The sequence below is a fragment of the Streptomyces sp. NPDC001204 genome (genome assembly GCF_053598035.1).
Genome location: NZ_JBSFJL010000001.1, coordinates 381,837 through 438,518, shown reverse-complemented (window position 1 = coordinate 438,518; position 56,682 = coordinate 381,837). Strand labels below are relative to the sequence as shown.

Annotated in this window: 53 protein-coding genes (1 of these 53 cut by a window edge); 30 read left to right on the top strand and 23 right to left on the bottom strand. The window is 70.9% G+C overall.

From position 1 onward, the window contains the following. The 10 genes from ACWC91_RS01990 to ACWC91_RS01945 form a co-directional block, all read left to right on the top strand. Nucleotides 1-738: the 3' portion of a type II secretion system F family protein gene (locus tag ACWC91_RS01990; RefSeq protein ID WP_450641305.1), read on the top strand. Its footprint begins 204 nt before the window's first position; 738 of the gene's 942 nt are visible here — the last part of the coding sequence; its start codon lies beyond the left edge, outside the window; the stop codon is at nt 736-738. A 27-nt stretch (nt 739-765) separates the two neighbouring features. Then, nucleotides 766-1,659 (top strand): DUF5936 domain-containing protein, encoded by an 894-nt coding sequence (locus tag ACWC91_RS01985; RefSeq protein ID WP_450641303.1) that lies wholly within the window; start codon nt 766-768, stop codon nt 1,657-1,659. Between the two features lie 15 nt (nt 1,660-1,674). Further along, nucleotides 1,675-3,267 (top strand): histidine kinase, encoded by a 1,593-nt coding sequence (locus tag ACWC91_RS01980; protein ID WP_450641302.1) that lies wholly within the window; start codon nt 1,675-1,677, stop codon nt 3,265-3,267. A 50-nt stretch (nt 3,268-3,317) separates the two neighbouring features. Further along, entirely contained in the window at nt 3,318-4,157 is an 840-nt protein-coding gene (locus ACWC91_RS01975; protein ID WP_281156901.1) for a response regulator transcription factor, read from the top strand. Between the two features lie 148 nt (nt 4,158-4,305). After that, nucleotides 4,306-4,542 carry a Flp family type IVb pilin gene (locus ACWC91_RS01970; RefSeq protein WP_225075350.1) on the top strand — a complete coding sequence of 79 codons (237 nt, stop codon included), beginning with the start codon at nt 4,306-4,308 and terminating at the stop codon, nt 4,540-4,542. Continuing rightward, nucleotides 4,539-5,132 (top strand): pilus assembly protein TadG-related protein, encoded by a 594-nt coding sequence (locus tag ACWC91_RS01965; protein WP_281156902.1) that lies wholly within the window; start codon nt 4,539-4,541, stop codon nt 5,130-5,132. The genes ACWC91_RS01970 and ACWC91_RS01965 overlap by 4 nt, the downstream gene beginning before the upstream one ends. Nucleotides 5,133-5,163: 31 nt before the next feature. Continuing rightward, nucleotides 5,164-5,739, top strand: a complete 576-nt coding sequence (locus ACWC91_RS01960) for a hypothetical protein (RefSeq protein WP_225075352.1) — start codon at nt 5,164-5,166, stop codon at nt 5,737-5,739. A 7-nt stretch (nt 5,740-5,746) separates the two neighbouring features. Next, nucleotides 5,747-6,373 (top strand): OmpA family protein, encoded by a 627-nt coding sequence (locus ACWC91_RS01955; protein WP_225075353.1) that lies wholly within the window; start codon nt 5,747-5,749, stop codon nt 6,371-6,373. Between the two features lie 139 nt (nt 6,374-6,512). Continuing rightward, on the top strand, nt 6,513-8,687 hold the full coding sequence (locus ACWC91_RS01950; RefSeq protein WP_450641301.1) for a hypothetical protein: 2,175 nt from the start codon (nt 6,513-6,515) through the stop codon (nt 8,685-8,687). Beyond that, a complete protein-coding gene (locus ACWC91_RS01945) occupies nt 8,684-9,550 on the top strand; it encodes a hypothetical protein (RefSeq protein ID WP_450641300.1) in 867 nt (288 codons plus the stop codon). Before ACWC91_RS01950 ends, ACWC91_RS01945 begins: the two co-directional genes overlap by 4 nt. 22 nt (nt 9,551-9,572) lie before the next feature. Here ACWC91_RS01945 and ACWC91_RS01940 read toward each other — a convergent pair whose 3' ends face one another. Continuing rightward, a complete protein-coding gene (locus tag ACWC91_RS01940; protein ID WP_450641299.1) occupies nt 9,573-9,938 on the bottom strand; it encodes a DUF192 domain-containing protein in 366 nt (121 codons plus the stop codon). Between the two features lie 122 nt (nt 9,939-10,060). Between ACWC91_RS01940 and ACWC91_RS01935 the strand changes: the two genes are divergently transcribed. From ACWC91_RS01935 to ACWC91_RS01910, 6 genes are all read left to right on the top strand, one after another. Next, nucleotides 10,061-10,807, top strand: coding sequence for a prepilin peptidase (locus tag ACWC91_RS01935; RefSeq protein ID WP_450641298.1), 747 nt, complete (start codon nt 10,061-10,063; stop codon nt 10,805-10,807). Nucleotides 10,808-10,909: 102 nt separating this feature from the next. Continuing rightward, entirely contained in the window at nt 10,910-11,704 is a 795-nt protein-coding gene (locus ACWC91_RS01930) for a methyltransferase domain-containing protein (RefSeq protein WP_450641296.1), read from the top strand. A gap of 708 nt (nt 11,705-12,412) precedes the next feature. Then, nucleotides 12,413-13,186 carry an isoprenyl transferase gene (locus ACWC91_RS01925; protein ID WP_225075359.1) on the top strand — a complete coding sequence of 258 codons (774 nt, stop codon included), beginning with the start codon at nt 12,413-12,415 and terminating at the stop codon, nt 13,184-13,186. 341 nt (nt 13,187-13,527) lie between these two features. Beyond that, complete coding sequence (locus ACWC91_RS01920) at nt 13,528-14,853, top strand: PhoH family protein (protein WP_225075360.1); 1,326 nt, start codon at nt 13,528-13,530, stop codon at nt 14,851-14,853. A 399-nt stretch (nt 14,854-15,252) separates the two neighbouring features. After that, nucleotides 15,253-15,975, top strand: coding sequence for an aggregation-promoting factor C-terminal-like domain-containing protein (locus tag ACWC91_RS01915; protein WP_141358874.1), 723 nt, complete (start codon nt 15,253-15,255; stop codon nt 15,973-15,975). A gap of 131 nt (nt 15,976-16,106) precedes the next feature. After that, complete coding sequence (locus ACWC91_RS01910; RefSeq protein WP_450641294.1) at nt 16,107-17,417, top strand: AI-2E family transporter; 1,311 nt, start codon at nt 16,107-16,109, stop codon at nt 17,415-17,417. 55 nt (nt 17,418-17,472) lie between these two features. Here ACWC91_RS01910 and ACWC91_RS01905 read toward each other — a convergent pair whose 3' ends face one another. Then, nucleotides 17,473-18,006: an alkyl hydroperoxide reductase gene (locus ACWC91_RS01905; protein WP_141358872.1), complete on the bottom strand. Its 534-nt coding sequence runs from the start codon at nt 18,004-18,006 to the stop codon at nt 17,473-17,475. 4 nt (nt 18,007-18,010) lie between these two features. Next, nucleotides 18,011-18,565, bottom strand: coding sequence for a peroxiredoxin (locus ACWC91_RS01900; protein ID WP_450641292.1), 555 nt, complete (start codon nt 18,563-18,565; stop codon nt 18,011-18,013). A gap of 133 nt (nt 18,566-18,698) precedes the next feature. Between ACWC91_RS01900 and ACWC91_RS01895 the strand changes: the two genes are divergently transcribed. Then, complete coding sequence (locus ACWC91_RS01895; RefSeq protein ID WP_281157058.1) at nt 18,699-19,661, top strand: hydrogen peroxide-inducible genes activator; 963 nt, start codon at nt 18,699-18,701, stop codon at nt 19,659-19,661. A gap of 49 nt (nt 19,662-19,710) precedes the next feature. Here the strand turns inward: ACWC91_RS01895 and ACWC91_RS01890 are convergent, their stop codons facing one another. The 5 genes from ACWC91_RS01890 to ACWC91_RS01870 form a co-directional block, all read right to left on the bottom strand. Further along, the gene (locus ACWC91_RS01890; protein WP_450641290.1) at nt 19,711-22,047 is read right to left on the bottom strand and encodes an ABC transporter permease; all 2,337 of its coding nucleotides are present in this window, start codon (nt 22,045-22,047) and stop codon (nt 19,711-19,713) included. Further along, a complete protein-coding gene (locus tag ACWC91_RS01885; RefSeq protein WP_225075365.1) occupies nt 22,044-22,733 on the bottom strand; it encodes an ABC transporter ATP-binding protein in 690 nt (229 codons plus the stop codon). Before ACWC91_RS01885 ends, ACWC91_RS01890 begins: the two co-directional genes overlap by 4 nt. Further along, a complete protein-coding gene (locus ACWC91_RS01880) occupies nt 22,730-23,254 on the bottom strand; it encodes a PadR family transcriptional regulator (RefSeq protein WP_225075366.1) in 525 nt (174 codons plus the stop codon). The genes ACWC91_RS01885 and ACWC91_RS01880 overlap by 4 nt, the downstream gene beginning before the upstream one ends. 105 nt (nt 23,255-23,359) lie before the next feature. Beyond that, the gene (locus ACWC91_RS01875) at nt 23,360-23,623 is read right to left on the bottom strand and encodes a hypothetical protein (RefSeq protein WP_450641289.1); all 264 of its coding nucleotides are present in this window, start codon (nt 23,621-23,623) and stop codon (nt 23,360-23,362) included. Then, entirely contained in the window at nt 23,620-24,513 is an 894-nt protein-coding gene (locus tag ACWC91_RS01870; protein WP_225075643.1) for an SPFH domain-containing protein, read from the bottom strand. The genes ACWC91_RS01875 and ACWC91_RS01870 overlap by 4 nt, the downstream gene beginning before the upstream one ends. 343 nt (nt 24,514-24,856) lie before the next feature. Here ACWC91_RS01870 and ACWC91_RS01865 point away from each other — a divergent pair, with 343 nt between their 5' ends. Continuing rightward, entirely contained in the window at nt 24,857-27,202 is a 2,346-nt protein-coding gene (locus tag ACWC91_RS01865; RefSeq protein ID WP_450641288.1) for a transglycosylase domain-containing protein, read from the top strand. 74 nt (nt 27,203-27,276) lie between these two features. Here the strand turns inward: ACWC91_RS01865 and ACWC91_RS01860 are convergent, their stop codons facing one another. From ACWC91_RS01860 to ACWC91_RS01845, 4 genes are all read right to left on the bottom strand, one after another. Further along, on the bottom strand, nt 27,277-29,445 hold the full coding sequence (locus tag ACWC91_RS01860; RefSeq protein ID WP_225075369.1) for a SpoIIE family protein phosphatase: 2,169 nt from the start codon (nt 29,443-29,445) through the stop codon (nt 27,277-27,279). A gap of 285 nt (nt 29,446-29,730) precedes the next feature. Beyond that, nucleotides 29,731-30,423 carry a cytidylyl-2-hydroxypropylphosphonate hydrolase gene (gene fomD, locus ACWC91_RS01855; RefSeq protein ID WP_450641286.1) on the bottom strand — a complete coding sequence of 231 codons (693 nt, stop codon included), beginning with the start codon at nt 30,421-30,423 and terminating at the stop codon, nt 29,731-29,733. A gap of 72 nt (nt 30,424-30,495) precedes the next feature. Continuing rightward, the gene (locus ACWC91_RS01850) at nt 30,496-31,881 is read right to left on the bottom strand and encodes a class II fumarate hydratase (protein WP_450641285.1); all 1,386 of its coding nucleotides are present in this window, start codon (nt 31,879-31,881) and stop codon (nt 30,496-30,498) included. A gap of 104 nt (nt 31,882-31,985) precedes the next feature. After that, a complete protein-coding gene (locus ACWC91_RS01845) occupies nt 31,986-33,680 on the bottom strand; it encodes a fumarate hydratase (protein ID WP_225075372.1) in 1,695 nt (564 codons plus the stop codon). 181 nt (nt 33,681-33,861) lie between these two features. Here ACWC91_RS01845 and ACWC91_RS01840 point away from each other — a divergent pair, with 181 nt between their 5' ends. Further along, the gene (locus tag ACWC91_RS01840; protein WP_225075373.1) at nt 33,862-34,557 is read left to right on the top strand and encodes a DUF1707 SHOCT-like domain-containing protein; all 696 of its coding nucleotides are present in this window, start codon (nt 33,862-33,864) and stop codon (nt 34,555-34,557) included. A gap of 141 nt (nt 34,558-34,698) precedes the next feature. Beyond that, nucleotides 34,699-35,076 (top strand): WhiB family transcriptional regulator, encoded by a 378-nt coding sequence (locus tag ACWC91_RS01835; RefSeq protein ID WP_225075374.1) that lies wholly within the window; start codon nt 34,699-34,701, stop codon nt 35,074-35,076. 167 nt (nt 35,077-35,243) lie between these two features. Here ACWC91_RS01835 and glpX read toward each other — a convergent pair whose 3' ends face one another. After that, nucleotides 35,244-36,278 (bottom strand): class II fructose-bisphosphatase, encoded by a 1,035-nt coding sequence (gene glpX, locus ACWC91_RS01830; protein ID WP_141358844.1) that lies wholly within the window; start codon nt 36,276-36,278, stop codon nt 35,244-35,246. Between the two features lie 127 nt (nt 36,279-36,405). Between glpX and ACWC91_RS01825 the strand changes: the two genes are divergently transcribed. Next, a complete protein-coding gene (locus ACWC91_RS01825; RefSeq protein WP_225075375.1) occupies nt 36,406-36,930 on the top strand; it encodes a DUF4245 domain-containing protein in 525 nt (174 codons plus the stop codon). A 605-nt stretch (nt 36,931-37,535) separates the two neighbouring features. Here the strand turns inward: ACWC91_RS01825 and ACWC91_RS01820 are convergent. Together ACWC91_RS01820 and xseA are read right to left on the bottom strand one after the other, a co-directional pair. Next, a complete protein-coding gene (locus ACWC91_RS01820; protein WP_225075376.1) occupies nt 37,536-37,769 on the bottom strand; it encodes an exodeoxyribonuclease VII small subunit in 234 nt (77 codons plus the stop codon). Nucleotides 37,770-37,778: 9 nt separating this feature from the next. Continuing rightward, nucleotides 37,779-38,987 (bottom strand): exodeoxyribonuclease VII large subunit, encoded by a 1,209-nt coding sequence (gene xseA / locus ACWC91_RS01815; protein WP_225075377.1) that lies wholly within the window; start codon nt 38,985-38,987, stop codon nt 37,779-37,781. A gap of 123 nt (nt 38,988-39,110) precedes the next feature. Between xseA and ACWC91_RS01810 the strand changes: the two genes are divergently transcribed. Both ACWC91_RS01810 and ppgK read left to right on the top strand, forming a co-directional pair. Next, a complete protein-coding gene (locus ACWC91_RS01810) occupies nt 39,111-40,118 on the top strand; it encodes a 4-hydroxy-3-methylbut-2-enyl diphosphate reductase (RefSeq protein ID WP_225075378.1) in 1,008 nt (335 codons plus the stop codon). A 29-nt stretch (nt 40,119-40,147) separates the two neighbouring features. Beyond that, nucleotides 40,148-40,894, top strand: a complete 747-nt coding sequence (gene ppgK / locus ACWC91_RS01805; RefSeq protein WP_225075379.1) for a polyphosphate--glucose phosphotransferase — start codon at nt 40,148-40,150, stop codon at nt 40,892-40,894. 108 nt (nt 40,895-41,002) lie between these two features. Here the strand turns inward: ppgK and ACWC91_RS01800 are convergent, their stop codons facing one another. After that, the gene (locus ACWC91_RS01800; RefSeq protein WP_374113904.1) at nt 41,003-41,344 is read right to left on the bottom strand and encodes a DUF6542 domain-containing protein; all 342 of its coding nucleotides are present in this window, start codon (nt 41,342-41,344) and stop codon (nt 41,003-41,005) included. 353 nt (nt 41,345-41,697) lie between these two features. Here ACWC91_RS01800 and ychF point away from each other — a divergent pair, with 353 nt between their 5' ends. From ychF to ACWC91_RS01785, 3 genes are all read left to right on the top strand, one after another. Beyond that, on the top strand, nt 41,698-42,786 hold the full coding sequence (gene ychF / locus ACWC91_RS01795; protein WP_225075381.1) for a redox-regulated ATPase YchF: 1,089 nt from the start codon (nt 41,698-41,700) through the stop codon (nt 42,784-42,786). A 184-nt stretch (nt 42,787-42,970) separates the two neighbouring features. Beyond that, the gene (locus ACWC91_RS01790) at nt 42,971-43,255 is read left to right on the top strand and encodes a type II toxin-antitoxin system Phd/YefM family antitoxin (protein ID WP_111005329.1); all 285 of its coding nucleotides are present in this window, start codon (nt 42,971-42,973) and stop codon (nt 43,253-43,255) included. Further along, on the top strand, nt 43,252-43,506 hold the full coding sequence (locus tag ACWC91_RS01785; protein WP_009321768.1) for a Txe/YoeB family addiction module toxin: 255 nt from the start codon (nt 43,252-43,254) through the stop codon (nt 43,504-43,506). Before ACWC91_RS01790 ends, ACWC91_RS01785 begins: the two co-directional genes overlap by 4 nt. A 353-nt stretch (nt 43,507-43,859) precedes the next feature. On the opposite strand, the gene ACWC91_RS01780 is transcribed toward ACWC91_RS01785, so the two are convergent. The 7 genes from ACWC91_RS01780 to ACWC91_RS01750 form a co-directional block, all read right to left on the bottom strand. Beyond that, nucleotides 43,860-44,330: a diadenosine tetraphosphate hydrolase gene (locus tag ACWC91_RS01780; protein ID WP_281154992.1), complete on the bottom strand. Its 471-nt coding sequence runs from the start codon at nt 44,328-44,330 to the stop codon at nt 43,860-43,862. A gap of 2 nt (nt 44,331-44,332) precedes the next feature. Further along, entirely contained in the window at nt 44,333-45,805 is a 1,473-nt protein-coding gene (locus tag ACWC91_RS01775; RefSeq protein ID WP_450642227.1) for a carboxylesterase/lipase family protein, read from the bottom strand. Then, nucleotides 45,802-46,836 (bottom strand): alpha/beta fold hydrolase, encoded by a 1,035-nt coding sequence (locus ACWC91_RS01770; protein WP_450642229.1) that lies wholly within the window; start codon nt 46,834-46,836, stop codon nt 45,802-45,804. The genes ACWC91_RS01775 and ACWC91_RS01770 overlap by 4 nt, the downstream gene beginning before the upstream one ends. A gap of 22 nt (nt 46,837-46,858) precedes the next feature. Beyond that, nucleotides 46,859-48,151, bottom strand: a complete 1,293-nt coding sequence (locus ACWC91_RS01765; protein WP_281154989.1) for an esterase/lipase family protein — start codon at nt 48,149-48,151, stop codon at nt 46,859-46,861. A gap of 197 nt (nt 48,152-48,348) precedes the next feature. Beyond that, nucleotides 48,349-49,776, bottom strand: coding sequence for an amino acid permease (locus tag ACWC91_RS01760; protein WP_225075386.1), 1,428 nt, complete (start codon nt 49,774-49,776; stop codon nt 48,349-48,351). A 104-nt stretch (nt 49,777-49,880) separates the two neighbouring features. Beyond that, nucleotides 49,881-51,026 carry a M20 family metallopeptidase gene (locus ACWC91_RS01755; protein WP_225075387.1) on the bottom strand — a complete coding sequence of 382 codons (1,146 nt, stop codon included), beginning with the start codon at nt 51,024-51,026 and terminating at the stop codon, nt 49,881-49,883. Nucleotides 51,027-51,119: 93 nt separating this feature from the next. Further along, a complete protein-coding gene (locus ACWC91_RS01750) occupies nt 51,120-52,046 on the bottom strand; it encodes a LysR family transcriptional regulator (RefSeq protein WP_450642230.1) in 927 nt (308 codons plus the stop codon). 143 nt (nt 52,047-52,189) lie between these two features. Here ACWC91_RS01750 and ACWC91_RS01745 point away from each other — a divergent pair, with 143 nt between their 5' ends. From ACWC91_RS01745 to ACWC91_RS01730, 4 genes are read left to right on the top strand one after another with little or no spacing between them, the layout of a single operon-like run. After that, the gene (locus ACWC91_RS01745; protein WP_225075389.1) at nt 52,190-52,789 is read left to right on the top strand and encodes a flavin reductase family protein; all 600 of its coding nucleotides are present in this window, start codon (nt 52,190-52,192) and stop codon (nt 52,787-52,789) included. Then, nucleotides 52,786-54,243 carry a 4-hydroxyphenylacetate 3-hydroxylase family protein gene (locus tag ACWC91_RS01740; RefSeq protein ID WP_225075390.1) on the top strand — a complete coding sequence of 486 codons (1,458 nt, stop codon included), beginning with the start codon at nt 52,786-52,788 and terminating at the stop codon, nt 54,241-54,243. Before ACWC91_RS01745 ends, ACWC91_RS01740 begins: the two co-directional genes overlap by 4 nt. A 33-nt stretch (nt 54,244-54,276) precedes the next feature. Further along, the gene (locus ACWC91_RS01735) at nt 54,277-54,954 is read left to right on the top strand and encodes a DUF1028 domain-containing protein (protein WP_281154987.1); all 678 of its coding nucleotides are present in this window, start codon (nt 54,277-54,279) and stop codon (nt 54,952-54,954) included. Then, nucleotides 54,951-56,114 (top strand): M20 family metallopeptidase, encoded by a 1,164-nt coding sequence (locus ACWC91_RS01730; protein ID WP_450642232.1) that lies wholly within the window; start codon nt 54,951-54,953, stop codon nt 56,112-56,114. The genes ACWC91_RS01735 and ACWC91_RS01730 overlap by 4 nt, the downstream gene beginning before the upstream one ends. Nucleotides 56,115-56,682: the final 568 nt, after the last annotated feature.

Sequence of the window (56,682 nt, the reverse complement as noted above, 5' to 3'; positions counted from 1 at the left end):
GGCCGCAGGCTGGAGCTGAGGCTCGCCGCGACCGGCCTGGACGTCACCCCGGGCGAGTTCTTCGTCTACATGCTCGCCACCGTGGCCGCCCTCTGGCTGATCGGCCAGGCCTCCCTGGCCCCCTTCTTCGGCCCGCTGGCCGGCCTGCTCGGCATCTGGGCGGCGGTGCAGTTCCTCAACTGGCAGCGCCAGAAACGCATCGAGAAGTTCATCAACCAACTCCCCGAACTGGCCCGCATCCTGGCCAACGCCACCCAGGCCGGCCTCGCCCTGCGCACCGCGGTCGGCATGGCGGCGGAGGAGCTCGAGGCCCCGGCGGGTGTGGAACTGGCCAAGGTCGCCCACCAGTTGGCGCTCGGCGCATCGATGGACGACGCACTGGCGGAGCTCACGGACCGCCTGCCCTCGCGCGAGCTGGTCGTCCTCGTCACCACCCTGGTCCTGTCCAACCGGGCCGGCGGCCAGGTGGTGAGCGCCCTGCGCAACCTCACCGAGACCCTGGAGGAGCGCAAGGAGACCCGCCGCGAGGTCCGCACCCAGCTCTCCCAGGTCAACATGACCTCCTACGCGGTCCCGGTGCTGGGCATCGGCGCGCTGTTCCTCATGAACGGCGTCAAGGCCGGCGCCCTCGACCGCATGACCGCCTCGCCGATCGGCCAGGGCGCGGTGATCATCGCCTTCGCTCTCTACGCCGTCGGCTTCATCCTCATCCGCCGCATGTCCCGCATCGACGTCTAGCCGGGTTCCCGGAAGGAGGGAAGAGGGATGGCACTGCTGCTCGCACTCGTGATGGGCCTCGGCGTCTGGGGCGTCTTCGCCGGCATCCGCATGTACCGCGCCGACGCCCGGCTGCCCGACGACCTGGCGCTGGCCCTGGAGGTGGGCTCCACCCGCACTGGCGCGGTGGACTCCCTGGTCGACCGCCTCGGCATGCGCTACGCCCCCGCCGTGCTGCGCCTGATGGGCCCCAAGAGGGTGGCCAGGTACCGCCGCAAGATCGACCTGGCGGGCAACCCGGGCGGCCTGACGATCGACCGCTACGCGGCCCGGCACGCGGTCTACGGATTCCTGGGCGGCCTGGGCGGAGTGGTGTTCCTCATGCGGGGCCAGCTCTTCGTGGCCCTGCTCCTGCTCGCCTTCGGCGCCTTCTGGACCGAGGTCGGCATCTGGTCGGCGATCCGCATCCGCAAGGACGTCATCGAGCGGACGCTGCCGGACTTCCTCGACGTGCTCGCGGTCGTGGTGAGCGCGGGCCTCGGCTTCCGCCAGGCGCTGGACCGCGTCGCCGACAAGTACGAGGGCCCCTGGGCGGACGAACTGCGCATCACCCTGCGCCAGATGGACCTCGGCATGAGCCGCCGCCAGGCCTTCGCGGAGCTGCGGCGCAGGAACGACTCCGAACAGGTCGCCATGTTCGTGACGGCGTTGCAGCAGGGCGAGGAACTGGGCGCCCCGATCGTCGACACCCTCGTTTCCCTGGCCAAGGACATGCGCCGCACCGACGCGCAGAACGCCCGCCGCAAGGCCGCCCGCGCGGTCCCCAAGGCCACCATGATGATCACCACCTTCATGGTCCCGGCCACGATGATCCTCCTCGGCGCGGGCCTGATCCTCGGCTCGGGCGTGGACTTCGGCTCCCTCACGGGTACGGGCGAGTAGGGGGGCGACGAGGACATGGCGACCACGGAGGAACGCACCGGGCTGCTGCGCCGCCGCCCGAGGATCCCCGAGATCACCACCCCTCCGGCGGGCACGGTCCTCCCGGCCCACGTCCGCACGGGCGCGCCGGACATCCCGGTGACGTCGGTGACGCCGGCGTTGCCGCCCGGGTGGGAACCGGCGGAGGCCTCGTCGCCCGGGGTGCCGCAGCCGCCGCACGGACGGACGGCCGCCGACGGTGACGGCCGCCCACAGAGGCCACCCGCACCTGGCGACGACGCCCGCACGGGCGCTGCGGGCGGAACCGAGAGCCGGGCCGAAGGCGGAGCCGAGGCCGAAGCTCCCGCCCAGCTTCCGCCGGGCCAGCCCCCCACCCCGGAGCCGGAAAGACTGCAGATCAGCGCACTGCAAGCGATGTGCCGTCATGTCTTCGCCTTCCGCCTCGCGATGATCGCCCTCTCCGCCCCCGTCGCCCTGCTCAACGCCGCGCCCGGCCTGGCCACCCGCCTGGTCAGCGCCGCGGTCGTCGTCACCTTCATGGGCTCGTACGTCCTGTTCAGGGACTGGGAACGCTTCGGCCCCCTGCTCCTGAGGCACCCCACTCTCCTCGCCCTGGACACCCTCTTCGGGGCCCTCCTCCTGATCGCGGCGGGCCCGGACAGCACGCTGGCCTACGTCAGCGTCTGCACGCCCCTCCTCGCCGGTCTCGTCTACGGCTGGCGCGGCGCGGGCCTGTTCGCCTCGCTCCAGTCGCTGATCCTGCTCGTCGTCTCCACCAGTTCCAAGGAGTTGTCCCCGGACCTGGCCCAGGCGGCCCTCCTCCCCGGCCTGTGCGTCATCGCGGGAGCGGCCGGGGTCACCCTGCGCAACCTGCTCCTCCGCTTCGGCGAGGCCACCCAGGCCCTGACCACGGTCCAGGCCCGCCTCGCCGTCACCGAGGCGGTCGGCGCCGAACGGGCCCGCCTGGCCCGCGAGATGCACGACTCGGTGGCGAAGACCCTGCACGGCGTGGCCATGGCCGCCGACGGCCTGGCGGGCTCGTCGGGCGCCGACCGCATGGACCCGGCTCTGGTGAGGCAGCAGGCGGAACTGGTGGCCCGCTCGGCCCGCCGGGCGGCCGCCGAGGCCCGCGAACTGCTGACCGACCTGCGCCGTGAGAACGACCCGGAACACGGCACCGACGTGCTCGTCGAACTCGCCGCCCGCACCCGGCACTTCGCATCCCGGACCGGACTGTCCGCCGCCTACCGCCCGATCGGCGAGCCCGGCGTGCCGCCGGTGCCGCCGGCCGTGGCCCGCCAGCTCCTGACCATCGCGTCGGAGGCGATGGAGAACGCCCACCGCCACGCGGAGCCCACCCACGTCGAGGTACGCGCCGGCGTCCACGGCGACCTGCTGCGCATCAGCGTGTACGACGACGGGCGCGGCCTGCCGCCCGGCACCAGCCTCGAACAGCTCCGCCGAGCAGGCCATTTCGGCCTGGTCGGCATGGTCGAGCGGGCGGCCTCGGTCGGTGCCCGCGTCCGTATCGGCCGCGGCGCCCACCCCAAGGGAACGGAGGTCCGCCTCGAACTGCCCCTGGGAGCCCTGACGACACCGACCGTATGACCGTCCTGCCATCCATCCCTGCTCCACGACCCAGAGAGGAGGCCGCCGCCGTGCCGGACCAGACGACTCCCAACCCCTTCGAGGGCTTCCCACAGCCCGCACCGGCCGCGCCCCTGCGCGTCGTCGTGGCCGACGACAACCCCGTGGTCCGCGCCGGCCTGACGGCCCTGCTCTCCGGCCGCGCGGACATCACGGTGGTGGCCGAGGCCGCCGACGGCCGCGCCGCCTGGGAGGCCGCCCAGCAGCACCGTCCCGACGTCGTCCTGCTCGACGTCCGCATGCCCGGCGTGGACGGCCTCTCCGCGCTGCCGTACCTGGTCCGCATCGCCCCGGTCATGATGCTGACCTACAGCAGCGAGTCGGAGATCGTCCAGGAGGCCCTGCGCCTGGGTGCGGGCGGCTACCTGGTCCACGGCGAGTTCACGGCCGACCAACTCGTCACCGCCGTACGTGACGTCAAGGAGGGCAGGGCCCACTTCACTCCCACGGCGGCGGGCGCCCTGGTGGCCCGGCTGCGCCGGGACCAATCGGTGGAGGGTGCGATCGCACACGATCACACCTTCCCAACGTCGCATGAACCAGCCACATCTGCTTCACGTCTTTCGCAGTTGCAACCGGATGTGGGACAGTCTTCGTCTGGATGGACAGGTGGCCGTCCGGCCGCCGTCGACAGGTCGAGGTTCCAACTCAGCGCGAGGGAGGCGGAGATCATGGACCTCATCGCGACCGGCATGACCAACCAGCAGATCGCCGCCACCTGCTTCATCAGCGAGAAGACCGTCAAGAACCACATCAACCGCATCTTCGCCAAGCTGCACAGCACCAGCCGCTCCGAGGCCGCCGCCAAGTGGCTGGGCACGGCCCCGGGTTCGTCACGAGGGCTGGGGTGAGGCGTGATGACGAAGGTACGGGGGAAGCGTGGCCGGGTCTCGCTTTGGGCCCGGGATTGGGTCCGGGGACCCTCTGGCGGACGGGGTGTTCCGGCATACGTTTCCGGTGTCGCAAGCGGCACCGAGACCGAACCCGGAGGGGAACACCATGAGCGACCTGATGCTGAGGACCGCGGTTGCGACCAAGGTCCGCGTGAACGGCTGGAAGAACACCACCGCCGAGGCGATGCGGCGCCGCGCCGGCGACAGGGGGCAGACCGCGGTCGAGTACCTGGGCATCATCGCGGTGGTGGTGGCGATCGTGCTGGCGATCACGGGCACGGACATCGGCCAGTCGATCTACAACGCGATCAAGGACAAGGTCACCGAGGTCACCGGCGGGTGACGCGGACGCGCAGGGACGACTCAGGGCAGGCATTCCCCATCTACATCATGGTGGTGGGGGGCCTGCTCTTTCTCGCGTTCGCATACCTGGCGGTCGGCCAGGCGGCGGCCAATCGAAACGGGGCGCAGACGGCGGCAGACGCGGCGGCCCTGGCAGCGGCGCAGGACACCCGGGACCAACTCGCGGGCGAGTGGGCGGGCACCGTGCTGGATCCGACCAAGTGGCAGGACCTCCTGGACGGCAACGCGGCCCTGATGAACGGCTGCTGGCGCGCGTACCAACTGGCACAGCAGAACGAGGCCCACGTGGACGACTGCCAGCCTTCGTTGTTGAGGTACACGGTGTACGTCCAGACCGACAAGTCGGTCGGGGAGTCCGTCGTTCCCGGCACGGAGGGCAAACATTCCAGGGCGCACGCCAGCGCCGTCATCGAGCCGCTGTGCACCTTCGATCCGCCCCTTGAGGGTTCGGAGGACAAGGACGTACTCCCGCGACTCACCTGCAAGAACAGGTATTGGGACCTCGATCCGCACCATCTCACGGACCTGCCGCGACCCGAGGACCTCTTCGACGTTCATCTGGCCGACTAAGCGAACGACGAGTGATGAAGGAATCAGAGTGATGAGCATTCGGTTCACTGCGAAGGCCCGTAGAGGGTTGGTCGCGTTGACCGCGGCGGTCGGGTTGGCCCTCGGCGCGGCCGGTTGTGGCGGTGGCGACGACAAGAAGCCGGATGCTTCGGCGTCCGCATCCAAGGGCGGCGGATCCGATCCGAGTGCTCAGGAGGGGCAGTCTGAACAGCCCCTCGCCGAGCTGACGGGGCCCGACGGGTTTCTCTTGCAAATCACCGAAGCCAAGCGAGACTCGGGCGGCTTCGTCACCGTGAACGGCACTCTGAAGAACGATGGCTCGAAAGTAGCCAACGTTCCAGCGCAGTTGAGCGGTGACGAGACTGAGATCCTTCGACACGGAGTTTCTCTCGGCGGTGCCACTCTGGTGGACGCCAAGAGTAAGAAGCGTTACTACGTGCTACGGGACACGGACGGCCGTCCCCTTACCACGACAGGCTTCCCGGCCGTCAAGCCGGGGCAGTCCGTGGGGGTCTTCATGCAGTTCCCGTCGCCGCCCTCCAGCACCTCCGAGGTCACCTTCCAGCTTCCCCAGTTCCCGGCCGCCACCATTCAGATCTCCGGGTGAGGCCCCGATGACCCACACCCGTCTCACCCTGGCCCTCACAGCCGCCGGCGTCATGACCGTCGCGAACCTCTACGGTGCCGTGGCTGCCCGTGCCGACAGTGGCCCCAGCGTCCCCCCGGGCACCGAGCCCTCCGCCTCCGCCCCCGTGAAGATCGACCCGAGCGATCCCGATCTGAAACTGCCCGAGGGGGCCACCCTCGCCGCAGCCAAGGTGCTGGACATCAAGTCCGTGGTCGAGGAGCAGGGCGGCGAGGAACGCCGTGAGGACACCAACACGGACGTGACGTTCGCGCTCCAGGCCGAGGTGCTGTTCGCCAAGGACAGCGCGAAGCTGAGCGACCGGGCGAAGTCCCGGATCAACACGATCGCGCAGGAGATCAAGAAGCAGAACGCGAGCCAGGTCCGTGTCTTCGGCTTCACGGACAACCTCGGCACCCACGCGCACGGCGTGGTCCTGTCCAAGCAGCGCGCCAACGCCGTCCAGGACGTCCTCTCCCAGGAGCTGAACGACCCCAACATCACCTTCGATGTGCGGGGTTACGCCGAGCAGTACCCCATCGCGGACAACTCCACGGAGGACGGCCGCAAGAAGAACCGCCGAGTGGAGGTCACGTTCCCCCGCAGCCAGAACTGACGGCGTACGCCGCCAGTCGTGAGCGGGCCGCGACGCCCCGGCGCTGATTGGGTGTCCGTTTGGGCCTCCGGGCCCATGCCGGGCGGGCGCCCGTTCCCTAACCTCGGGCGGAGTTGTGCGCCAACCGGGGGGAGGGCACATGCCACGGTCGTTGTCGGCGGCGTTGGTGCTCGTGCACGCACTGTTCGTCGCCACCGTGCTCGGCGGGATCGGTCTGCTGCTGACGGCCGGGTCGTACGGCGCCCTCGACGGCGGTGTCATCGCCCTCGTCGCCTACGCCGCCGCGCCCGGGGTGCTCGGCTGGTGGCTCGCCCGGCGGAGCTGGGAGGGCGGGGGACGGATCCGGTGGGCGCTGATCGGCGTGCAGGTATGGCTGATCCTCGGCGGGCTCGCCAACCTCACCGGAGGTTCGGCCCGCGGGGGCATCCAGCTCCTCCTGCCCGTCCTCATCCTCTACTTCCTGCTTCAGTCCGAGACCCGGCAGTGGTACGAACTCCCGGTGCCGGCGCGGGCCGAGCGCCGTCCCTTCTCGCTCGCCCGGATGATCCGGTGGCGGCGGGGGGACGAAGGGCAGACCGCGGTCGAGTACGTCGGCCTGGTCGCGATCGTGGCCGCCATCGTGCTGGCGCTGGTGCTCAGCGGTCTCGGCACGCAGATATTCGCGAGCATCGAGGCCCAGGTCTGCAAGGTCGTCGGGACGGGCTGCGCGGCCCCGGCGGGCAACGGCACCGACACCCACGCCTCCGGCGACACCGGCGGCAGCACGACCGGTGGCGGTGCCGGTAGCGGCGGCGGCACGACTGATGGCAGTACCACCACGGGTGGTGGCTCCACGACCGGCGGCAGCACGGCAGATGGCGGCACCACCACCGATGGCGGCACCACCACTGACGACGGCGCCCAGGCCGCCGGCGGTGACCGGGCCACCGGCGGTGACCAAGCCACCGACGACACCCCGCCCACCGAAGACACCCCCACCACCGAAGCCGACAAGACCGATAACACCGACAACACCAGCAGCCCCGACGAGAAGAAGGACGACGGCTGTTTCTCCGGTTTCGGTGCCTTCTTCGGGTGTGCCGGGGATCAGCTCAAGCAGGTGGGTGAGGGGATCTTCGTCGACGGTGTCTGGGGGGACGTCACCGGGATCTGGGACATGGTCACGAACCCGGGGGACACCCTCAGCGGGATCGCCGACTACGGCAAGCAGCTCGGGCAGGACTGGCTGGAGGATTCCAAGGACGCCGGGAAGAAGTGGTCGGACGGGGACTACTTCGGGGCCGTCCGGGACTGGGGCGGGGCCTCGCTGAACACCGGCGGGACGGTCCTGTGGGACATGTTCATCGGTGACGACGTGGCCGAGGACTGGAACAACGGCGAGAAGACCCGTGCCGTCTCCCATGTCGTCTGGAACATCGGCTCCCTCTTCATCCCCGGCTACGACGTCGGCAAGGTAGTAGAGAAGGTGGGCGACCTCGGCAAACTCGGGAAGCTCGGCAGGCTGGGCAAGTTCGCGGAGCAGGCCGGCGAGGCGGCGGAGGACGCCAGGAAGGCGGCCAAGGCGGGTGACGCCGAGGGCGCCGAGCGGGCCGCGAAGAAGGCGGACGAGGCGGCCGACGAGGCCGAGCGGAAGGCACGCGAGTCCGGCTGCACGATCGCAGCGCCCGCCCGCCGGATCCCCTACGAGGGCGGCCTCGGAGGAGGCGCCGGCACCGGAACCACCGTCCTCGCCGCGGGCGGCCCCCGTTACGTGATCCTCGCCGAGGGGCACTGCGACGAGGAGGCGAAGAAGGAGGCCGCCGAGGCCCGCAAGCAGGCGGACGAGGCGGACGAGGCAGCCGAGGACGCGCGGCGCGAGAGCGGCAGGCCGGCCAATGAGTGGCAGGCGGGGGACGACGTTCCCGGCCCGGCGCGCGGGAAGACGCTCAAGTTCCCCAACAAGCGTCACACGATCAGCGGAGCGTCGGGCGGTCAGGTCAAGGAGCGCAACACGGTGATCCTCAGGGGCAACGAGGACCTCGTGCGCTCGGACATCGAGGGGATCGCCAAGGGCCGGGCGAACCTGTCGCCGGACGGGAACACCTACGAGATCAACGGCCGCAGGTACGAGGTGGAGGCCAACGGGACGGTCTTCCCCAAGTCCGGTCCGGGACTGGTCGAACTGGACCGCATCGAGTACGCCGCGCTGAAGGAGATCGCGCGGAACAAGGGCGACCTGGGCAAGTCGCAGCAATTGCAGCGCGACCCCAAGTTCGTCAACAATCCCGCGAAGGTGCAGAAGGCCAAGGAGATCTACGACGGGACGTACCAGTGATCGCGAACCTCTTCACCGTCGCGGCGCCGGCGCCGGCCCGTCTTCGCGGGGCCCTGGCCGACCTGCTGGCGGTCCCGGAGGACGCGGTGGACGTGGCCGACGCGGACGGCGACCAGGAAGGGCGGCACTGGGAGGCTCCCGTGCTGTGCACCTACCGCCGGCTGCCGCCGGGTGACCTCGCCCTCGAACTGGACCTCACGGTGGAGGACGGCACCGCCGGACGCCTGACGGAGGGAGGGCTCGCGCGGGGCCTCGCGGTGAGGACGGGCAGTTCCGTGCTCCACCCGGCGGAGGTCGAACTGCCGAGTGCCTACTGGGTGGCGACGCCTGACGGTCGTTCGGTCAGGTGCCGCCTGGAGGCGGTGGACACCGAGGACGACACGGCGTACCGCGTCGACGCCGTGGAGGAGCCGGTGGCGGACCTGCCGGACGCGACGGTGGAGACGCTCCCGGAGATCCTGGACCGGGAGCCCGTCGGCACGCCCCTGTCCGACGCCGTCCTCGCCGGGCGGCCCACGGGCCCGGTGGCGAGCCTCGAGGGACACCTGCACTACGGACTGCGGGTGTGGGAGAGGCTGTGCCGCAGGCTGGAATCCGGGTGGCGACCCTCGGGCCGCTACCGGGAGGACCTGTTCCGGCGTGACCTGGAGGCCCGGGACGACCTCGCGGACGTCGTCGGACAGGCCGGCGAGCCCGGCGCCGACGCACTGCGGTCCGCCGTGGCCCGGCTCGACCTGATCTTCCGTGAGCACACCGAGGAAACACAGGAAACACAGGTCGCTCACCGCGCGGCGGACGAGGCGGCGGACCGGAAGGGGGAGCGCTGGTGGTGGCGCCGCCGTCCCCGGAACGTTCCGTGGTGACGCCCCCGCAGGGCCTGGGCCCCTACTCGGCCTCCTCCACCGTCACCAGCACCCCCGCCCGCAGCCCCCACCCCGCCATCGCCCAGGCCTCCGCCTCCAGTACGTGGCGGGAGCGCGGGCGGGGCAGGCCCAGGCGGTTCGGCCTCATGGTGACGACGGTGAGGACGCGCAGGTCGCGGTCGAGGTAGGCGACGTCGATCGGGATGCGCATGCGGAAGGTGTGCACGCTGTTGGCGGGCGAGAGCAGGATCGCGCCGTCGACGGCGTCACGGCCCAGCAGGCCCTTGGTGCGGGCCCGGTAGGAGGTGGCCAGCTCCAGCGGGACCGTCACCGGCGCCGAACCGTGCACGATCAGCCTGCCCCGCCCGTCACGCCGGCGTCGTCCCATGCCGAGCCGCCCCCTGCCGAATCGTGTGCCTGCCTGCCTGCCGACCGTACCGGCGGGGCGGTGGGCCCCGCATGGGTCCACGGGCCCATGCCCCGCGCGCACGCCGCGGCTAGGGTCCCGGCGTGCGTGTACTGGTGACCGTCGTGGCCGTGCTGTGGGGTGCGGGGACCGGACTGCTGCTGCCCCGGGCCGCCCACCGGTTCTCGGTCGGTGCCGGGGAGGCGTGGAGCGCCCGGTGCCCGGGCGGGCATCCGATCACCGGCGCTTTCGGGGGCTGGGTGGGCCGGGCCCGCTGCACGGGAGCGGTGGCCGGGTGCGGACCGTACGGGCCGAGCGCCCGGGCCGTGACCGTCGCTACCGCGCTCGTCTGCGCCGCGCTCGCCGCCGCCACCGGGCCCCGCCCCGAGGCGGCGGTCTGGCTGCTCGCCGCGCCGGCCGGCGTGCTGCTGGCGCTCGTCGACCTCCGCGTGCACCGGCTCCCGGACGTGCTGACGCTGCCGTTGGCCGCCGCGACGGTCGCCCTGCTCGGCGCCGTCGCCGCCCTGCCCGGCGCTGCGGGCTCGTGGCCCACCGCCCTGCTCGGCGGACTCGTCCTCGGTGCCGCGTACTTCGTGCTGTTCCTCGTCAACCCGGCCGGCATGGGCTTCGGCGACGTCAAACTCGCCCTGGCGCTCGGCGTGGCCCTCGGCTGGTACGGCTGGCCGGTTCTCGTCGTGGGCGCCTTCGCCGGGCTGCTCTACGGCGCCGGCTACGGACTGGGCTTGGTGGTGCTGCGCCGGGCGGGCCGCAAGTCGGCCATCGCACTGGGGCCGTTCATGCTCGGCGGGGCCCTGACCGGGCTGCTGCTGGGGGCGTTCGCGGTGACGTGAGGGGGCGGGACGTGAGGGGCCGGGCGGGAGGGGGACGGCCGAGGAGGTGCGCGTCCGTATTCAGGAGGCGGCGGGTGACTGTTTTCAGGGACGATCACCTGTATGGCAGACCGTCAGCACCGTCCCGCCCGCTCTTACGAGGACCTCGTCGCCGAGGGGGCCGCCGTTCCCACCGAGGGCTGGGACTTCTCGTGGTTCGAGGGCCGGGCCACCGAAGAGCGGCCCTCCTGGGGGTACGCCGTCTCGATGGCCGCCCGGCTGGCCGGGGCCCGTGCCGTGCTCGACGTGCAGACCGGGGGAGGGGAGGTCCTCGACTTCGCGCTCGGTCGGGCCGGGGCCGCGCCCGCGCTGGTCGCCGCCACCGAGGGCTGGCCGCCGAACGTGGCCGGGGCCACCGCACTGCTCCGCCCGCGGGGCGTCGTGGTCGTCGACTCCCCGGAGGACGCGCCGCTGCCGTTCGCCGACGGCGCCTTCGACCTCGTAGTCAGCCGGCACCCCGTACGCCCGCACTGGGCGGAGATCGCCCGCGTCCTCGAGCCCGGCGGGACGTACTTCGCACAGCACGTCGGGCCCGGCAGCGTCTTCGAACTCGTCGAGCACTTCCTCGGGCCCCAGCCGGAGGAGTCGCGCGCCGCCCGCCACCCCGACCGCGAGAGCGCGGACGCGCGGGCGGCCGGTCTGGAGGTCGTCGACCTGCGCGCGGAACGCCTGCGGATGGAGTTCCACGACATCGCCGCCGTCGTGCACTTCCTGCGCAAGGTGGTCTGGATGGTCCCCGGGTTCACGGTCGAGGCGTACGAGCCCCGGCTGCGGGCGCTGCACGAACGGATCGAGGCGCGGGGCCCGTTCGTGGCGTACAGCACCCGCCACCTCGTCGAGGCCCGCAGGCCGAGGTGAAACACCCACAATGGGGCGCCTGTTCTCACATCGTTACCGATTGCCCCTCGCGTCACCCGTTTCACCGCCCGTAAAGTTCAGACCAAGGGAATTCGCGTGAGCAAAGCCGCGCGGTCGGCACCGCGTGGTGGAGGGGGCTGCGCGGTGCCGCACGGCCCCCTGATGGGCGGTATCCGCCCGGCCCGGAGGCCGGTGCGGGGCGGGTGCCGTCGGCGTCAAGCGGGCGTACGCGGCCGGGTCGCCCAGGGGAGGGATCCGGGGGCAACGCGCCGTGCGACCCCAAATGGCCGAGCCTCTTCGCTTCTCGTTGGATCCAGTCCGCTTCGCCGCTGATTCCGTCGCGATTCGGCCATGATCAGGTGTGGAATGTCGGATTCCGGCGCTCCGGTGCGATCTCCATGCGTCGCCGCACAACTTCGGAGAGTAATTTTGTCGCGTCTGGGCACACACCAGCCCTTACGAAGGGTTATGGTGGAAACCCCCCCTCGGGCCGGTCCGTCTCCCCCCCACGGACCGGCCCGTTTTCTTTGGGAGTCGCGAGTCCCGCGTCTGATACACCAGGGCGCGCGCAGCGCCCTGTTGAGGGACGCTGGGAATGCCGGGGGTAGGCTTCGCCCCCGGGGACCGCCATACGGACCAGGCCGCCGCACGGACAGGGAACGCCCCCGGCCGCGCCTGTCCGATCCATACGGAGGGGCTGACGAACACGTGAACCTGCGCGACAAGCTGCGCGGCCTGCTGGTCAGGCTGTACGCACGCCGGGTGGAGGGCCACCTGGACCCCGCTCAGGTGCCCAAGCACATCGGCGTCATCATGGACGGCAACCGGCGCTGGGCGAAGGCCGCCGGGTCCACCACCGCCCAGGGCCACCGGGCCGGCGCGGACAAGATCGAGGAGTTCCTCGGCTGGTGCACCGAGACGGACGTCAAGGTCGTCACGCTCTGGCTGCTCTCCACGGACAACTTCGACCGGCCCCAGGAAGAACTCGTCCCGCTCCTCGGCATCATCGAGGACGTCGTGCGCACCCTGGCCGCCGACGGCCGCTGGCGCGTCCACCACGTCGGCACCATGGACCTGCTGCCGCCGGTCATGCAGGCCACCCTCAAGGAGGCCGAGGAGGCCACCGCCCGCGTCGACGGAATAGTCGTCAACGTCGCCATCGGCTACGGCGGCCGGCAGGAGATCGCCGACGCCGTGCGCTCCATGCTCCTCGACGCCCACGACCGGGGCACCTCCATGGAGGACCTCGCCGAGTCCGTCGACATCGACATGATCGGCCGCCACCTGTACACCAAGGCCCAGCCCGACCCGGACCTGGTGATTCGCACCAGCGGGGAGCAGCGGCTGTCCGGCTTCATGATCTGGCAGACGGCCCACTCCGAGTACTACTTCTGCGACGTCTTCTGGCCGGCCTTCCGCAAGGTCGACTTCCTGCGCGCGCTGCGCGACTACGCGGCCCGGGGCCGCCGCTACGGCGGCTGAGGACATACCCCTTCCGCCACCCGGGTGCCACCTCTTCACGAGGAGTTCATTCGTGCGTCGTTCCGCGTATTTGCATGGCGGCGCATCTTCGAGGGCATAAGGCAAACAGGTCGACACCCGAACCACGGGCGTCGGATCTCAGCGGACGGCTCGGGGCCGTCCGCCCGGGAGGCCCTTTGTACGAGCCCGACCGTGCGGTCAACAGCACGGACGAAGACGTGGATGGCCGGTTTTCGGCCCGCCGTGTGCGGGGGCCGTCGACCGGCCGGCTTACTCCCGCCCGCCCGGCCCGGCCTCCGTCTCGTCGCTCCCCGACCTCATCCGAGGGGGTACGTCCTTCCGTGGTGACCAGCACAAAGCGCCACAAGCCAGACCGGCGCACCTACGTTCTCGACACCAGCGTCCTGCTGGCGGACCCGAACGCCCTGACCCGCTTCGACGAGCACGAGGTCGTGCTCCCGATCGTCGTGGTCACGGAACTGGAGGCCAAGCGGCACCATCCCGAACTCGGCTACTTCGCCCGGCAGGCCCTGCGTCTGCTGGACGACTACCGGGTCCGGCACGGCCGCCTCGACGCCCCCATCCCGATCGGGGACCTCGGCGGAACGGTCCGGGTCGAGCTCAACCACTCGGACCCCAGCGTGCTGCCCACCGGCTACCGCCTGGGGGACAACGACTCCCGCATCCTCGCGGTCGCCCGCAACCTGCAGGCGGAAGGGTACGACGTCACCGTCGTCTCGAAGGACCTGCCGCTGCGCATCAAGGCGTCCTCCGTCGGCCTGCTGGCCGAGGAGTACCGCGCGGAACTGGCCATCACCGACTCCTCCGGCTGGACCGGGATGTCCGAACTCACCCTGCCGGGTGAACAGGTGGACATCCTCTTCGAGGAGGGGCACCTCCACGTCCCGGAGGCGGTCGGCCTGCCCGTGCACACGGGTCTGACGATCCAGTCCGAGCGGGGCAAGGCCCTGGGCCGCGTCACACCCGAGGGCGGCGTCCGGCTGGTGCGCGGCGACCGGGAGGCGTTCGGTATCAAGGGGCGCAGCGCGGAGCAGCGGATCGCGCTGGACCTGCTGCTCGACCCGGACGTCGGGATCGTGTCGATGGGCGGCCGGGCCGGCACCGGCAAGTCGGCGCTGGCGCTGTGCGCGGGTCTGGAGGCCGTCCTGGAGCGCCGTCAGCACCAGAAGGTGATGGTCTTCCGTCCGCTGTACGCCGTCGGCGGCCAGGAGCTCGGCTATCTGCCGGGCACCGAGGCGGAGAAGATGAACCCGTGGGCGCAGGCGGTCTTCGACACGCTGTCGGCGGTCACGTCCCGGGAGGTCATCGAGGAGGTCACCGCGCGCGGGATGCTGGAGGTCCTGCCGCTCACCCACATCCGCGGCCGGTCGCTGCACGACGCGTTCGTGATCGTGGACGAGGCCCAGTCTCTGGAGCGGAACGTCCTGCTGACCGTTCTGTCCCGGATCGGGGCCAATTCGCGGGTGGTTCTGACCCATGACGTGGCGCAGCGGGACAATCTGCGGGTCGGTCGCTACGACGGTGTCGTCGCCGTCGTGGAGAAGCTGAAGGGCCATCCGCTCTTCGCGCACGTGACGCTGACCCGGTCCGAGAGGTCCCAGATCGCGGCCCTTGTGACCGAAATGTTGGAGGACGGGCACATTTGATCCAATCCGCTCACCCTCAAGAGTGATGCGGGAGTTGGCGCCGTCCGGCAAAGGCCTGAGCCTAGCCGGGCGGCGTCCGCGTGTGTGGGCATTTGGGGAAAACCCTTGGGCCGAATGAGGTGTGAGCTTTCACACGCAACTCAGAATTGCCTTGCGGCGTTGGATTACGGCAGAGTCTCACTCCTGTCAGGCCCCGCATACGACACATCTGTACCCCCAGCGGTACGGCGACACCTGAGCAGCAGCTTCAACTCCATAGCGTCGTCGTATGCCGCCCGAGCACCACGTGGCGCTCCCCTCGGGGGAGTTGCCCACCGGGCCCGCGCCTCCCGTGACCCCGCAGTTGGGAGGCCAGTGCCAGGGGCACGATTGCGTCCGCCAGGGTCACCGAAGCGGGCGATGCTGGAAGGAAACCGTGTGAGCCGGATCTCGGTCCGGGGATTCGCAGTGGCCTCCGCCACCGCGGTCACCGCTGTCGGAAGCGTCGTCGGTGTTGCCTCGGGCAGCACCGCGCAGAACAACGACGCCGAGGCGATGGCAGCCGACGCGACGCTTCTCGCGGACATCCCCGTAGGCCAGCAGGCCCAGGTGCAGACCGCCTCCCTGGCGCAGCAGGCCGACGCGCAGGCCATCGCCGCGGACGCGAGCGCCAAGAAGGAGGCCGAGCAGGCCGCCCGCAAGGCCGCCGCCCAGACGGCGATCGCCAAGAAGGCGGAGGCCGAGAGGGCCGAGAAGGCCGCCAAGGAAGCCAAGGAGCGCGCCGAGCTCGAGGCGGCGGCCAGCCGTTCCGCGAGCCGCGACGCCTCCAGCTTCCCGGTGCAGAGCTCGTACACCATCTCGCAGATCCAGGCGATGGCGCGTTCGATGGTGCCCGCGGGCCAGTTCCAGTGCTTCAGCAACATCGTGAACCACGAGTCCAGCTGGAACTACCGGGCGGTCAACCCCTCCTCCGGCGCGTACGGCCTGTTCCAGGCGCTGCCCGGCTCCAAGATGTCCTCCGTGGGCGCCGACTGGCAGACCAACCCGGCCACCCAGATCAAGTGGGGCCTGAACTACATGGACAGCCGCTACGGCAGCCCGTGCGACGCGTGGAACTTCTGGCAGGCCAACCACTGGTACTGAGCCGGACCACCGCCGAACTCAACCTCCGCACAGCCCCTCCCCGTCTTAGGGGGAGGGGCTGTTGCCCTGTACGGTCGGACCGGACGACTCCAGGGGGAGTGGTGGGGAGAGACGGGGGAAGAGGACGGATCATGTCGCGAGTGCCAGGGTGGCTCGGCCGGCTCGGCACCGGACTCACCGAAATGGGTGAGCGGTTGGACGAGCGCCGCGCCGAGGTGGAGAAGGACCACACCGACCCCGCCGGGCCGGAGCCGGACGTGGACCCCGAGCCCCTGCCGGACCCGGTCGCAGGCCCCGCCCGGCCCGATCCCGCCCAGGCCGTGCCCTGGGGCGTACGGGTGGCGGCGGAGGCGGGCTGGCGGGTGCTGGTTCTCGCGGGCACCGTGTGGGTGCTGATGCGCGCCATCAGCGCCATCCAGCTGGTGGTGCTCGCGTTCGTGACCGCGCTGCTCATCACGGCGCTGCTCCAGCCGACGGTGGCGTGGCTGAGGCGGTACGGGTTGCCGCGGGGGCCGGCCACCGCGCTCACCGCGATCCTCGGCTTCGTCATCATGGGGCTGATCGGGTGGTTCGTGACCTGGCAGGTGATGGAGAACATCGACACGCTCTCCAGCCAGATCCAGGACGGCATCGACCAGTTGCGCAAGTGGCTGCTGAACAGTCCCTTCCATGTCACCGACAAGCAGATCAACCAGATAGCGAAGAACCTGCGGGACGCGATCGGCGCCAACACCGATCAGATCACCTCGGCCGGCCTCCAGGGCGTGACGGTGATCGTGGAGGCGCTGACCGGGATTCTGCTGACGGTCTTCTCCACGCTGTTCCTGCTCTACGACGGCCGGCGCATCTGGGAGTGGACGCTGAAGCTGGTGCCGGCTGCGGCGCGTCCGGGCGTGGCCGGTGCCGGTCCGCGGGCCTGGCGCACGCTGACCGCGTACGTGCGCGGCACGGTGATCGTGGCGCTGATCGACGCGATCTTCATCGGGCTGGGGATCTACTTCCTCAACGTGCCGATGGCGGTGCCGCTGGCCGTCTTCATCTTCCTGTTCGCCTTCATCCCGCTGGTGGGCGCGGTGGTGTCGGGCGCGCTGGCGGTGGTCGTGGCCCTGGTCACCCAGGGAGTCTTCACCGCGGTGATGGTCCTGGTGGTGGTGCTGGCGGTGCAGCAGCTCGAGGGGCACGTGCTGCAACCGTTCATCCTCGGCCGTGCCGTGCGGGTGCACCCGCTGGCGGTGGTCCTGTCGGTCGCCGCGGGCGGGCTGATCGCGGGGATCGGCGGCGCTGTGGTGGCGGTGCCGCTGGTGGCGGTGACGAACACGGTGGTGGGATATCTGCGGGCCTATGCGCGTGAGCAGGAGCGGCGTCAGGCACGCGCGTCCGAGGCGGCTCCGGCGGAGCCGGCCACCGTGCCGTCCGGCTCGGGGGGTCCCGAACAGAGCTGAAACGACGAACCCCGTCCACCTTCGAGGGTGGACGGGGTTCGTCGTGCGGTGCGCGTTACTCCGCGAGGGCCGCTTCCGCGTCGAGGGTCGTCGCGACGGCCTGGACCACCGCGGCGATCTTGAACGCTTCCTGGATGACCTCGCGGTCCACGCCGGCCTTGCGCAGGACCTGCTCGTGGGAGTCGAGGCACATGCCGCAGCCGTTGATGGCGGAGACGGCGAAGGACCACAGCTCGAAGTCGATCTTGTCGACGCCGGGGTTGCCGATGACGTTCATCCGCAGGCCGGCCCGCAGGGTGCCGTACTCCTGGTCGGACAGGAGGTGGCGGGTGCGGTAGAAGACGTTGTTCATCGCCATGACGGCCGCCGCGGCCTTGGCCGCGGTGTACGCCTCCGGCGACAGGTTCGCCTTCGCCTCCGGCTCCAGCTCACGCAGGACGATCGGCGAGCGCGAGGCGATCGCCGTGGCCAGCACCGTGCCCCACAGCTGCTGCGCGGGCAGGTCGCTGTTGCCGATGACCGAGCCCAGGTTGAGCTTGAGGTCCTTGGCGTAGTCCGGGACGGCGGACTTCAGGGAGTCCAGGGACATGGGGTCACTCACCCGCCAGCAGGGCGACCGGGTCGAGGGTCTCGTCGCCCTTGGTCCAGTTGCAGGGGCACAGCTCGTCCGTCTGGAGGGCGTCCAGGACCCGCAGGACCTCCTTGGGGTTACGGCCGACCGAGCCCGCCGTCACCATGGAGAACTGGATCTCGTTGTTCTGGTCCACGATGAAGACCGCGCGCTTGGCGAAGCCGTCCTCGCCCTCGATGCCGAGGTCGCGCATCAGCTCGTGCTTGGAGTCCGCCATCATCGGGAACGGCAGGTCACGCAGGTCGTCGTGGTCCTTGCGCCAGGCGTGGTGGACGAACTCGGAGTCGCCGGAGAAGCCGAGGACCTGGGCGTCGCGGTCGGCGAACTCGTCGTTCAGCTTGCCGAAGGCGGCGATCTCGGTCGGGCACACGAAGGTGAAGTCCTTGGGCCAGGCGAAGACGACCTTCCACTTGCCCTCGTAGGTCTTGTGGTCGAGCGTCTCGAACTCCTTGCCCTTCTCCAGCGAGACGCAGGCGGTCAGTTCGAACTCGGGGAACTTGTCACCGACAGTGAGCACGCGCTCTCCTTGCAGCGAGGAAACACCGGTCGCGCTGATGTTTCCCATGGGTTGGACGATGCCGATGGTGGCACACGGTGCATTGATTACAGAAATAGCTACACTCGGTCGGGTTGATCGGAGGTGGTTATCAGTGACCGTCGGTAATCTCGGAAAGCGCAGGCAGCCTAGCCTGTCCCAGTTGCGCGCCTTCGCCGCGGTCGCGGAGCATCTGCACTTCCGGGACGCCGCCGCGTCGATCGGCATGAGCCAGCCGGCCCTCTCCGGTGCCGTCTCCTCGCTGGAGGAGGCACTCGGTGTCACGCTGCTGGAGCGTACGACGCGCAAGGTGCTGCTCTCGCCCGCCGGCGAGCGGCTCGCCGTCCGTGCCAAGGCCGTGCTCGGGGAGGTCGGCGCCCTGCTGGAGGAGGCCGAGGCCGTCCGGGCGCCCTTCACCGGCGTACTGCGGCTCGGGGTCATCCCCACCGTCGCGCCCTATCTGCTGCCCACCGTGCTGAGGCTCGTCCACGACCGCTACCCCGACCTCGACCTCCAGGTCCACGAGGAGCAGACCGCCAACCTCCTCGACGGGCTCGCCGGCGGGCGGCTCGACCTGCTGCTCCTCGCCGTCCCCCTCGGCGTGCCCGGCGTCGTCGAACTCCCCCTGTTCGACGAGGACTTCGTCCTGGTGACCCCGCTCGACCACCGGCTCGGCGGCCGGGAGGGCATCCCGCGTGAGGCTCTGAAGGAGCTCAATCTGCTGCTGCTCGACGAGGGTCACTGCCTGCGCGACCAGGCGCTCGACATCTGCCGCGAGGCCGGTCGGGAGAACGCCCCGGTGACGACGACCGCCGCGGGGCTGTCCACCCTCGTCCAGCTCGTCGCCGGCGGCCTCGGCTGCACCCTGCTGCCCCGTACCGCCCTCAGGGTCGAGACCTCCCGCAACAACCAGCTCCTCACCGGCTACTTCGCCGACCCCGCCCCCTCCCGCCGTATCGCCCTGGCCATGCGCACCGGCGCGGCCCGCGCCGCCGAGTACCGGGAACTGGCCGCCGCTCTGCGCACGGACCTGCGGCCCCTGCCGGTGCGGGTGCTGGACGGCGTCGGCCGGGACTGAGTCCCCGGGTGCGACCGGGCCCCCGGGCGCGGGGGCCCGGTCCCGGGGTTCACTCCGTGCGCAGGCCGTCGGGGCGCATCAGGCGCAGCAGCGGCGGAAGGCTGAGCAGGGTGACCGCGAGGACGACTCCCGCGCCCATGCCGGTCATCGCCAGCACGCTCGGCCAGTGCACGGCCACCGTCGTGCTCGTCATCTTCAGCAGCACCGCTCCCAGCGTCATCCCCACCACCGCGGCCAGCAGCAGGCCGAGCATGACCGGGATCGCCGTCTGCCACAGCACCGACAGGCTCAGCGTGCGCCGCCGGGTACCGAAGGCGACCAGCGCCGACAGCAGCTTCTTCCGCTCGCGCAACTGCTCCAGCTGCGACACCAGCAGGCTCGCCCCGATCAGCAGCAGCACACAGGTCGCGCCGACGAACAGGCCGGTGCGGATGGAGGCGAACTTCTTCGACTCCTCAGTGGCGACCCACACGTGCGCGCCCGTCATCGGGTCGATCGCCGCCGCCGTGTTGCGCACGTACTCGTGCACGTCCGGGATCGACTGGTCGATCGACAGGTAGACCTGTCCCCAGGCCGTCGTGGCATTCTGCGGGGGCGCCGCGGCCGGCGTCATCAGCAGGCCGCTGCGCCTTTCTCCCATGGGGTCCTCGATCGCGCGGGCGGGCTTCAGGGTGGCCGGGACGGTCCACGGAACATCGTCCTGCTCCACGCCCGAGGACATGTCGAAGTACAGCTCGCGGCCGGGCCTGGCCAGCTTCGCGGTGTCGGCGTCGAACTCGCTGCCGCTGAGGGCGAAGACGTCCCCGTCGTGGCAGGAGGACATGCGCGCCACCTCGCGCAGGGAGGCGCAGTCGCCGATCGTCACCGTGGCCGAGACACGAGATTCCTCCTCGTTCTTCCAGGACTTGTCGCCGACCGATCCCTGGGAAAGCACCGTGGCCTTCCGCACGCCCTTCGTGGCCGAGAACTTCTCGGCGGCCCCGGTGAGCGAGATGCCTCGCGGCGCGCTGACCTCCATCTGGGCCCGGAAGAGGTTCTTCCCGGAGTTCTTGGTGTAGTCGCCCTGCACTCCGGCGAAGAGCATCTGGAGCGCGATCGCCCCGGCCACCGCGACCGCGATGCCGCTGACCAGGCGTGCCGCCGTACCGCTGCTCAACTGGAGCCGTCGCACGGCCAGTTGCCAGGCCACCCCGCCGCCGCCGAGCCGGGCGACGACCGTCTCCACGGCCCACGGCAGCAGCGCGGTCACCCCGATCAGCAGCAGGGTCACGCCGCCGATCACCAGGTACTGGTTGAAGTCGCCGTTCCCGCGGCCCTGGCCGAACATCGGGTAGAGCATCCCCAGCCCCACGACGGGAAGCAGCAGCCGCCACCACAGGCGGCGCCGCGCGGGCTTCGCCGTGCGCACCACGCCCAGCGGCTCGATGACCACTCCGCGCAGCGCCAGCAGGGTGACCAGCACCGCCGCGGCCGGGACCGCGACCGCCACCAGGACGGCCAGCCAGGGAGAGGGGTTGAGGTAGCTCGGGAAGACGCTGATGCCGACGACCTCGACGGACCCGGCGACCTGACGGCCGATCAGGAAGAAGACCGTACCGAAGACCAGCCCGAGCAACGCGCCCGCCATCGCCTCGCCGGCCGCGATGCGGCGGGTCATCCGGCTGTCGGAGCCGACCAGCCGGAGTGCGGCGAGCCTGCGGTCGCGCTGCTCGCCGCCGAACCGCACCGCCGCGGCGATGAACACGGCGACCGGCATCAGCAGCGCCACGAAGACGACCATCACGAGCAGCAGCAGCACCGGGTCCGAGCGCTCCGTCCGCTGCGGACTGCCGAACTCGGTGATCCGGGCCACCTGCCAGCCGTTGATGCGCGGCGCCAGATTCTCCACGCCCGCGTAGTAGGCCAGTTCGCGGGAGCCGATGAGTCCGCTCTCGGCGATCGTGCCGACCACGCGGTACGGCAGCCGCTCCCTCAGCAGCCTTCCGGACCCGGAGTCGAGCAGTTCCCCGAGCGCGGGCGAGACCACCATCTCGCCCGGCCCCGGGTACGCGGTCACCCCCAGGGGGAGCGGCGCCCGCGGCCCCTCGGGCTCCACCAGCCGTCCGCGCACCTCCTTGTCGCCGTACGTGGTGTCGACGTCCGCGATCACCAGGGTGTCGTCGGCCTTCGGCGGGGGATTCTGGATGTAGGTGTAGTCCTCGCGGGCCTCGCTGCGATCGTGCCGTACCGACAGCGCGCTCGGTATCGCGGTCGTGAGCAGCAGCAGTGCCACGCCGAGCCCGACGCCGACCGCCGTGAGCATGACCCGGAGCCATCCCTCGCGTCCCCCCGTGAACGCGAACCTGGCCCCCATGCCCAGGTCGCGGGCCCACTGACGTGCGGTCATGCGATCCGCTCCATGTCCCGGGACCTGCCGTCCCGTACGACGATCTCGCGGTCGGAGTAGGCGGCGACCCGCGCCTCGTGGGTGACGAGGACGACCGCCGCGTTGGACGAGCGGGCGGCCTCGGTGAGCAGTTCCATCACGCGCTCGCCGTTGAGCGAGTCCAGCGCGCCGGTCGGCTCGTCGGCGAAGAGCACGCGTGGGTCGGTGGCCAGCGCCCGGGCGACCGCGACGCGCTGGCCCTGACCGCCGGAGACCTCGCCGGGGCGCTTCTTGCGCAGGTCGTCCACCTCCAGCCGGCGCATCCACTCCAGCGCCGCCCGCTCGGCCTCCTTGCGGGAGGTGCCGTTCAGCCGGAGCGGCAGGGCCACGTTCTCCACGCAGGTCAGCTCGGGCACGAGCTGGCCGAACTGGAAGACGAAGCCGAACTCCGAGCGCCTGAGCGCACTGCGCTGGGCGTCGGTCATGGTCGACAGCTCACGGCCGTCGTAGGTGATCGACCCCGAGTCGGGGGTGACGATCCCGGCGAGGCAGTGCAGCAGGGTGGACTTGCCGGAGCCGGAGGGCCCCATCACGGCGACGACCTCGCCGGCGTGGATGGAGAATCCGGCGCCGTCCAGGGCGGTGGTCGGGCCGTAGGCCTTGTGCAGGTTCTCGGCGGTCAGCAGGGAGCCGGGGGGAGGGGTCACCGGGCCACCGCCTCACGGAGCTTGTCGAGGCGGGCCGCGGTCAGCTCCAGCCAGCGCAGATCGGCCTCGAGGTGGAACAGGGCGTGGTCGCAGATGAGCTGGTCGGCGAGATCCCCCTTGCGCTTGCGGTCGGTCAGGATCCGCATGCTGCGCAGGTGCTCGGCGCGCTGGGTGTCGAGGACGTCGGCGGCGTCGCGATGGGTGAGCAGCGCCAGGACGACCTTGGTGTAGAGCGTCGACTGAAGGTACAGTTCCGGCTTCTCCGGCGTGGCGAGCCACCGCTCCACGTCGGTCACGCCGGCCTGGGTGATCGCGTACCGCTTGCGCTCGGGGCCCTCACCCGCCTCGATTCCGTCGACCTCGACGAGCCCGTTCTTCAGCAGTCGGGACATCGTCGAGTAGACCTGGCCGTAGTGCAGCGGCCGGTCGTGACCGAACTTCTCGTCGAAGGCGCGCTTCAGGTCGTAACCGTGACGCGGGCCGGACTCAAGGAGCCCCAGGAGGGTGTGACCGATGGACATGCCGACGACTCTACACAGTGTGTATACGCGGCATGTATACGCCGAGTGTCGACGTGGTGGCGGAAGAGGTGAATGCGCAGGTGGGGGGCGATTGTCACGGTTCTGCTACGGGGTCTGAGGTCCCTCGGGCGGTCGCGGGGTGCGCGGAGGGCGGCCGCGGCGCGGGAGGGGGTCGGCCTCGCCCGGCAGGCGGCCCGTCTCCGCGAGGGCGCGGCGCAGGAGGAACTCGATCTGCGCGTTGGCCGAGCGGAGCTCGTCCGAGGCCCAGCGGGCGAGCGCGTCGTACACCGACGGGTCCAGCCGCAGCAGCACCTGCTTGCGCTGCCGCGGCCGGCGGCCGGGGGAGGACCCTTCCTCGGTGGCGGTCACTGGTAGAGCGTCCCGGTGTTCAGCACGGGCTGCGGTGCCCGGTCCCCGCACAGCACCACCATCAGGTTCGAGACCATCGCCGCCTTCCGTTCCTCGTCCAGTTCCACGATCCCCTGCTCGGAGATCCTGGCGAGCGCCGCCTCGACCATGCCGACCGCGCCGTCCACGATCTCCCGGCGGGCCGCGACGACCGCGCCGGCCTGTTGCCGCTGGAGCATCGCCGAGGCGATCTCGGGGGCGTAGGCCAGATGTGTGAAGCGGGACTCGACGATCTGCACCCCGGCCGCCTCCACGCGCGCGTGCAGTTCGGCGGCGAGCTTCTCGGTGATCTCCTCGGCGTTGCCGCGCAGCGACAGCCCGTCCTCGTCGTGGGCGTCGTAGGGGTACTCGATCGCGATGTGCCGTACGGCCGCCTCGGTCTGGGTGGAGACGAACTCCAGGAAGTCGTCCACCTCGAAGGTGGCTTGCGCGGTGTCCCGCACCTTCCACACCACGACCGCGGCGAGCTCGATGGGGTTGCCGTAGGCGTCGTTGACCTTGAGCACGGCGGTTTCGTGGTTGCGGACGCGGGTGGAGATCTTCGTCCGGGAGGTGAAGGGGTTCACCCAGCGCAGCCCGTCCTCGCGGATCGTGCCCCGGTAGCGGCCGAAGAGCTGGACCACCCGGGCCTCGCCCGGCGCGACCGTGTTCAGCCCGCACATCCCGAGCAGCGCGCCGACGCCGACCACGAGGGCGACGACGATCAGCGCGGCCTTCGCGCCGGTGGCCGAGGCGTTCGCCCCGCCCGCGAACAGGGCCGCGGCGACCAGCAGTCCGAGGAGGCCGAGGAGCAGGGCGAGTCCGCCCCCGATGCTGTGCGCCGGGAACTCCCGCACGCGCGGCTCGGGCATCTCGGGCAGTTCGGCCGGTTCGACGGCGGGTGCGGGGTCCTGTGCGAGGTCGTGTGTGGCGTCGCGCGGTGGCTGTGCGGGCATGGCGGATCCCCCTGGTCGTCGTGGGCCCGCGGCATCGCGGACCATGGTTTCTGTACTAGCTAAGTGATATCACTTTATCGTCGCATGGCAACCCTTGGTGCCCCTGGAACGTCGGTTCCACTGGGGCGGGTGCTGATTGTCACGTCCGTAATGGGACGTATCAGGGCGCCTTTGTCACAGACGGCGGTGTTAGCTTTCTGAGCTGACCCGGACCACGCACCTGAGTGACAGGCGAGACGGAAGCGGAGCGTACGGACCCATGGGACGAGCGGAAGAGAGACGAGCGCGGCAGCGCGGGGGCCGCCGCGCGGCGCCCCAGGGCTCGTCCGGGACACCGGCGGCGGGCACAGGACCCGCCGGCGGCGGCAGGGCCGCGGCCCGCCGGGCGGCGAGGCCGAAGGGGAAGAGCGGGTTGGGCCGCCTGTTCACCTGGAAGAAGATCCTCGGCACCTTCCTCGGCGTCTGCCTGCTTGGCATGGGCGCCTTCATCGTGCTGTACATGGTCGTGGACATACCCGAGGGCAACGCCGACGCGCAGCGCCAGAGCAACATCTACAAGTACAGCGACGGCACGATCCTGGCCCGTACCGGCGAGGTCAACCGCGAGATGGTGGACCTGTCCAAGGTGCCCAAGGCCGTCCAGCACTGCTTCGTCGCGGCCGAGAACAAGACCTTCTACACCGACAACGGCGTCGACCTGAAGGGCACCGCCCGCGGTCTGCTCAACACGGTGAGCGGCAAGGGCGCGCAGGGCGGCTCGACGATCACCCAGCAGTACGTCAAGAACTTCTACCTCAACCAGGACCAGACCGTCACGCGCAAGCTGAAGGAACTGGTCATCTCGCTGAAGGTGGACCAGCGGATGTCGAAGGACGACATCCTCGCCGGCTACATCAACACCAGCTACTACGGCCGGGGCGCCTACGGCATCCAGGCCGCCGCGCAGGCCTACTACCGCGTCGACGCCAAGGACCTCAGCGTCGAGCAGGGCGCGTACCTGGCCGCCCTGATGCAGGCCCCGAGCCAGTACGACTGGGCCGTCGCGAGCGACACCGGCAAGCGGCTCGCGCAGCAGCGCTGGAACTACGTGCTGAACAACATGGTCAAGCAGCGCTGGCTGGACGCCGGCAAGCGGCAGACCATGAAGTTCCCCGTCCCCAAGGAGCCCCGGCCCGCTCCCGGGCGGGAGGGCCAGAAGGGCTACCTCATCGCCCTGGCCAACCAGCAGCTCGAACAGCAGCTGATGAAGGACCAGGACCTGACCCAGGGCCAGGCGGAGCAGGCGGTCGAAGGCCAGGGCTGGACCATCACCCTGAACATCGACAAGAAGAAGCAGTCCGCGCTGGAGGAGGCGGTCAAGTCGCAGCTCACCGGCAAGCTGGACGCGAAGAAGCGGACGGTGGACGGGCACGTCCAGGCCGGTGCCGTCTCCGTCGACCCGGAGTCCGGGCACATCCTCGCCCTGTACGGCGGCGAGGACTACCTGAAGCACTACCTCAGCAACGCGACCCGGCGGGACTACCAGCCGGCCTCCACCTTCAAGCCGGTGATCCTGGCCGCGGCGCTGGACGAGGACTCCAGGACCCAGGACGGCCGGCCGATCACGGCGAACACCGTCTACGACGGCACCAGCGGCCGTCAGGTCCTCGACCACGGCACCAAGGTCGGCTTCGGCCCGCCCAACGAGGACGACCAGAACTACGGCGACATCACGGTCCAGAGGGCCATGAACCAGTCCGTCAACTCCGTCTTCGCGCAGATGGGCGTCGACGTGGGCATGGACAAGGTGATGGAGGTCGCCGGCAAGCTCGGCATGAACACCAAGGGCATGCAGGCGGTACCGGCCCAGACGCTGGGCTCCATGGGCGCCAGCCCGCTGGAGATGGCCGGGATGTACGCCACCCTCGACAACCACGGCAAGAAGGTCACCCCGACCATCGTCAAGTCGGCCGAGCAGAAGAGCCGTACGGTCAAGATGGCCGACCCGATCGGCGAGCAGGTCATCAGCCGCGAGGCCGCCGACACGGTCACCTCCGTGCTGACCGGCGTGGTCGACGACGGTACGGCCAAGACGTCGGTGCGGGACAACCCGCGGCGCAACGGCCAGCAGGTGGCGGGCAAGACGGGCACGTCCGACGAGAACAAGTCCGCCTGGTTCACCGGCTACACGCCGGGCCTGGTCACCTCCGTCGGCCTGTTCGGCGAGAACCCGAAGACCCATGCGCACACCACGCTGAGCGGTGCCACCGGGCTCATCCCGGGCAGCGGCCGTATCAACGGCGGTGGCTACCCCGCGCAGATCTGGGCCGACTACACCTTCCACGCCATGGGCGAGGTCAGCAAGTTCGACCTGGAAACCAAGCAGGGTGCCGCCGTGGAGCCGTCCACGTCCCCGTCGGTCACCGAGTCGCCGAGCGAGACTCCGTCCGAGACGCCCACCACCACCGCGCCGTCGGTGTCCGAATCGCCCAGCGAGACGCCCAGCCAGACGCCGTCGCAGACACCGAGCCAGACACCGTCGCAGTCGCCGAGCGACACGTCGTCGAGCAGAGAGCCGACGGACGGCCTCAGCGACAACCCGCTGCTCCCCAACGAGCAGCAGTGAGCGACTCGCGGTGAGCAGCGCGAAGGGGCGCCCGGTCGGACCGGGCGCCCCTTCGCGTGTCCGCCGGCTCCGGCTCAGCCCTGGTTCAGCTCGAACCAGACCACCTTGCCGGTGCTCAGCCGGGTCGCGCCCCAGCGTCTGGCCAGCCGGTTGACCAGGTACAGTCCGCGTCCGCCCTCGTCGGTGGCGCGGGCCTGCCGCAGACGCGGCAACTGCGGGACGTCGTCGCCGACCTCGCAGCGCAGCACATCGGTGCGCAGCAGGCGCAGGGTGACCGGGCGGGAGGCGTAGCGCACGGCGTTGGTGACGACCTCGCTGATCAGCAGCTCCACGGAGTCGGTGAGTTCCTCCAGGCCCCAGCGGGCCAGCGCCCGGCGGGCCAGGCGGCGGGCCTGTCCGGGGGCGGCGTCCTCCGGGTCCAGGGTCCAGTACGCCACGTCGCTCGGCGCGATGCCGTCGAAACGGGCGGCGAGGAGCGCGATGTCGTCGTCCCGGTCACCCGGGCCGAGCATGTCGAGCACCTCGTCGCACAGCGCCTCCAGCGGCGGCGGATGGTCGGGGCCGGTGAGCTGCGCGGTCGCCGAGAGCTTCTCGCGCAGCTGCTCTATGCCCGTCCACACGTCCCGCAGCCGCGACTCGACCAGGCCGTCGGTGTAGAGCAGCAGGGTCGCGCCCGCCGGGGCGTCCAGCTCGACCGCCTCGAAGTCGACACCGCCGACGCCGATCGGCGCGCCCGGCGGCACCCGCAGCACCTCCGAGCGGCCGCCCAGGTGCAGCAGGACCGGCGGCGGGTGGCCGGCGTTGGCGATGGTGATGCGGTGCGCGACCGGGTCGTAGACCGCGTACAGGCAGGTCGCCATGCGGTCGGAGCCCAGGCGCTGCGCCTGCTCGTCGAGGTGGTGCAGCACCTCCTGCGGCGGCAGGTCGAGCCCGGCCAGGGTCTGCGCGGTGGTGCGCAACTGGCCCATGATCGCGGCCGAGGTCATGGAGTGGCCCATGACGTCGCCGACGACGAGGGCGACCCGGCTGCCGGGCAGCGGGATCGCGTCGTACCAGTCCCCGCCGACCCGGGCGGTCTCCGCGGCGGGCAGATAGCGGGAGGCCAGCCGTACGCCGGTGGGGCGGGGCAGCGTCTCCGGCAGCATGGTGCGCTGCAACTCGTCGGCGATGTACGCCTCACGGCCGTACAGCACCGCTTTGTCGATGCCGAGGGCGCTGTGCGTGGCGAGCTGCGCGGCGACGAGCAGGTCGTCGGGCTGGAACGCGTGGCGCTCCGGGCGGCGCAGGAACAGCGCGGCACCGATGACCCGGCGCCGGCCGCGCAGCGGGGCGAGAATGGTGCGTTGCCCGTCGGGCACGACCAACTCGGAGTCCTCGCCGAGGAGTTCCATCAGAGCTGCATGGGCTGACGCGGTGTCCGTGAACACCGGACGCACGCCGCGCAGCACCTCGCCCAGCGCGGAGCCGGGCCGAACCTCGCACAGCTCGTTGGTCACCGCCGACAGCTCGGCCGGCTGCTCCGGCACCGGCGCCGGCATGAACCCCAGCTCGGTGTCGCGCTCCGCCGGTATCCGGTCGGTGCGCCGCAGCCGCAGGACGAGCGGGCCGGCGGGCCGCTCGTCGCCCACCGGCAGCGGCTCGCGCAGATACACGAGGATGGCGTCGGAGAAGGTCGGCACGGTGGCCCGGCACAGCCCCAGGACGATCTCGTCGAGGTCCATGCCACGGGCGATGCGCCGGGTGGCCGCCCCCACGAACCGCAGCCGGTCCCCGTCCCGGCGCATGGGCAGCGTCCGCCCGGGCGGCAGTCCCTGCCCGGTACGGCGCTCCTGGCCGTCGGGAGGCACACCGCGCCCGGCCCGCCGCTCCCGGCCGCCGGGCCCGCCCGCCGCGCGGGGCGCCTCGGCGTTCGCCTGCCCGGAGTCGGTGCCGTCGGGGGTCCCGTCCTCGCCGGTCCTGCCCCCGGTGACCCTGGCCGCCGCGTCCGGCTGGGCGGGGATGCCCTCCGGCGCGGGGCGCGGACGGTGTGCGTCGGGCTCGGCGGACGCCGGCTGGGAATGCTCGGACCCGGCCGCGCCGACCGGACGCGGCACGTCGTCGGCCGGGCCGGACTGAAGCGGTAACGCCGCGGCCCCCGGGGCGGTGGGGGTACGCAGAAGCGCCCCACGGGCGTCCGCGGGGTCGGCGCCCGGCTGGGGGCGTTCGAAGGAGGTCGGCTGCTCCGTCACGCGTGTCGAATCCATCCGTCCGGGGCTGCGCGCCGGGCGCGCAGTTCGTCCCGCCGAAGACCCGATACCCGGAATACATGCCCCGGGAACGGATTTCCGGCGTGGTCAGAGGCTGTTGCTGTGCCGCCGGCGAACCGACCGTGGTCCGCACGGGTGTTGCCCTCGTACCCCTCGCTCACGTCCTGCCGCCCCTCGGTGACGTTTGATCAGACCCGGTTTGAGCACCGGGAGTTGGTACCGGCCCTACGCCTGTTGCGGAGGACGATCCTACGTTTCCCGCCCGGGGGCGCATCAAGGGTCTCATGAGGCCACGCGCGTGGGGGAGCGGTCCCAGTCGTCCGGCAGTGACGGTACCTCCCAGGCCGGGTCCGGGCGCCACTGCTGCCAGGACTCAGAGAACGGCGGACGCCAGGCGCGGATCGTCTCCACCGCGTCCCGGCCCGCGGCCCGGACCCGCTCGGCGAGTTCGGCGTCCACCAGCCCGTCCCGCTGCGCCTGCGCGAACTCGTCCTCGTCCCGCCAGTGCCAACTGCGGTCCGGATGAACGGAGATGTCCAGGAAGTGATCTTCGGAGTCGACCCCGCCCGCCCAGCGGGCCAGCGGTTCCTCCAGGTTGACGTACCAGTTCTTGAACCGCCAGCCGGGCTCCCAGAACAGCCACACCGACCAGGGCTCGCCGGGCCGGGCCAGCTTCAGCACGCCCGTGCCGAACCAGCGGTCGCGCTGCACGGTGCGCGGCTTGGTGTAACGCGACGCCAGCGGTTCCAGGTGCACGGGTGTGCCGTCGGCGAGCACGGGTCTGACGCACTCGGTGCCGGGCGCCATCCACACGGCGAGCAGCCCCGGGTCGTCCTGTACGACGGTCACGGGCCGCACGATGTGGAAGCGCGCGCCGCCGTTCTCCCGGTACCGCCACAGGATCCGGCTGCCGGGGGTCCAGGGCGCGGCCGCACCGCCCGTCGCCGCGCGTGCGCTCGCTCCGTCGTCTGTCATGCGCAAATATTAGGTGCCCGGGGCATCCGCCGCCGTGCGGGACGTCAGGGTTCACGCCCCGGCAGCACCAGGTTACGGACGTGTCATCCGCAGGACGTCCAGCGCCCGGTCGAGTTGCTCCGTCGTGAGCAGACCGCGCTCGACGTAGCCGCCCTCCACGACGACCTGACGGATCGTCTTCTGCTCGGCCAGCGCCCTCTTGGCGACCTTCGCCGCCTCCTCGTACCCCAGGTACCTGTTGAGCGGGGTGACCACGGAGGGCGAGGACTCGGCGTACTCGCGGGCCCGTTCGCGGTGGGCGACGATCCCGTCCACGGTCCGGTCGGCGAGCAGTCGGGAGACGTTGGCGAGCAGCCGGACCGACTCCAGCACGTTCTTGGCGATGACCGGGAGCATGACGTTGAGCTCGAAGTTGCCGGCCGCGCCGGCGGTGGCGACGGTGGCGTCGTTGCCGACGACCTGGGCGCAGACCATGAGCACGGCCTCGGGGACGACCGGGTTGACCTTGCCGGGCATGATCGAGGAGCCGGGCTGGAGGTCGGGCAGGGAGATCTCGGCGAGCCCGGTCCTGGGCCCGGACGCCATCCACCGCAGATCGTTGGCGATCTTCGTCAGCCCCACAGCGATGGTCCGCAACTGGCCGCTGGTCTCGACGATGCCGTCCCTGGCCCCCTGCGCCTCGAAGTGGTCGCGGGCCTCGGTGAGCGGCAGCCCGGTGGCGCGGGCGACCTCCTCGATCACGGCGGCGGAGAAGCCGGGCGGGGTGTTGATGCCGGTGCCGACGGCGGTCCCGCCGAGGGGCAGCTCGGCCAGCCGGGGCAGGGAGGCGTTCAGGCGCTCGACGCCGTACCGCACCTGGGCCGCGTACCCGGCGAACTCCTGACCGAGGGTCACGGGTGTGGCGTCCATCAGGTGCGTGCGCCCGGACTTCACGACGTCGGCGAACTCCTCGGCCTTGCGGGCGAGCGCGCTCGCGAGGTGGTCAAGGGCGGGGATCAGGTCGCGGGTGACGGCGGCGGTGGCGGCGATGTGGATCGACGACGGGAAGACGTCGTTGGAGGACTGCGAGGCGTTGACGTGGTCGTTGGGGTGCACGTCCATGCCCAGCTGCTCACCGGCGAGGGTGGCGATGACCTCGTTGGTGTTCATGTTGGACGAGGTCCCGGACCCGGTCTGGAACACGTCGACCGGGAAGTGCTCGTCCCACTTGCCCTCGGCCACCTCGGCCGCCGCGTCCTGGATCGCCCCGGCGACGTCCTCGTCCAGCACCCCGAGCCGTGCGTTCACCTTGGCCGCGGCGCCCTTGATCCGCGCCAGTGCCTCGATGTGCGCGCGCTCGAGCCGCTGCCCGGAGACGGGGAAGTTCTCCACCGCCCGCTGCGTCTGCGCACGCCACTTGGCGTGCACGGGGACCTGGACCTCGCCCATGGAGTCGTGCTCGATGCGGTATTCGCTCATACCGCGTACAGCGCGGGCGGCGGTGCGGATGTTCCGGCGGTGGGCCGGACGGGGCGGAGCCCCCGGCGACTGCCGGGGGCTCCGGGAGGAACGCGGGGACCGGCTCAGGCCAGACCGGGGCCCCGGACCGGGATCGATGTGAAGGTCGGCTGGGGGGCCGGGTTCTGGAAGAAGTCGTTGCCCTTGTCGTCGACGACGATGAACGCCGGGAAGTCCTCGACCTCGATCTTCCAGACGGCCTCCATGCCGAGCTCCTCGTACTCCACGACCTCGACCTTCTTGATGCAGTCCTGGGCCAGGCGGGCCGCCGGACCGCCGATCGAGCCGAGGTAGAAGCCGCCGTGGGCGTCGCACGCGTCCGTGACCTGCTTGCTGCGGTTGCCCTTGGCCAGCATCACCTTGGAGCCGCCCGCCGCCTGGAACTGCTCGACGTAGGAGTCCATGCGGCCGGCCGTGGTCGGGCCGAACGAGCCGGACGCGTAGCCCTCGGGGGTCTTGGCCGGGCCCGCGTAGTACACCGGGTGGTCCTTGAGGTACTGCGGCATCTCCTCGCCCGCGTCGAGCCGCTCCTTGATCTTGGCGTGCGCGATGTCGCGGGCCACCACCAGCGGGCCGGTCAGCGACAGCCGGGTCTTGACCGGGTACTTGCTCAGCTCGGCGAGGATCGACTCCATCGGCTGGTTGAGGTCGATGCGGACCACGTCCGACGACTCGTCCAGGTGCTCGTCCGTGGTCTCCGGCAGGAACCGCGCCGGGTCCTTCTCCAGCTGCTCCAGGAAGACGCCCTCGGGGGTGATCTTCGCGAGCGCCTGGCGGTCGGCCGAGCAGGAGACGGCGATGGCCACCGGGCAGGACGCGCCGTGCCGCGGCAGCCGGACCACGCGCACGTCGTGGCAGAAGTACTTGCCGCCGAACTGCGCGCCGATCCCGATCTTCTGCGTCAGCTCGAAGACCTTCTCCTCCAGCTCCTCGTCCCGGAAGCCGTTCCCGAGCGGCGAACCCTCGGTGGGCAGGTTGTCCAGGTAGTGCGCGGAGGCGTACTTCGCCGTCTTCAGGGCGTACTCGGCGCTCGTGCCGCCGACCACGATCGCCAGGTGGTACGGGGGGCACGCGGCGGTGCCCAGCGAACGGATCTTCTCCTCCAGGAACTTCATCATGGAGGCCTCGTTCAGGACGGCCTTCGTCTCCTGGTACAGGAAGGACTTGTTGGCCGAGCCGCCGCCCTTGGCCATGAACAGGAACTTGTAGGCGCCGCCGTCCGTCGCGTACAGCTCGATCTGCGCGGGCAGGTTGGAGCCGGTGTTCTTCTCCTCCCACATGGTGAGCGGAGCCATCTGCGAGTAGCGCAGGTTGAGCTTGGTGTAGGCGTCGTAGATGCCCTGGGAGAGGGCCTTCTCGTCCTCGCCCGCCGTCAGCACGTTCTGGCCGCGCTTGCCCATGACGATCGCCGTGCCCGTGTCCTGGCACATGGGCAGCACGCCGGCCGCGGCGATGTTCGCGTTCTTGAGCAGGTCCAGGGCGACGAACTTGTCGTTCGCCGAGGCCTCCGGGTCGTCGATGATGCGGCGCAGCTGGGCGAGGTGGTCAGGGCGCAGGTAGTGCTGGATGTCGTGGACGGCCTCCGCGGCCAGCTTGCGCAGCGCCTCCGGCTCGACCTTGAGGAACGTACGCCCGTCGGGCCCCTCGACGGTGGAGACGCCCTCGGACGTCACCAGCCGGTACGGGGTGGTGTCCTCACCCTGGGGGAGCAGATCGGTGTACGTGAACGCAGGGTGGGCAGGGGGGGGATTGTGCGGCATCTGGCCCATTCCTCACTTGGCAGAAGGCTGCCCGCCGGCACCGGCGGGCACCGACCAGCGTAGAACCTGCCACCGACGGTGGATCTGTGAGGTCCGGCTCAGTGCGGTTCGACGCGGTGCGCGGCGCGCCCGTCGTCCACACCCCTAGTCGCGATCTATCGCGTTTCGGTACGCTGCTGCCGTGGACCTTCAGAAGCAGACCGAACCGCGTACGGCCGCCGCCCCTGTCGCCGAACTGCGCGCCTCGGACGCCGACCGTGACCGTATCGCCGACATCCTGCGCGAGGCCCTCGCCGAGGGCCGTCTGAACGCCGACGAGCACGCCGAGCGCGTCGAGGGGGTGCTGAACGCCAAGACGGTCGGCGAGCTGGAGGTCTTCATCCAGGACCTGCCCGCCGCCCACCAGCGCCGCGCGGCCGCCGCGTACACCCCCGCGCCGAACCGGCCGGCGGCCGGCGAGATACCCCCGGTCGCCGACGAGAACGTGGTGGCGGTGTTCAGCCAGGCCACCCGCCGCGGCCGCTGGCGCCCCGGACGCCGGGTGCACGCGTACGCGATCTTCGGCAGCGTGGAGATCGACCTCAGCGAGGCGGTCTTCGAGTACCAGCAGGTCGTGATCAAGGCCGTCTCGGTCTTCGGCGACGTGCAGGTCCGCGTCCCGGAGAACGTGTCGCTGCGCGGCACCGGCGGCGGCGTCCTCGGCAACTTCGAGGTGGTCACGCTGGATTCGCCCGAGTCCGAGGCGCCCGTCGTCTATGTCGACGGCTGGGCCGTGCTGGGCAACGTCGAGGCGCGGCCGAAGCGGGGCAAGCTCGTCGCGGACATTCTCGACCGCGTCCAGCACAAGGTGGACAAGCATCTGCGCAAGCACATGTGACAACGGCGGTCGTCCTCGGACGACGGCGGTCACCGGCCGGGCGGTTGGGAACTCAGTGCATAGGCGCGCGTACAGCGGGTAGGCCTTGCTGCATCGTCTCTCGGACCCTCCAGCTCGCGAAGCCGTCGTCAGGAGAAGACCGTGCTGCAACCGCCGCATTCGTCGCTGCAGGTAGCTGCCGTTCCGGCCCAGCGGGTGCCGGCGCGAGACAGGGATCAGGACGCGCCCTGGCACACCGAGGCGGTGTGCAGGCGTGACGAGGCGGGCCTGTTCTTCGCACCCTCCAAGGAGCCCACCGCCGCGCGGCTGTCCCGCGAGGAGGCGGCCAAGCGGGTCTGTGCGCGCTGTCCGGTCATGGTCGAGTGCCGCGAGCACGCACTGCTGCAACCCGAGCCGTACGGCGTCTGGGGCGGCCTCACCGCCGCCGAGCGCCGCGTCGTCCTGGCCCGGCGCCGCCGCCGTGACCTGGAGCTGAAGAAGGCGGCCCGCGCCACGGGACGCATAGCGGCGGCGGGGTAGGGCCCGCCCGGGCGGCGGGACAGGACCCGCCCGACAGGCCGGCTCCGCCCCGCCCCGGCCACCCTTTCGGGCCGGGCGACCGGTCGCCGGACCGAACGCCTGTACGCGTACGGGGGCGCCCCTCCGCACAGGGAGCGCCCCATCGCCGTAACGGGTCCGCGGACCGGCTACTTCGCGCGGTCGAAGTCGATCGCGCTGTACGCCCGCAGCTTGCTCAGCCGGTGCTCGGAGTCGATCCGGCGGACCGTGCCGGACTTGGAGCGCATCACGATCGAGTCGGTCGTCGCCGTCTCGGCGCGGTAGCGCACTCCGCGCAGCAACTCGCCGTCGGTGATGCCGGTGGCGACGAAGAAGACGTTCTCGCCGGAGACCAGGTCGTCCGTGGTCAGCACGCGGTCCAGATCGTGCCCGGCGTCGAGCGCCCGCTGCCGCTCCTCGTCGTCCTTCGGCCACAGCTTGCCCTGGATCGTGCCACCGAGGCACTTCACGGCGCAGGCCGAGATGATGCCCTCGGGCGTGCCGCCGATGCCGAGCAGCAGGTCGATGCCGGTGCCGTCGCGCAGCGCCAGGATCGAGCCGGCCACGTCGCCGTCGGAGATCAGCTTGATGCGGGCGCCCGTCTCCCGGATCTCCCTGATCATGCTCTCGTGCCGCGGCCGGTCCAGGATGACGACCGTGACGTCCTCCGGCGTGGACCGCTTGGCCTTGGCCACGCGCTTGATGTTCACGGACACCGGCGCGTCGATGTCGACGAAGTCGGCCGCGTCCGGCCCGGTGACCAGCTTGTCCATGTAGAACACGGCGGACGGGTCGAACATCGCGCCGCGCTCGGCGGCGGCGAGGACCGCGATCGCGTTCGGCATGCCCTTGGCGGTCAGGGTGGTGCCGTCGATCGGGTCGACGGCGATGTCGACCTCCGGCCCGGTGCCATCGCCGACGTGCTCGCCGTTGAAGAGCATCGGGGCCTCGTCCTTCTCCCCCTCGCCGATGACGACGACGCCGTTCATCGAGACGGTGGAGACGAGGGAACGCATGGCGCGCACGGCGGCGCCGTCGGCGCCGTTCTTGTCACCGCGCCCGACCCAGCGGCCCGCGGCCATCGCCGCTGCCTCGGTCACCCGGACGAGTTCCAGGGCGATGTTGCGGTCGGGCGCCTCGGAGGGCACCTCGAGCTCGGAGGGAAGATGATGATGCTCGGTCATCGGAGCGCACCTTTCTGATACGACGACGGCCGGATGAGGGTGTTGGCCCCGACTCTATCTCCGGACGGGCAGAATGAGCAGGGGACCCCACGGATGAGCGGACCGGGCACCTGCGACGATAGGGGGCGTGGCAGGTTCGAACGGCAAGCAGAAGACGGTCCGGGACATGATTCTCTCCCTGGGCCTGATCGGGATCGCGGCGGCGGTCATCTATCTCTTCGTCCCGCACGACACCAAGGCTCCCGACATCAAGCGGGTCGACTACAGCATCGAGTTGACCACCGCACGGCGGGCGGCGTCGTACCCGGTGGCCGCGCCCGAGGGACTGCCCGACACCTGGAAGGCCACCTCGGTCCGCTTCCGGGCCCACGAGAAGGACCACTGGCACCTGGGCTTCCAGGATCCCGACGGTCAGTACGTGGCGGTCGAGCAGTCCGCGCAGAAGCGCAAGGACTTCATCGACGCGGCCAGCCTGGGCGGGCGGGTCACGAAGGTCACCGAGGAGATCGACGGCCGCACGTGGACGCGCTACACCGGCGGCCGCTACGACGCGCTCGTGCTGGAGGAGACCGAGGGCGCCACGACCGTGGTGGCGGGCACGGCGTCCTTCGACCGGCTGACGACGATGGCGCGAGCACTGAAGACGTCCTGAGCCCGCCCACGGCCCCACCCTGACCGGCGGGTCCCCGACGGCGCCCGCCGGCCCCAGCCGCGACCGCGGGCCTCGACCGCGGGCCCCCGCCTCCATCGCGGGCCTTCGGCCCCGACCGGCGGGCCTCGGCCCTGATCCGCGGGTCCAGTAGCCCCGACTGCGGGCCTTGGCCCTGAGCACGGGCCTTGGCTCTGAGCACGGGCCCTGGCCCTGGCCGAGGCCCTGGGTCCCGATTACGGGCCATGGCTTCGTCCGGCGGATCCCCTGGTCCCGACCGCGGGCCTCGGCTCCGACTGTGGACCTTCTCCCTGACTGCGGGCTCCGGCCCCGAGTGCGGGCCTTGGTTCCGACCGGCGGATTACCTGGCCCCGACCGCCGGACCCCGACCGCCGGCCCCCGGTCCTGGCCTCGGTCCCTGGCCCCGGACTGTGGCCGACCCCCGACCGGCCCCGGCTGTGGTCCTCGCCCGATCCCGGCTGTGGTCCTCGCCCGATCCCGGCTGTGGTCCTCGCCCGATCCCGGCTGTGGTCCTCGCCCGATCCCGGCTGTGGTCCTCGCCCGATCCCGGCCGTGGTCCTCGCCCGGCCCCGGCCGTGGCCGCCGTCCTACTCCGAGCCCTCCGTGCCCTCCCGTTCCGTCTCCTCCGCGAGGGCTGCGTCCAGGCGGGCGCGGGCGCCCTCCAGCCAGCGGCGGCACACCTTGGCCAGTTCCTCGCCGCGCTCCCACAGCGCGAGGGACTCCTCCAGGCTCGTACCGCCCGCCTCCAGGCGCCGGACGACCTCGATCAGCTCGTCCCGTGCCTGCTCGTAGCCGAGTGCCTCATCCGCCTTGCCAGTCATCCGCCCACCCTATGTGTCGACACGAACCGTGAACTCGCCCTCGGCGACCCGGGCCCGCAGGGCCTCGTCCGCCGTCACTTCTCCCGGGTCGCGGACCACGTGCCCGTCCGCCTTCTGGAGCACCGCGTACCCGCGCCGGAGGGTCGCGGCAGGGGAGAGGGCCACGACGCGCGCGTGCGTGTGCGTCAGCTCGGAGTCCGCGCGGTCCAGCAGGTGCCGCAGGGTGCGCCGGCCGCGGTCGAGGACCGACGCGATGTGGTCCTCGCGCTCGCCGATCATGCGGTGCGGGTCCTCCATGCAGGGCCGGGCGAGCGCGTGGGCGAGCCCCCGCTCCTCCCGCTCGACGAGCGCCCGCACGCACCTGCGGGCCCGGTCGCGCAGCTGCCGTACCCGCTCGTACTCCTCGCCGACGTCCGGCACGACCTTCTTCGCGGCGTCGGTCGGTGTGGAGGCGCGCAGGTCGGCGACGTAGTCGAGCAGCGGGGTGTCCGGCTCGTGCCCGATCGCGGACACCACGGGCGTACGGCAGGAGGCGACCGCGCGCACCAGCTGCTCGTCGGAGAACGGCAGCAGGTCCTCCACGCTGCCGCCGCCGCGCGCCACGATGATCACGTCCACCTCGTCGGTCGCGTCCAGCTCCTTCACGGCCTGCACGACCTGCGGGACGGCGTGCACGCCCTGCACGGCGACGTTGCGCACCTCGAAGCGGACCGCGGGCCAGCGGTGCCGGGCGTTCTCCAGCACGTCCCGCTCCGCGGCGGAAGCCCGGCCGCAGACCAGCCCGACGAGCTGGGGCAGGAAGGGCAGGGGCTTCTTCCGCTCGGCCGCGAACAGCCCCTCCGCCGCGAGTGTCTTCTTCAGCTGCTCCAGCCGGGCCAGCAGCTCACCTACGCCCACCGGCCTTATCTCGGCGGCCCGCAGCGACAGCTGCCCGCGCGGCGCGTACCACTCCGGTTTGGCGTGCACCACGACCCGCGCGCCCTCGCCGACCACGTCGGCGATCGCGTCGAACACCTGGCGGTAGCAGGTCACGCTGACGGAGATGTCGTACGACGGATCGCGCAGCGTCAGGAACACCACGCCCGCACCCGGGCGCCGCGACAACTGCGTGATCTGCCCCTCGACCCACACCGCGCCGAGCCGCTCGATCCACCCACCGATCAGCCGCGACACCTCACCGACGGGCAGGGGGGTTTCGGGAGACGTGGAGAGAGCCATGCCCGCGAGAGTAGCCGCCCCCGCCGACAACCCCCACCCTCTCGCCCACCGGCCCGGTCCGCGCGTCCGTGGGGCGATCGCGGGGCGATCTTCGGGCCGCGGTGGCGGCCTTACGATGGGGGCATGACTGCTTCGTCTGGCCGCCGTGTCCTGCTCGCCGCCCCCCGTGGCTACTGCGCGGGTGTGGACCGCGCCGTGATCGCCGTCGAGAAAGCCCTGGAGCAGTACGGGGCTCCGATCTATGTCCGGCACGAGATCGTCCACAACAAGTACGTCGTGCAGACCCTGGAGAAGAAGGGCGCCGTCTTCGTCGAGCGCACGGAGGAGGTGCCGCCGGGGAACATCGTGATGTTCTCGGCGCACGGCGTGGCCCCCACCGTCCACGAGGAGGCCGAGCGGGGCCACCTGGCCACCATCGACGCCACCTGCCCCCTGGTGACCAAGGTCCACAAGGAGGCCGTCCGGTTCGCCAACGACGACTACGACATCCTCCTGATCGGGCACGAGGGCCACGAGGAGGTCATCGGCACCACCGGCGAGGCCCCCGAGCACATCCAACTCGTCGACGGCCCCGAGGACGTCGCGAACGTCGAGGTCCGCGACCCCTCCCGGGTGGTGTGGCTGTCGCAGACCACGCTGTCCGTCGACGAGACCATGGAGACGGTCGACGCGCTCAAGGACAAGTTCCCGCAGCTGCTCTCCCCGCCCAGCGACGACATCTGCTACGCCACGCAGAACCGCCAGCTCGCCGTGAAGCAGATGGGCGCCGAGGCCGACCTGGTGATCGTCGTCGGCTCCCGCAACTCCTCCAACTCCAAGCGGCTGGTTGAGGTCGCCAAGCTCGCGGGCGCGGACCAGGCCTACCTCGTGGACTTCGCCGACGAGATCGACGAGAGCTGGCTGGAGGGCGTCACCACGGTCGGCCTGACCTCGGGCGCCTCCGTGCCGGAGGTCCTGGTCGAGCAGGTGCTCGAATGGCTGTCGCAGCGCGGCTTCGAGGACGTGGAGATCGTCAAGGCGGCCGAGGAGTCCATCATCTTCTCCCTGCCCAAGGAGCTCCGCCGGGACCTGCGCGAGGAGGCGGCCGCGCTGGTCGCCGAGCGCGGAGGGTCCGGTACGACGCAGCGGTGACGGTCCGTCGTACGTCGTAACGTGGAGCCATGCAGATCTTCGGCGTGGACATCGGCGGGTCCGGCATCAAAGGCGCCCCTGTGGACCTGGACAGGGGAGAGCTGACCCAGGAGCGGCACAAGGTGCTGACCCCGCACCCGGCGACCCCCGACACCGTCGCCGACGGGGTCAAAGAGGTGGTCGACCACTTCGGCTGGACCGGACCGGTCGGGCTGACGTTCCCGGGCGTCGTCACCGGCGGCGCCATGGTCCGTACGGCGGCCAACGTCGACAAGAGCTGGGTCGACACCGACGCGCGCGCGTTGTTCGGCGGCCGGCTGGGCGGTCTGCCGGTGACGGTGGTCAACGACGCGGACGCGGCGGGCGTCGCCGAGATGCACTTCGGCGCCGGGCGCGACCGCAAGGGCACGGTGGTGCTGCTGACCTTCGGCACCGGCATCGGCAGCGCCGTCTTCGTCGACGGCGTCCTCGTCCCCAACACCGAACTCGGGCATCTGGAGCTGAACGGCCACGAGGCGGAGAAGCGGGCGTCCAGCAAGGCCAAGGACGATCACGACCTCAGCTGGGAGCGCTGGGCCCGCCGGGTGCAGAAGTACCTCGCCCATGTCGAGATGCTCTTCAGCCCGGAGCTGTTCATCGTCGGCGGCGGCGTCAGCCGCAAGTCGGAGAAGTTCCTGCCCCTCATCGAGGACCTCAAGGCGGAGATCGTTCCCGCCCAGTTGCAGAACAACGCGGGGATCGTCGGCGCGGCGATGCACGCGGCGGAGCACGGGTGAGGCGGTAGCCCTCGACGCACGGACGCGCTGACGCGGACGTGCTCACCGACGCGGACGGGTCCGGGCGATCCGCCGGTGGCCCTCCCGCCGGCGGATCGCCCCGGTGCGTCAGCCCGCCAGGCGCTTGCGCACCGCCCGCCGCCGCGCGGCCAGGGCCACCCGTCGCGCCAGCGCCGTCACGACGGCGATCAGCGTCCCCGCGTACAGCCAGGGCGCCTGGGTGGCGAGCGCGGTCACCAGGCCCATCAGCTTGCCGAGGAACCCCGGCTCCGCGTCGATCACGGGCAGCAGCCCCACGGCGAACCCGATCGGCACCACGACGGGCGCGGTCAGCAGGTCGCCCTTGCGCACCCACAGCGCGGTCAGCGCGCACACCGGCAGGAACAGCACGCCGTACGCGGTGGGGGCCCCGTCGAAGAGCAGCAGGTCGAGAGCGCCCAGCAGGAACATGACCGCCCCGCAGAACATCCCGGCGCCCAGACCCGTCAGCCGAGGACCGGACGGCCGCCGCGGCTCGGGCGCCGGAGCCGCCGCCGGAACGGTGGGACGACGTGCGGCAGGAGGCCGTCGTGCCTGGGGCACCGGCGGCCTGCTTCGTCGCGGTCCGTGCTGCTGGTGTCGCGTCCTGTGCTGCTCCACTGGACCAACCTAGGTCTGCTTATGTGGCGAATAGCTCGCCTGACACGCCGTGCGCGGCAGCTTGGCCAAGCGTTCGAACCGTCGCGGGGCCCGGCTGGGACACGCCGTAGACTGGTGGATCGGCCGCCTGGCCCTCAATCTCCTCACGTACGGGAAGTCGCAACGTGTCGCTCACGATCGGAATCGTCGGTCTGCCGAACGTCGGCAAGTCGACCCTGTTCAACGCCCTGACCAAGAACGACGTGCTCGCGGCCAACTACCCGTTCGCCACGATCGAGCCGAACGTCGGTGTCGTCGGCGTGCCGGACGGTCGTCTCGCCCAGCTCGCCTCGATCTTCAAGTCGGAGCGGATCCTCCCGGCCACCGTCGACTTCGTCGACATCGCCGGCATCGTGCGCGGCGCCAGCGAGGGCGAGGGCCTGGGCAACAAGTTCCTCGCGAACATCCGCGAGTCGGACGCGATCTGCCAGGTCATCCGTGCCTTCAAGGACGAGAACGTCGTCCACGTCGACGGCAAGGTCTCGCCCAAGGACGACATCGAGACGATCAACACCGAGCTGATCCTCGCCGACCTCCAGACCATCGAGAAGGTCCTGCCCCGGCTCCAGAAGGAGTCGCGGATCAAGAAGGACGTCGGCCCCAAGGTCAAGGCCGTCGAGGAGGCCAAGGAGATCCTGGAGAAGGGCGACACGCTCTTCGCGCACGGCATCGTGCAGGGCAGCGAGCGCGCCGAGCTCCTGCACGACCTGCACCTGCTCACCACCAAGCCCTTCCTGTACGTCTTCAACGTCGACGAGGACGAACTGGTCGACGAGGACTTCAAGAACGAGCAGCGCGCCCTGGTCGCCCCCGCCGAGGCGATCTTCCTCAACGCCAAGCTGGAGGCGGACCTCGCCGAGCTGGACGAGGACGAGGCCCTGGAGCTCCTCCAGTCCGTCGGCCAGGACGAGCCCGGCCTCGCCACCCTCGCCCACGTCGGCTTCCGCACCCTCGGCCTCCAGACCTACCTGACGGCCGGCCCCAAGGAGTCCCGCGCCTGGACCATCAAGAAGGGCGCCACCGCCCCCGAGGCCGCCGGTGTCATCCACACCGACTTCCAGAAGGGCTTCATCAAGGCCGAGGTCATCTCCTTCGAGGACCTCCTGGAGTCCGGCTCGGTCGCCGACGCCCGCGCCAAGGGCAAGGCCCGCATGGAGGGCAAGGACTACGTCATGCGCGACGGGGACGTGGTGGAGTTCCGCTTCAACGTGTGATCAGTTCGTTACTTTGAGCCAAGGGCACAGGCGGCAAGGGGTTGGTCTCTTCGAGGGCCGACCCCTTGTTGTTGCCCGTGCCGGGGTGGTGCTGGGATGTCTGCTCCTTCGCCGGGCGTCTGCTCTGTCCATGAGCAGCAAGAGTGGTACGTTATTTGGTACCGCTGCCGGAAAGGGTGAGGTCATGTCCATAACTGCGAGCGAAGCCCGCAAGGCTCTCTTTCCGCTGATCAAGAAGGTCAACGACAACCACGAGGCCATCGAGATCGTTTCCAAGCACGGCAATGCCGTGCTCGTCTCGGCTGAAGACTATGCGGCATTGCGTGAGGGCTCGTACCTGCTGCGCTCGCCGGCGAACGCTCGCCGGTTGCTCAAGGCGTACGAGAACGCCCTGGCCAACATCAACGTGTCAGAGCGAGAGCTGATCGACCCCGACTCGCCGGATGCGGCCAGTGAGGGTGCTGAGTGAGGCTCGTCTTCGAAGATCAGGGCTGGGAGGACTACACGTCCTGGCTCAAGAACGACCGCAAGATGCTCGCTCGGATCAACAAGCTCATCGAGGACGTCAAACGCGACCCCTTCACTGGAATCGGTAAGCCCGAGCCGCTCAAGTACCACTTGCCAGGCGCTTGGTCGCGGCGGATCGACGATGAGCACCGCCTGGTCTACCTGGTCACGGACAAGGAGATCGTGATCCTCGCGGCCCGCTATCACTACTGAATTCTCGGTTGTCGTCACTGAGCCAGTCCCCCTCAGTGGGGAACACGCGGGGCCTCGTTCGCGCTGCGGACCGCCCGCTCGCTCCCGCCGTCGGAGGCCAACGCAACCAAACGATGAAATACCTGGTCAGAGGCTTGAGTGGGGCTCCGTCGCAGGTCAGGATCGGTCCTCAGGCATTCCGCTTCAACGTCCGAGCGGTTGTCGCAGCTAGGCAGTTCGTCAAGTTCGCAGGCGGCCAGGGGCCGGCTCCTCCGGGGCCGGCCCCTTTTGCGTCGGGCGTCGTCACTGAGCCGGTCTCCCCGGTCGGGACGGAACAGGAGGCGTGGTGCGAGTGACGACTGGTCGGCGCTGCCCTACGCGAGGCGGTCCAGTTCGGCTGTGATCGCCTCGCGCAGCGTGTCGTGCCGGGGGCCGAGCGCGTACTGCTCGTCGTGCCAGTGCCGGCGCGGATGCAGCCACACCGGCCGGCCCACGAGATCGGCCGGTTCCCAGTCGAAGCGTGGCCACACGTGCGCGTGCAGGAAGGGATCGGTGTTCCCCAGGATCTCCAGGTTGACCCGTCGGAAAGCCGGGTCCAGTCGCCTGCAGGCGCGTTCCACGGCTTCCCCCAGCTTGTCCATGTCGGACAGGAACGCCATCCGCCTGCTCTTCGGAAGCTCCGACAGCCGTTGCACCGCGGGATCGTCCACCAGGAGCACCGAGTACCCCGGCAGGAACTGAACGTCTCCGATCACCGCGAAGCCCGCATCCAGCCTGCGGAGCACGGCGGGGTTCTCGGCCCGAAGCGCGCTGCCGATGCGGTCCTTCCGCCAGTTGCCGGTCACGGTTAGCGCACGCCTTTCCACAGGAGGCGTTCCTGGTTGCGGGGGTCGTTCTCCGGGGTGGGGGCTTCGGTGAAGACCATCGTCGTGCGGGTGGTCGTGTCGTAGGCGGGCCAGCCCGGGTCGCCGGTCTTCGCGAAGGAGAGCCAGGCCGTGTGCATCGCGTCCGCGAGGGGCTGGGGTGGGTGCGGGCCCAGTAGGGGGGTGTACGACGGGTCGTGGAGGCGGTTGAAGACGAAGGGGAGGTCCAGGGCGTGGCAGGCGCCCAGGCGGCCTTCGAATTGGGGGGAGCGCCAGGCGAATTCGTAGACGTGGGAGCCCGGGACGGACTCGGCCAGGCGGATGGCGGGGATGCGATAGAACCAGTCCGTCGCCACCGCGGAGAAGAGCTCCCCCGGGGTGGCGGCGGGGCGGGTCGCCCGGTAGACGGGGAGGGCTTCGTCCGGGTCCAGGCCGTATGCCGTCGTTGTGGCGCGGAGTCCGGAGTCGGGGATCGCGTCCAGGAGTCCCGTGGGGGCCAGGAACAGGCGGTACTCCTCGCGGTTGCTGCCGATCAGGAGGTCGACGCCGCAGTCGGGGCCCGGGAGGGACAGGCCGGCCGTGACCGGTTCGAACGGCATCAGATTGAGGACCGCCTCGCCCCACAGCGCCGGGTCCGGGCGGGCGCTCACCTCCGCGCGGAGTTCGGCCTGGGCGGGGAGGAGGTCGGTCAGGGGGACCTCGGCGAAGGACTCCACGGTCGGGTCGATGCCGAGCTTCGCGGCCAGGCGGGATGCGATCAGAGCCGCCGAGGACGGGCGCAGGTAGTGGTGGCAGGCGCCGCTCTGGAGGATCGCCCGGCGGAACAGTCCGCGTGCCGGACCGGTGGCCAGCAGGACGCCGATGCTCATCGCGCCCGCCGACTCGCCGAAGACCGTCACCCGGTCGGGGTCGCCGCCGAAGGAGGCGATGTTGGCGCGGATCCAGCGCAGTGCGGCCACCTGGTCCAGCAGCCCGCGGTTGTCCGGGACGCCCGGCAGGTGGAGGAAACCGTCCGAGCCCAGACGGTAGTTGAGGGTGACGCAGACGACCCCGCCGCGGGCGAAGGCGCTGCCGTCGTACGCCGACGCGGAGCCCGAGCCGTTGGAGAACGCCCCGCCGTGCAGCCACACCATCACCGGCAGGCCGGCCCCCGGCTCCGGGGCGGGTGTCCAGATGTTGAGGTTCAGGCAGTCCTCGCCGGGGATGACGTCCTCCGGGATGAGGGTGTCGAAGGGCGGCGCGTAGGGCGCGTGGGGCACGGTCGGGCCGTAGGCCGTGGCGTCGCGCACTCCTGTCCACGGCTCGGGCGGGCCCGGCGCCAGGAAGCGGCGGGGGCCGAACGGCGGGGCGGCGTACGGGATGCCCAGGAAGGACGCCATGCCGCCGTCCGCGGAAGCGGAAACACCGCCGCGGACGTCGCCCTGTTCGGTCGTGCGTACCGTGGTGCGTGGTGTCATGCCGTGAGGATCCCCAGCAGGGCCGCGCCGAACTCCTCCGGACGTTCCAGATGCACCGCGTGCCCGGCGTCCGGGACGGCGACCTCCCGGACCGTGCCGCCCCGCGCCGCGTAGCGGTCCAGGACGTGACGCGTCTGCGCCACCATCGGCTGCGCGGGGGTCCCGTCCCAGCCGGGCACCGCGCCGATCGAGCCCAGGTGCGCCAGGTCGAACAACGAGGTGTCCGAGACGATCACGTCGTCCTCGCCGCGGATCCACAGCACCGGCGGCTTGGGATCGATCAGGTGCAGCTCGTCGAGGCGGAAATGGACAGGGGAGAGGCAGTTGAGCACACCCCGGGTGCCGGGGGCCACGCCCGGCCAGGCCGTGGACGTCACGCTGTCGCCCGGATAGTGGTCGTCGCCGGTGCGCGTGGTGAGCATGGAGTCGACGTACGCCTCCTCGTGCTCACCCTCGGGACGCCACGGCGGCTTGACGTAGCAGTTCGCGAGGACGGAGCGGGGTGCGACGGGGGAGTCCTCGCCGCGCTCGCCCTTGGCCAGCAGCGAGACGAACTCCGGGTTGGCCGTGCCGCCGCCCGAGCCCGCCCCGTCCTCGGAGTTGAGGGTCCCGTCCACGCCGTGCGTGCCGCCGAAGCCGTACGGGGAGACCGGGTTGACCAGGGTCAGGGAGCGCACCGCGGCCGGACGGTCGCTCAGGTACTGCATGATCACGCCGCCGCCCATGGACCAGCCCACCAGGTGTGCCCGGTCGATCCCGAGCGCCGTCAGCAGCGCGGCGAGGTCGTCGGCGTGGTCGCGCAGGCCGCGCGTGGCGTCGATGGGCAGCGGATCGGTGCCGCCGAAGCCGCGCAGGTCCAGCGCGATGGGGCGGTAGCGGTCCGGCAGCAGGGGCAGGGTGGCGTGCCAGAAGGCGGAGGAGGAGACGTTGCCGTGGACGAAGACGACCGGTTCGCCCTCGTCCCGGAGTTCGGCGATCTGCACGGTGAGACGGTCGGTGGCTACCCGGCGGGTACGGATGCTGCTGGTCATCGTCATCTGGTCCTTTGGTCCGTTACGAGAGCCAAGTGGCGATCTGGGCGGCGGCCGAGCTGTTCCAGCCCAGCTCCAGGTGGTTGGCACCGGCCACGGTGGCGGTGCCGCCGACCGTGGGGATGCCGGTGGTGTCGAGCGCGCTGGCGATGAAGACGACACCGTCGCTCGGCCCGCGGTTCTCGTTGAAGATGCCGACGACGCTGGGGGATCCACCGGCCAGCAGGTAGGTGGTGACGGAGGCGGGTACGCCGGCGTCGTGCAGCGGCTTGATCAGCGAACCGGCGTCGATGGCGGCCTGGATGCCGCTGCCCGCGGTGTAGAAGCCCTGGCCGCCGTAGTACGTCGTGTACCAGTCCTGCGCGGCGCCGTCGACTCCGTACCTCCCGTCCCAGCGGGCCAGCATCTGCCGCTGGCCGGGGTAGTTGTCGTAGCCGCCGGAAGGCGTCATCGAGAACTCGGGGTGTGCGGTGTACAGGCCGTAGCAGGTCATCCGCGAGTGCGGGGAGGGCGCGTTGACCTTGCCGCCGCACTCGGGCCAGATGGAGAAGTCGTGCGCCCAGCCGTGCGCGTACGGGTAGTCGTAGCCGCCGTTCGGACCGCCGACGGTGATCAGCCTGCGCACGTCGCCGGCGTACGCCCGCCCCCAGCTCGGCTTCAGCGACGACACGTACGCGCGGGTCGACATCTCGCCCTTGCTCCAGCCGACGAGGTCGACCTTGGCGACGCCGAGCTTCGCCTTGATGACGGCGATGGCGTCGCCGACGATCTGCGCCTGCATCAGGTTGTCGCCCTGCTTGTGCGCGAAGCCGACGGCGAAGACGCGGTGGCCGCGCGCGGATAGGTACTGCATCAGACCGGTGGACGGGCAGGACAGGGCGCCGCAGCCGTAGCCGCCCGCCTCGCCCGGGTTGGCCCAGGCGCGGTCCGCGGTGTCGTTGGCGCCGTGCACGAGCAGGACCGGTGTGGTGCGGCTGCCGGTGTCCCAGCCGGGGGCCGAGTAGAGCAGGAAGCGGCCGGAGCTCGGGCGGGCGACTCCGCCGAAGTACGTGACGCGCTTTCCGTCCTGGTCGCCGCGGCCGTCCGACGGGTAGCCCTCGGTGCGGAACCCGGGGGTGGTGTCGAGGTAGCGCTCCACGCGCTCCCAGCCGTTGGTGACGGTGCCGGCGCCGTAGCTCGCCTCGAGGCTGAGGTAGGACGGCGGCGGTTCGGCGGCGGACGCGGTGCCGGCGCCGGCCACCGGTCCGGCCACCACCGCCATCAGCAGGGCGAGCAGCATCCGCCACCGGCCCGTACGGCTTCGTCTGTACCGCATGTCCCCGCCCTCTCGTCCGCGCTTCCGCGGCTCCGTCCCACCGCGGCGGCCCACCTTAGGCGCGGCACACGGAGGGAGGGCATGTGTGCGGAACCCACAAGGAGGGCGACCTGTATGGGGCGGCAGCCCGCGTCCCACCTCGTCCAGCCGGCCGGGAAGTGCCGGGCGGACGAGGTGGGACGCGGGCTGCCCCCGCCTCAGGCGACCTGCGCCGCCCGCCGCTGGGCACGGACCCGGTACCCGTAGGCGGCCAGCACCACGGCCAGGCTGAGGAAGCTCAATCCCACCTGCGGCCGTGTCTCCGGCATGACGACCATGACGGCGAGCACTCCGGCCATCCACGCGATGGTCACGTAGGACAGGTACGGGAAGAGCCACATCTTCAGCCTGATCGGCTCGCCGCCCTCGCGCTCGATCCGGCCGCGCTGCCGGATCTGCGCCGCCACCAGCACGATGTAGTAGATGAGCTGGATGGCGCCGGAGGAGTTGATGAGGAAGATGAAGATCTGTTCGGGGAAGAAGTAGTTGGCGACCACGGCGAGGTAGCCCATCGACGTCCCGGCGAGGATCGCCCGGACCGGCACGCCGCGGGAGTTGACCTTGGCGAGGAACTTCGGTGCCTCCCCCTGCCCGGCCAGGGTGAGCAGCATGCGCGAGGTGATGTACAAGCAGGAGTTGAGCGAGCTGAGCACCGCGGTCAGCACGACCACCTGCATCATGACCGAGGTGTAGGGAACGCCCGCGGTGTCCAGGGCGACCGCGAACGGGCTCTTGATGATCTTGCCGGAGAACGAGAAGTTCCACGGCACGATGCACACGATCAGCAGCACCGACAGCACATAGAAGGTGAAGACCCGGTACATCACCTGCTTCGTCGCCTTGGCGGCGTACTCGGCGGGCTTCTCGGACTCGGCGGCCGCGATCGTGGCGATCTCCGCGCCGCCCATGGAGAACAGCACCGTCACGCTGCCGATCACCGCGGCGGTGACACCCAGCGGGAAGAATCCGCCCGAGCCGGACAGGTGGCTCAGGCCCGGACTGGGCCTGCCGGTGCCGCCGAACAGGAAGACCACCGCGACACAGGCGAAGAAGATGATCGCGGCGATCTTCACGGAGGCGAGCCAGAACTCCGACTCGCCGTAGGCCTTCACCGACAGCAGGTTGATGGCGGTCATCACCAGCATCAGGCCGAGACACAGGGCCCAGGTGGGCACCGAGGGCAGATAGCCGCCCAGGATGCCGGCCCCGGCGACGGCCTCGATGGCCGCCACGACGACCCAGAAGTACCAGTAGAGCCAGCCGATGGTGAACCCGGCCCAGTTGCCGAGCCCGTGCCGGGCGAAGTTGGCCACCGAGCCCGCGGACGGCCGCAGTACGGCCATCTCGCCGATGGCCCGCATGACGAAGATCATCAGTACGCCGCTGACGGCGTAGCTCAGCACTGCCGCGGGACCGGTCTGGTTGATCACCGCACCGGAGCCGACGAAGAGCCCGGCGCCGATGATGCCGCCGAGCGCGATCATCGTCAGGTGCCGGTTCTTCAGGGATCTCTTGAGTCCACCGCCGGGGGCGGGGGCCTCTTCGTGGGGAACGGTCGAAACGGGTCGGTCACTGGTCGTTGCCACGGTGGACCTCGTTCTTCTTCGGATACGACGAGGGGGAGGGGTAAGCCGGAGCCGTCCTGGGGGGTGCCCCGGTCGGGGGCACCCCGTGTCGCGCGCACCACGGGTCAGGAGCACCACGCGTGGGCGGCGGCCGCGTAGATCTCGACGATCTCGAGGTACTTGCTCGTCTCGACCCATTCGTTCGCCCAGTTGTAAGGGGGCGTGCCCGGGCCGATGTTGACCGAGTCGATACCGGCCTGCTTGAGGGGGACCATGTCGGTCCAGAACTGGATGCCGCGGAACACCGGGTCCCCGCCGGTGGCGCGCACCGCGTCGGCCACGGTGCGGGCGATGGGCGCCCCGGTGTCGATCTCGTACGGCAGGCGCGGGCCGCTGAGCCAGTGGGGGCTGAACTCGACCGTCGCCCGGATCCGGGGGTCGTCGGCGCTCAGCTTGTCGATCATGGCGATGACCTGCTGCCGGACCGCGTAGGGGTCCTGGGACGGCAGCAGCCGCAGGTCCAGCGAGATCGTGCAGCGGTCGGGGACCTGGTTGTGCTTGGTGCCGCCCTGGATGGTGCCGATGTTGAGGATCGGACCGCCGGGAAGCTCCGGGTGGGGCTCGTAGGGCAGGGTGCCCTCCAGCTCGCGCAGGGCGGCCAGGATCGGCTCCATCGTCTCGATCGCGTTGAGTCCCAGGTGCTTGCCCGCGGTGTGGGCCTGCTTGCCGTAGGTCGTGATCTCCAGATAGGCCGCGCCGCGGTGCACCGCGCCGATGGTGTTGTCCGTCGGTTCGCCGCAGACGGCCGCGTCGGCGGTGAAGCCGGCGTCGATCAGGGAACGTGTGCCGACCCCGCCTTCGAAGTGGCACGACACGCCCTGGAAGACGAGGTCGCCGCGGGGGCGGGTGCCCGATTCCAGGACCCGGCGCATCACCGCGAGCGAAGCCGTGGTGGCGGCCTTCATGTCGGCGATTCCGGAACCGTGGATCCTGCCGTCGGCGACGTAGGGGGCGAACGGGTCGGTGTCCCAGTCCCCGGAGACCTCGTAGGTGTCCAGGTGGCCGTTGAGGATCAGCGACCTGCCGCCACCCGTTCCCTTGATCCGGGCCCCGACGCTGGGCCGGCCCGGCATCGACTCCACGAGGCGCACCTCGTCCGCCCCCCACTGCCGGAGCTGGTCGGCGATGAACTCTGCGAGTTCCCGCTCCCGGCCCCAGGTGGAATCGATGGCCAGCGTCTGCAGGAGAAGTTCGAGGTCGCGGTTCGACATGGACTTGCGTCTCCGTCCGGCTGAGTGGTTGAGCTGGAGTGCAGGTCATTCAGCCAGCAAACGCGGAGTTAGAACAAACAGAATTATTTGAAATCAACCATCGAAGGAATCGATGGTTCCGCCCAGCGTCTTGGCGCATTGCTCGGCGAACGCGACGGCGCGGCGGCTGGGCGCGAGATCGGCGAGGCGCACGATGCCGACGTTCAGTCCGGGCGGCCGCGGGGCCAGCGGCCTGGTGACGATCTCCAGGCCGTCGTAGCTGATCGGGATGCCCGGGCGCTGGGTCAGCACCGAGTAGCCGAGGCCGTGGGCGACCAGCGAGCGAACCATCTCGAAGTTGGTCGCCCGGTAGCGCACGTCCGGCGTCAGGTCCTCGTCCCTGAACAGGGACAGGAAGTAGGTGGCGCCCGGCGGGAGGTCGAACAGGATCATCGGTTCGGTGGCCAGGTCCGCCACGCCGACCTCGTCCCGGGCCGCCAGGGGGTGGCGGGCCGGCAGCAGGACGTAGGGCTCGGCGGCGTACAGCGCCGTCATCCGCAGGTCCTTCGCCAGCTTGAACTCGTCCGCCTCGTACATCAGGGCGATGTCGCAGCTGACACCGCGCAGTTGGCCCACGAGGTACTGGTCGGAGCCCTCGATGAAGCTCAGGTCCACGTCCGGGTACTTCGCGACGAAGTCGGCGATGACGCGTGGCAGCAGCACCGCCGCCAGCGTGCTGTAGCAGCCCACGACCAGGCTGCCCGACAGCGACGAGGTCACCGAGCGCGCCGAGTCGCGCAGTTCGTCCACGCCGGACAGCAGCCGCCGCGCGTCCGCCAGGGCCTGCCGCCCAGGGGCGGTCAGCTTCAGTCCGCGGGCGTGCCGGAGGAACAGCTGCACGCCGAGGTTCTCCTCCAGCTCGGCCAGCGAGGTGGAGACCGCCGACTGGGTCAGGTGCACCTTCGCGGCGGCGGCGGTGACGCTGCCCGCCTCGGCGGCGGCGACGAAGTACTCGAGCTGTCGGAAACTGATCTCGTGCATGGCCACGGGGTCCTCTCTGCCGCCCGAAACGTATAAGTGAAATCGAAGGCTATCCACAAAAAGTTCTGTTGGTCCTATGGCAGAGCCCGCTCACATACTTCTCGGCAAGTCAGCACGGCACTTTCCCCGAAGGAGGCGAAGTCGTGCCAAGCCCCGAGACAGATGTGCAGACGGCCACGATCACGTCGGTCCCGGCGGCCCGGTTCCGGGCCGCCATGGGCGCCGCGGCCACCGGTGTCACCGTGGTCGCCACGGACGGCCCGTCGGGCCGGTTCGCGCAGACGGTGAGCGCGATGTGTTCGGTGTCCGAGGACCCCCCGAGTCTCCTGGTGTGCGTCAACCAGCGAAGCCCGATGAACGAGGCGATCCAGGCCCACGGATCGTTCGCGGTCAGCGTCCTGGGCCGGCAGCATGACCACGTCGCGGACACGTTCGCCGGCCGCCCCTGGCCGGGCAAGGAGAAGTGGGACTTCACCTGCGGCGAGTGGGAGCGGACGGTGTCGGGCGCGCCGCGGCTCGCGGACGCCGTCGCGTCCTTCGACTGCGAGCTGCACACCGTACTCACCGTCGGCACCCACCACGTCTACGTCGGTGTGATCCGCGACGTCACCGTCTCCGGCGGCACCCCGCTCGTCTACAGCGGCCGGCGGTACGCGCAGCCCGAGACCTTCCCGCCGTCGACGTTCCCGGACTTCCCCGGCTCCGGTCCGGTCCACCACCAGCAGCGAAGGACGACACGATGATCCGTACAGGTGACGAGTACCGCGAGTCCATCAGGGACGGCCGGCAGGTCTGGGTGGACGGGGAGAAGGTCGACGACGTCACCCGGCACCCGATGTTCAAGCCGATCGTCGACGTCCGGGCCCGGATCTACGATCTGGCGCACGAAGAGGCGACCCAGGCCCGGATGACCTACCAGGACGCCGACAGCGGCGAGCTCAACGCGGTCGCGAACAAGCTGCCCCGGACCCGGCAGGACTGGCACGACAAGCGGGCCGCGGTCGAACTGGTGCAGCGGGCCGCGGGCGGGGTCGCCACCCGCGTCGGCGACGAGACCATCGGCGAGATGTGGTCCCTCTACGACGGCCAGGACGTGCTCAACGAGGTCGACCCGCGCTTCTCCGAGAACATCCGGCGGCACATAGCCCGGGCCGTCACCGCGGACCCGTTCCACGTCTCGGCCAACACCGATCCCAAGGGCGACCGGTCCAAGGCGCCCAAGGACCAGGACCCGGACATGCTGCTGCACGTCGTGCGGGAGACCGACAACGGGATCGTGGTCCGCGGCGCCAAGTACGAGACCGCCGCGGCCTACGCCAACCAGGCCTTCACCAAGCCGACGATCGCCAACTGGGGCAACGACGCGATGTCCGACTACGCGGTCGGGTTCATGCTGGACATGGGCGCGCCGGGGCTGAAGTTCGTCTGCCGCAACGGTTTCGCGGGCCGCGCCCCGGCGAGCGACTACCCGCTGGCGAACCGGGTCGACGAGGTCGAGTCGCTGGTGATCTTCGACGACGTCGAGATCCCCTGGGAGGACGTGCTGTTCTACCAGCACACCCGCGCCGCCTCCTTCATCCGCGCCACGCTGCACCGCTACAGCGCCTTCCCGTTCGTGCAGCGCACCCTGCACCTGGCGGACCTGATGATCGGCGCCGCCCTGTGGAACGTGAAGCAGACCGGTCTCGAGAAGCAGCCCGCCGTGCAGGAGAAGCTGGCCCAGCTGGCCTGCTACCGGGAGAGTGTCAACGCGCACCTGACGGCCGCCATCGCGATGGCCGAGCCGAGCCCGGGCGGCCTGCTGATGCCGAACCAGTCGCTGCTCTACACCGGCCGTGTGGTCGCGCTGTCCCAGCTCCCGGTCATGATGCACACCGCCCGCGAGCTGTGCGGCGGCCAGATCTGCATCACCCCGGACGCGGCGACGTTCGCGGACCCCGAAGTCGCCCCGTGGCTGGAGAAGTACTACACGGTCAACGAGAACTGGGTGGCCGAGGACCGGCGCCGGCTGCTGGCCTTCGCCCGTGACCTGCTCAACAGCGACTACGCCGGGCACCGGTTGACGTTCCAGCTGTTCGCCCAGTCCCCGCCGTTCGCCCAACTCGGCGCGGTGTACCGCAACTTCGACTTCAACGGCCCGCTGGACCTGGTCAAGGCGGCGGCCGAGCTGTCCGACAAGGTCGACGCGTCGCGCTGACCGCGCCGCGCGTCCGCACAGTGAGGATCATCCATGACGTTTTCCCTGGTCGCCCGTGACGAGACCACCGGCGCGTTCGGCGTCGTCGTCACCTCTTCGAGCCCCGCGGTCGCCGCGCGGTGCGCTCACGTACGCGCCGGCGTCGGAGCCGGCGCGTCGCAGAACGTCACCAACCCGGCGCTCGGGCCACGTCTGCTGCGGCTGCTGGCGGAGGGCGTGGACCCGAAGCACGCGGTCGCGGCCGCCGTCGCCTCGGACGAGCACAGCGGCTACCGGCAGTTGGCGGTGGTGGACGCGAAGGGGCGGACCGCCGCCTTCTCCGGCGAGGGCACGCTGGGCACACACCGGGCCGTCGAGGGCAGCGGTGTGGTCGCGGCCGGCAACCTGCTCTCGGACCCCGGCGTGGTGGACGCCATGCTGGCCGCCTACGAGCGGGCCGCGGGCGCCGAGTTCGAGGAGCGGCTGCTGGCCGGCCTGCTCGCCGGCCGGGACGCCGGAGGGGAGGAGGGGCCGGAGCACTCGGCGGGCCTTGTCGTCGTGCACGAGGTGAGCTGGCCGGTCACCGACCTGCGGGTGGACTGGGCGGACGACGACCCGATGGGCGAGCTGGAGCAGCTGTGGCGACGGTGGGCGAAGGAGAAGCGGGACTACCTGTCGCGTGCGCTGGACCCCGCCGGGGCACCGAGCTACGGCGTGCCGGGTGACCTGTGAGCACTCTCAAGGACCGGGCGGCAGCGCGGCTGCCCGGTCTGTCGGACCGGGTTCTGCGCCTGTCCCACCGCCTGCACGCCCATCCCGAGGTCGCCTGGGAGGAGCACCGTGCGGCGCGATGGGTCACCGAGGAGCTGAACCGCCTCGGCTACTCCGTCGAGCCGGAGTTCTGCGGACTGCCGACCGCGTTCCGGGCCCGGATCGGCGGCGGCCCGCTCAACGTCGCGATCTGCGCCGAGTACGACGCGCTGCCCGGCCTCGGACATGCCTGCGGGCACAACGTCATCGCCGCCGCGGCGGTGGGTGCCGCCGGGGTGCTGGCCGATCTCGCTGACGACGCCGGGCTCACCGTCACCGTGCTCGGTACCCCGGCCGAGGAGGGCGGCGGCGGGAAGATCCTGATGCTCGACCGGGGCGGGTTCGACGGCGTGCACGCGGCCATGATGATCCACCCCGGCCCGCTCGACGTCGCCAGGGCGCAGCCGTTCGCCGTGGCGCACAACAGGATCCGCTACCACGGGCGGGCCTCCCACGCGGCGGCCTACCCCGAGTACGGGCGCAACGCCGCGGACGCGTTCACCGTCGCCCAGACGGCGATCGGGCTGCTGCGCCAGCATCTCGGTCCGGGAACACGGGTGCACGGCATCGTCACCCGCGGCGGGGAGGCCCCGAACGCGATTCCCGAGCTGACCGAGGGCCGCTGGTACGTCCGCGCGGAGAGCCTGGCCGACCTCGCGGAACTCGAGACCCGGGTGAACCGGTGCTTCGAGGCCGGTGCCCTCGCGACGGACTGCCGGCTGGAGGTCGAGCCTGAGAGCCCGCCGTACGCCGACTTCGTCACCGACGAGGACCTGCTCGCGCTCTACGTCGGCAACGCCACCGCGCTGGGCCGTGAGTTCCCCGAGCCGAGCGCGGCGTCCCGGATGAACCGGGCGTCCACGGACATGGGTAACGTCTCGCACCGGGTGCCGGCCATCCATCCGTACCTGGGCATCGACTCGCTTCCGGCGGTCAACCACCAGAAGGAGTTCGCCGCGCACTGCGCCGGCCCGGCCGCCGACCGGGCGGTCCTCGACGGCGCCCTCGCCATGGCCTGGACCTGCCTCGACCTCGCCGCCCACGACGATCTGCGCGGGCGGCTGCTCAAGGGCGGGACCTGATGGCCCGCGCGGTCCGCGAGCCCGCGCGAACCCGGTCCGCCCTCGCCGAGGCCGCCCGCCATCCCCTGCGGGCTTGGGCGCCGGGTGTTCGGCGGGCTGTGTCGTCGACCGTGCGGCCGAGCGCCGCCGGCGAGCGGCTCGCGGCGGCGGTCGTCGTTGGCGCGGGCTGGGATCGGGGTTTCCGGCGGCGGTCGGCTCGGAGCCGGAGATCGTCGCGGGTGCCGGTCGGGCCGGGGGCCCCTGGCGGCCGGCTGGGATCGGGGAACTCCGGGCGGCGGCTGGCTGGTCGTCGCGGGCACGGGCTGGGAGCGGGGGTGCGGGCGGGGAGTGGCTAGGAGTCGGCGGCTGGGAGTTGCTGGTTGTCGTGGGTGTGGGCCGGGATCGTGGGCTTTTGGCGGGGTCTGCTGGCAGTTTTCGGCGGAGGTCGGCCGGGTGCCGTTGGGGACGAGGGGTTGTTGGTGGCGGCCGGCTGGGAGTTGCTGGTTGTCGTGGGTGTGGGCCGGGATCGTGGGCTTTTGGCGGGGTCTGCTGGCAGTTTTCGGCGGAGGTCGGCCGGGTGCCGTTGGGC

Bases quoted from the DNA above. Each gene is read 5' to 3' on its own strand.
- ACWC91_RS01985 (WP_450641303.1), top strand. From the start codon at position 766: ATGGCACTGCTGCTCGCACTCGTGATGGGCCTCGGCGTCTGGGGCGTC.
- ACWC91_RS01980 (WP_450641302.1), top strand. From the start codon at position 1,675: ATGGCGACCACGGAGGAACGCACCGGGCTGCTGCGCCGCCGCCCGAGG.
- ACWC91_RS01970 (WP_225075350.1), top strand. From the start codon at position 4,306: ATGAGCGACCTGATGCTGAGGACCGCGGTTGCGACCAAGGTCCGCGTG.
- ACWC91_RS01960 (WP_225075352.1), top strand. From the start codon at position 5,164: ATGAGCATTCGGTTCACTGCGAAGGCCCGTAGAGGGTTGGTCGCGTTG.
- ACWC91_RS01955 (WP_225075353.1), top strand. From the start codon at position 5,747: ATGACCCACACCCGTCTCACCCTGGCCCTCACAGCCGCCGGCGTCATG.
- ACWC91_RS01950 (WP_450641301.1), top strand. From the start codon at position 6,513: ATGCCACGGTCGTTGTCGGCGGCGTTGGTGCTCGTGCACGCACTGTTC.
- ACWC91_RS01940 (WP_450641299.1), bottom strand. From the start codon at position 9,938: ATGGGACGACGCCGGCGTGACGGGCGGGGCAGGCTGATCGTGCACGGT.
- ACWC91_RS01930 (WP_450641296.1), top strand. From the start codon at position 10,910: ATGGCAGACCGTCAGCACCGTCCCGCCCGCTCTTACGAGGACCTCGTC.
- ACWC91_RS01915 (WP_141358874.1), top strand. From the start codon at position 15,253: ATGCTGGAAGGAAACCGTGTGAGCCGGATCTCGGTCCGGGGATTCGCA.
- ACWC91_RS01910 (WP_450641294.1), top strand. From the start codon at position 16,107: ATGTCGCGAGTGCCAGGGTGGCTCGGCCGGCTCGGCACCGGACTCACC.
- ACWC91_RS01905 (WP_141358872.1), bottom strand. From the start codon at position 18,006: ATGTCCCTGGACTCCCTGAAGTCCGCCGTCCCGGACTACGCCAAGGAC.
- ACWC91_RS01890 (WP_450641290.1), bottom strand. From the start codon at position 22,047: ATGACCGCACGTCAGTGGGCCCGCGACCTGGGCATGGGGGCCAGGTTC.
- ACWC91_RS01880 (WP_225075366.1), bottom strand. From the start codon at position 23,254: ATGTCCATCGGTCACACCCTCCTGGGGCTCCTTGAGTCCGGCCCGCGT.
- ACWC91_RS01870 (WP_225075643.1), bottom strand. From the start codon at position 24,513: ATGCCCGAGCCGCGCGTGCGGGAGTTCCCGGCGCACAGCATCGGGGGC.
- ACWC91_RS01865 (WP_450641288.1), top strand. From the start codon at position 24,857: ATGGGACGAGCGGAAGAGAGACGAGCGCGGCAGCGCGGGGGCCGCCGC.
- ACWC91_RS01860 (WP_225075369.1), bottom strand. From the start codon at position 29,445: ATGGATTCGACACGCGTGACGGAGCAGCCGACCTCCTTCGAACGCCCC.
- fomD (WP_450641286.1), bottom strand. From the start codon at position 30,423: ATGACAGACGACGGAGCGAGCGCACGCGCGGCGACGGGCGGTGCGGCC.
- ACWC91_RS01850 (WP_450641285.1), bottom strand. From the start codon at position 31,881: ATGAGCGAATACCGCATCGAGCACGACTCCATGGGCGAGGTCCAGGTC.
- ACWC91_RS01845 (WP_225075372.1), bottom strand. From the start codon at position 33,680: ATGCCGCACAATCCCCCCCCTGCCCACCCTGCGTTCACGTACACCGAT.
- glpX (WP_141358844.1), bottom strand. From the start codon at position 36,278: ATGACCGAGCATCATCATCTTCCCTCCGAGCTCGAGGTGCCCTCCGAG.
- ACWC91_RS01820 (WP_225075376.1), bottom strand. From the start codon at position 37,769: ATGACTGGCAAGGCGGATGAGGCACTCGGCTACGAGCAGGCACGGGAC.
- xseA (WP_225075377.1), bottom strand. From the start codon at position 38,987: ATGGCTCTCTCCACGTCTCCCGAAACCCCCCTGCCCGTCGGTGAGGTG.
- ACWC91_RS01810 (WP_225075378.1), top strand. From the start codon at position 39,111: ATGACTGCTTCGTCTGGCCGCCGTGTCCTGCTCGCCGCCCCCCGTGGC.
- ppgK (WP_225075379.1), top strand. From the start codon at position 40,148: ATGCAGATCTTCGGCGTGGACATCGGCGGGTCCGGCATCAAAGGCGCC.
- ACWC91_RS01800 (WP_374113904.1), bottom strand. From the start codon at position 41,344: ATGTTCCTGCTGGGCGCTCTCGACCTGCTGCTCTTCGACGGGGCCCCC.
- ACWC91_RS01790 (WP_111005329.1), top strand. From the start codon at position 42,971: ATGTCCATAACTGCGAGCGAAGCCCGCAAGGCTCTCTTTCCGCTGATC.
- ACWC91_RS01775 (WP_450642227.1), bottom strand. From the start codon at position 45,805: ATGACACCACGCACCACGGTACGCACGACCGAACAGGGCGACGTCCGC.
- ACWC91_RS01770 (WP_450642229.1), bottom strand. From the start codon at position 46,836: ATGACCAGCAGCATCCGTACCCGCCGGGTAGCCACCGACCGTCTCACC.
- ACWC91_RS01765 (WP_281154989.1), bottom strand. From the start codon at position 48,151: ATGCGGTACAGACGAAGCCGTACGGGCCGGTGGCGGATGCTGCTCGCC.
- ACWC91_RS01755 (WP_225075387.1), bottom strand. From the start codon at position 51,026: ATGTCGAACCGCGACCTCGAACTTCTCCTGCAGACGCTGGCCATCGAT.
- ACWC91_RS01750 (WP_450642230.1), bottom strand. From the start codon at position 52,046: ATGCACGAGATCAGTTTCCGACAGCTCGAGTACTTCGTCGCCGCCGCC.
- ACWC91_RS01740 (WP_225075390.1), top strand. From the start codon at position 52,786: ATGATCCGTACAGGTGACGAGTACCGCGAGTCCATCAGGGACGGCCGG.
- ACWC91_RS01735 (WP_281154987.1), top strand. From the start codon at position 54,277: ATGACGTTTTCCCTGGTCGCCCGTGACGAGACCACCGGCGCGTTCGGC.